This window comes from Stenotrophomonas panacihumi (assembly GCF_001431645.1).
Lineage (GTDB): Bacteria > Pseudomonadota > Gammaproteobacteria > Xanthomonadales > Xanthomonadaceae > Stenotrophomonas_A > Stenotrophomonas_A panacihumi.
Window position 1 is genome coordinate 1 of the sequence record NZ_LLXU01000054.1, and the last position, 55,881, is coordinate 55,881.

Below are 55,881 nucleotides of genomic sequence, written 5' to 3' on the forward strand. Positions count from 1 at the left end.
CGGCGTGTCCCGGAAAGGGCCCGCCCCCGGCTGCCGCGCGACACCCCATGCGAGCCGAACCAGGACGCGCCAGGCCACATCCAAGGAAATGGCGCTTCGTGCATCATGGAGTTCCCCCGTACGAGCAAGCCCCATGACCCTGGCCAACCCCTCAGCGCCGCGCAGCATCGAAGACCTGCTGCGCATCATGGCCAGGCTGCGCGACCGCGAACACGGCTGCCCGTGGGATCTTGAGCAGGACTTCGCCAGCATCGCCCCGTACACCATCGAAGAAGCCTACGAAGTCGCCGACGCCATCGACCGCCACGACCTCCCGGCCCTGAAGGATGAACTCGGCGACCTCCTGCTGCAGGTCGTCTTCCACGCCCAGATGGCCAAGGAACAAGGCGCCTTCGCTTTCGATGACGTCGTCGAAGCCATCAGCGACAAACTCGTCCGCCGCCACCCGCACGTCTTCGGCGACACCGCCGTGGACGGCGCCGGTGAAGTCACCGCCAACTGGGAAGCCATCAAGCGCGCCGAACGCCAGGCGGCGGGCGAACAGGACGACTCCGCCCTGGCCGGCATTGCCCGCGGCCTGCCCGAATGGCAGCGCGCGGTGAAACTGCAATCGCGCGCCGCCCGCATCGGCTTCGACTGGCCCAACCCGGCCCCCGTGCTCGCCAAGCTGCACGAAGAGATCGACGAAGTCCGCGAAGAATTCGCCCATGGCGACATCGACGCGCGCCACGACCGCCTGCAGGAGGAAATCGGCGACGTGCTGTTCGTCTGCGCCAACCTCGCCCGGCACGCCAAGGTGGACGTCGGTGCCGCCCTGCGAGGCGCCAACCACAAGTTCGAACGCCGCTTCCGCGCCATGGAAGCCCTCGCGCGCGACGCCGGCACCACGCTGGACGCCCTCTCGCTCACCGAACAGGACGCCCTCTGGGACCAGGTCAAGGCGCGCGAACACGCCGAACCATGAAAACCCTGCTGCTGTTCGTCCTCACCGCGCTGGCCGAAATCGTCGGCTGCTACCTGCCGTGGCTGTGGCTGCGCCGCGACGGCAGCGCCTGGCTGCTGCTGCCCGCCGCCGTGAGCCTGGCCGTGTTCGTCTGGCTGCTCACCCTGCATCCCACCGCGTCCGGCCGCGTGTATGCCGCTTACGGTGGCGTCTATGTCGCCGTCGCTTTGCTGTGGCTGTGGCAGGTGGACAAGGTCGCGCCCACGCGTTGGGACCTGCTCGGCGTCGCCCTGTGCCTGTGCGGCATGGCGGTCATCATGTTCTCGCCGCGCGCCGCCTGATCGCCACACGCCGGCGTATGCTGTCGCGGTCGCCACGCCCGGAGGGAGGGCCCATGCGCCGCTTTGCCAGTTTCCGCGAGTTCTATCCTTTCTATCTGGGCGAGCATGCCAACCGCACTTCGCGGCGGCTGCACTTTGTGGGCAGCTGCGGCGTGCTGCTGCTGCTCGGCGTGGCGCTGGTCAGCGCACGGCCGCTCTGGCTGCTGGCGGCGCTGTTCTGCGGCTACGGCTTCGCCTGGGTGGGGCATTTCTTCTTCGAAAAGAATCGTCCCGCCACTTTTCGCCACCCGTTCTATTCGTTCGCCGGCGACTGGGTGATGTTCCGCGACATCCTGCTCGGTCGCATCCCGTTCTGACCCGGGCGTGGGGCATACTCGGCCTTCACGGAACGAGTTAGGAGGGAAGGAGATGTTCACGACAGGTTTCCTGGTGATGGTGCTGCTCGTCGTCTGCGCCATCGTGCTGTTCAAGGCCGTGCGCATGGTGCCGCAGGGCTACGAGTGGACGGTGGAGCGCTTCGGCAAGTACACCCATACGCTGGACCCCGGCCTGCACGTGCTGATCCCGATCGTCTACGGCGTCGGCCGCAAGGTGAACATGATGGAGCAGGTGCTCGACGTGCCGCGCCAGGATGTCATCACCAAGGACAACGCCGTGGTCGCGGTGGATGGCGTGGTGTTCTTCCAGGTGCTGGACGCGGCCAAGGCCGCCTACGAGGTCGCCAACCTGGAGCTGGCCACGATTGCCCTGGTGCAGACCAACATCCGCACCGTGATCGGTTCGATGGACCTGGACGAATCGCTGAGCCAGCGCGAGACCATCAACGCGCAGCTGCTCAGCGTGGTCGACCATGCCACCAACCCGTGGGGCATCAAGGTCACCCGCATCGAGATCCGCGACATCCAGCCGCCGCGCGACCTGGTCGACGCGATGGCCCGCCAGATGAAAGCCGAGCGCGAGAAGCGCGCGCAGATCCTGGAGGCCGAAGGTTCGCGCCAGTCGGAAATCCTGCGCGCCGACGGAGAGAAGCAGGCCGCCGTGCTGGAGGCCGAAGGCCGCAAGGAAGCCGCCTTCCGCGACGCGGAGGCGCGCGAGCGCCTGGCCGAGGCCGAAGCCAAGGCGACGCAGATGGTGTCCGACGCCATCGCCAGCGGCAACGTGCAGGCGATCAACTACTTCATCGCGCAGAAGTACGTGGAGGCGTTCAAGGAACTGGCCACCGCGCCGAACCAGAAGTTCGTGCTGATGCCGATGGAGTCGTCCGGCATCATTGGCTCGATCGCCGGCATCGCCGACCTGGCCAAGGAAGCGCTGAGCGACCGCGCCGCGCCGCCGCCGCGCGGCCCGCAGCCGCCACGCTTCGGAGGCTGAGCCATGCGCACCGAAGTCGTCGTCTGGGCGGCGGTGGCGCTGCTGCTGTTCGCGGCCGAGGCATTGGCGCCGGGCGCGTTCATGCTGTGGATGGGCTTCGCCGCCACGGCGCTGTTCGTGGCGGTCTGGGTCGTGCCGGGCATCCCGCTGCTGGTACAGGTGGTGGCCTTCGTGGTGCTGAGCTTCGTCTCGGTGCAGGCCTACCGCACCTGGTTCCGCCGCGGCGAGCGCCAGAGCGACCAGCCGCTGCTCAACCGCCGCGCCGAACAACTCGTCGGCCGGGTGGTGCGCGTGGAGCAGGCCATCGTCGGCGGCCGTGGGCGGGTCAAGATCGACGACGCGTTCTGGGTGGTCGCAGGCCCGGACCTGCCGGTCGGCACCGAGGTGCGCGTGGTCGCCGTGGACGGCATGACCCTGAAGGTGCAGGCCGCCTGAGCACGGCGCGCTGCACTGCTCCGTGATCGCCCGCCCCCTGGCGGGCGATAATGGGCGTCTTTCCCTCGGAACCGACGCCATGAGCCTGAAGCAGACCATCCTCAACGCCAGCCACCGCGCCCTGGGCGCCAAGATGGTGGACTTCGGGGGCTGGGACATGCCCATCCACTACGGCTCGCAGCTGGACGAACACCACCTGGTGCGCCGCGACGCCGGCATGTTCGACGTCAGCCACATGACCGTGGTCGACCTGCACGGCGCGCGCGTGCGCGAGTTCCTGCGCCACCTGCTGGCCAACTCGGTCGACAAGCTCAAGGTGCCGGGCAAGGCGCTGTACACCTGCATGCTGAATCCGCAGGGCGGGGTGATCGACGACCTGATCGTCTACTACCAGGCCGAGGATTTCTTCCGCCTGGTCGTCAATGCCGCCACCCGCGAGAAGGACCTGGCGTGGATCAGCGAGCAGGCCGGCCGCTTCGACGTGCGCGTGGAAGAGCGCCCGGATTTCGCGATGATCGCCGTGCAGGGCCCGACCGCGCGCGAGAAGGTCATCTCGCTGCTGGCCGCCGGCGACCAGGCCGCCGCGCGCAAGCTCGGCCGCTTCGCCGCGCTGCATGCCACCTCCACCGGCGGCGTGCCGCTGTTCGTGGCGCGCACCGGCTACACCGGCGAGGACGGTTTCGAGATCGTGCTGCCGGAAGGCGAGGCGGTCGGGTTCTGGAACGCGCTGCTGGAAGTCGGCGTCAAGCCGGCGGGCCTCGGCGCGCGCGACACGCTGCGCCTGGAGGCGGGCATGAACCTCTACGGCCAGGACATGGACGATGCGGTGACGCCGTTCGAAGCCGCGCTGGCCTGGACGGTGGCGCTGGACGAAGGCCGTGACTTCATCGGCCGCGGCGTGCTCGAAGCGCAGCAGGCCGGTGGCGCGCCGCGCCAGATGGTCGGCCTGGTGATGGACGAGAAGGGCGTGCTGCGCCACGGGCAGAAGGTGCTCACCGCGCAGGGCGAGGGCGAGATCCTCTCCGGCACGTTCTCGCCGACGCTGGGCAAGGCGATCGCCTTCGCGCGCGTGCCGGCCGGCGAACCGGGCGAGGTGCGCGTGGACATCCGCGGCAAGGAAGTGCCGGTGCGCGTGGTCAAGTTCCCGTTCGTGCGCGAAGGCCAGGCCCAGGCCGGCGTGCTCGGCTGAGTCATGCCCTTCCACCGGCGGTGGGTGATGCATCCGCCGCCGGTTGGTTAAACTACCCACCCATCCCCGTACCCCGTTTTCCCGGAGCTTTCCCATGAGCGAGATCCCAGGCGACCTCAAGTTCCTCAAGTCCCACGAGTGGGCCCGCGTCGAAGGCAATGGCCGCGTCACCGTCGGCATCTCCGACCATGCGCAGGGCCTGCTGGGCGACCTGGTCTACGTCGAGCTGCCGAACGTCGGCGACACCGTCCAGGCCGGCAACGGCGCGGCGGTGGTCGAGTCGGTCAAGGCGGCGTCGGACGTCTACAGCCCGGTCAGCGGCAAGGTGGTCGAGGTCAACTCGGCGCTTTCCGACAAGCCGGAGACCATCAACGAGGACGCCTACGGCGACGGCTGGATCTTCGTGGTCGAAGCCAGCGAGCCGGAACAGCTCAACGAGCTGCTCTCCCCGGACGACTACGCCGAACTGCTGGACGACGACGCTCACTGATCCTTCACGACAGCGGGCAGCGCGAAAAACGGCCGCGAAAGCGGCCGTTTTTCTTTGCGCGCGATCCGGCGCCAGGCGCGCGCGGCGGGTCGGCGCGCGCGCCGGCTGCCGGTGCGATGGACGCGGCGCGACGGATTCGTCGGACGTGCGCCGCGATGCATGCCGGGCGTTGGCGCGCGCGTCGCGCGACCATCGACGCGGTCGTCGCGGCGGTCGTCGCGGCGTTCGCCGGGGCGGAAAAGTTTGCGCATTTCGCCCGATGCGATGCCGCGAAAGCGGCCTTGGCGAAAAAAATTTTCAGCCGTCGGGAGCGCGCGGTTGGGCACGAGACAGGCGGCTGGCGCGCACGCGTGCGCGGGCGTGGCGGTTTCGCCCGCATTGCAATGCGTTGAAGAAATACAGCTGAAAAGAAGCGCTTTTTTTTTCCGCGTAGTGGCAACGCGTGCTTCGGGCGTGCGCATGCGTGCCTTCCCGGGGCGTTGGATCGGCGCATCGGGAAGCCGGCGCGCCGGCGCCCGGTCGAAAAAAAATTTCGCGGGAGTGTTGACAGTAAAAAAAACCGTGATTAGGTTTCGCCCCAAGCAGACGTTGCTGCCACAGAAGAGTGAGCCGAATCGACATCACGGTGACAAGCAAGAACCTCGCGTCCACCCCGGTACCTAAGAAGGTGGATATGGGTCTGCTTCCCTCCGCGAAAACCGCAACGTCCTTCCAACATGCACCCGTGTCGGCGTTCGGCGCGGGTGTTTCTGTATCCGCCGCGTCGATCCGACGGCCAGGCGGTATCCGCGGGCGGAGTCCCGCCGCGGACTTTGGTTTCACTGGGCACTCAACTCCATAGTTCACTGACGAGGAGCCATCACATGGCCACTAAGAAAGCTGCGAAGAAACCGGCCGCCAAGAAGGCGGTGAAGAAGACTGCGAAGAAGGCTGCTGCCAAGAAGACCGTTAAGAAGGTCGCCAAGAAGGCCGCCGCGAAGAAGGCGGTGAAGAAGGTCGCCAAGAAGGCGGTGAAGAAGACCGCGAAGAAGGCCGCCAAGAAGACCGCTGCCAAGAAGGTCGCCAAGAAGGCCGTCAAGAAGACCGCCAAGAAGGCAGTGAAGAAGACTGCCAAGAAGGCCGTCAAGAAGGTTGCCAAGAAGTCGGCCGCCAAGAAGGTCGCCAAGAAGGCGGTGAAGAAGACCGCCAAGAAGGCTGCCAAGAAGGCCCCGAAGAAGGCTGCGAAGAAGGTCGCCAAGAAGAAGCCGGCCGCTCGCAAGAAGAAGGCCGCTCCGGTCGCCCTGCCGGCTACCCCGGCACCGCTGATCTGATTCATCCGTCCCGATAAGCCGTACATCAACTCCCTTCCCGGTGCCCAGCGGGAAGGGAGTTTTTTATGGGGGGTGAGAACCTGCTGCGCAGGTTTCACTACCCAAAGTTTGCTTTGCAAACTTCGGGCCCCGACTCCTGCCTTGCCTATCCCCGCGGCTGTCGCCGCGCCCCCTTAACAGAAGGGGGCTGTCCTCCAGATGCATCTGGAGGTTTGCCCAAAGTCAAAAAAAGAAAAGGGCGGCTCGTGGCCGCCCTTTCGTGTTTCCGGAGTGAGGTGGATCAGCGCGGCGAGGCGTTGGCCTTGCCGGTGGAGACGCCACGCTTGGGCGCCGCTTCCGGGCGTTCGGCCAGGATGTTGTCGCCGCCGAAGTCGCTGTCCACGTCGATGTCGAGCCAGCGCTGCGCGGGCAGGCCCATCGCGCGGTCGAGGATGGTCGGCAGCAGGCCGGAGGGCAGGCCGCTTTCGCCGTTCCACAGGATGGCGATGCCGAGGTCGCGTTCCGGTACCAGCGCGACCAGGCCGCGATAGCCCTGCACGGCGCCGGCATGGAAGACGACCTGGTGGCCGGCGTAGTCGAACACGCGCCAGCCCAGTGCGTAGCCGGCCGAGTTGACGCGCTCGTGGCGCCAGCCCGAACGCATTTCGCCCGGAGTGGAAATCAGCGGGGCATGCAGCGTGGCCAGCAGCGGGGCGGGCAGCACGTCGGGGCGATGGCCGGTCTGGCCGAGCAGCCACTGCGCCATGTCGGTGGCGCTGGCGTTGACGCCGGCGGCCGGGGCGAGGCGGTAGTACGTCGGCTTGGGCGTCAGCGCGACCCAGCCGTTGCGGCTGCGCACGTGCGGACGCGCCCAGCTCGGGCTGGCCTGGATGCCGGCCAGGCCCATGCTCGCGTCGTTCATGCCGAGCGGCTTGAAGATGCGCTTCTCGACCGACTGCTCGTAGAAGTTGCCCGAGGCGGCAAAGACGACATCGCCGACCAGGCTGAAGGCGACGTTCTGGTACGCATAGCAGGCACCCGGCGCGCAGCGCAGCGGGGCGTAGGCGAGCTTGTGGCTGAGGGTGTAGTAGTCGTCGTTGGATTCGACGTCGCGGTCGTAGGCGTTGCGGGTGAGGCCGACGCGGTGGCTCAGTACATCGGCGATGGTGAGCTGGCGCGTGGCGACCGGGTCGCTGAGCTGGAAGCCGGGGACGTAGTCGACGACCTTGCTGTCCCAGCGCAGGGTGCCATCATTGACGAGCAGGCCGGCCATGGTGCCGGCGAAGGCCTTGGACAACGAAGCCAGGCGGAAGACGGTGTGCGCGTCGACCGGTTGCGGATGGTTGACGTCGGTGACGCCGAAGCCACGCGCGCTGAGCACGCGGCCGCCTTGGACGATGGCCAGGGCCATGCCCGGAACGCGTTCGCCGTAGGTCAGTTGTTCGGCCATGGATTCAAACGCGGCCGCATCGAAGCCCGGCGCCAACGGCTGCACCTGCTCCTGCCCGAGGGCAGTGCGGTACGGCATGGGTTGGGTGGACGCGGCGGCGACATTGAACGCCTGCAACGTCTGCGACGCCGGTGCCGGCGTCTGGGCGGTGGAAGACAGCGCGAAGGGCATCAATACCCCGAGCAACCCCGATGCAACCGGACGAAGACGCCGGCGCTTGCTCATGTCTTTCATGGATTGTTTGCCGCCTGTGAACCTGCTTGAAGGGATTCTAGCGCCGGTTTTCCGGATAGCACAAACCGCAACAAAATGAATGGGCAGGGTGTTGATCTTGTAGGGAATTTTGCTACGGCTGTTGCAGATTCAGGCGGGTTGGCGGGCGCTGGCGTCTCGGCCTCTCCGTTACCCCGCGCGGCCGCCGGGGGCAGGCCCCTTTCGGGACACGCCGTGAATCCATCCATGGAGGCTCGTCGGCGACATCCATGTCGCCAACGGTCCCGAAAGGGGCCTGCCCCCGACGACCCCATGGATCTGGAGGGACGGGAACGCGGAGCGCAACGCGCGGTGCAACGCGCGATGCGTTGCACTGCGCTGCGGGGGCGTCAGGGGGCGGCTGCGTCGAGGATCAGGTCCGCGGCGCGCTCGGCCATCATGATCACCGGGGCGTTGGTGTTGCCGCCCGGCAACGTCGGCATCGCCGAGGCGTCGATCACGCGCAATGCGTCCACGCCTTTGACGCGCAGGTGCGGATCCAGCACGGCGTCGTCGTCGTCCGGTGCGCCCATGCGGCAGGTGCCGACCGGGTGGTAAATGGTCTCGGCCTTGGCGCGGATGAAGTCGATCAGGCCGGCGTCGTCCAGGTCGTCGCGCGCGGGGAAGATCGGGGCGCCACGCCAGGCGTCGAAGGCCGGTTGCGCCAGGATGTCTCGCGAGAGCCGCGCGCACGCCACCATCATCCGCAGGTCGAAGCCCTCCGCGTCGCTCAGGTAGGCCGGGTCGATCAAGGGAGTGCTCAACGGGTTGGCGTCGCGCAAACGCAGCGTGCCGCGGCTGCGTGGGCGCAGGAAGCAGGCGTGCAGGGTGTAGCCATCGCCCGGCAGGCGATGGCGGCCGTGGTTGTCGAGCATCGCCGGGACGAAGTGCAGCTGGATGTCCGGACGCTCGTCGCGCGCCAGCGGCGAGCGGTGGAAGCCGCCGGCTTCGGCGATGTTGCTTGTGCCCGCGCCCTGGTGGCCGCGCAGGAAGTAGTGGAAAGCGATCGCCAGTTCGTTGCTGCGGTCGTAGCTGACGCCAGGCACGGTGTGGAAGAGCGTGCAGATGTCCAGGTGGTCCTGCAGGTTGCCGCCCACGCCCGGCAGGTCGGCGTGCACGTCGATGCCGTGCGCGCGCAGGTGGTCGGCCGGGCCGAGGCCGGAGAGCATCAGCAGCTGCGGGGAGTTCACCGCGCCGGCGCAGAGCAGCACTTCGCGCGCGGCGCGGGCGGTGGTGGCGATGCCGCGGCGCGCGTAGCACACGCCGGTGGCGCGGCCGCCTTCGATCAGCACGCGGTGCACCTGCACGCCGGTGACCACGCGCAGGTTGCGGCGTGCGCGGATCGGCCGCAGGTAGGCGGCCGCGGAGGAACAGCGCGCGCCGTCCTTCTGGGTGACCTGGTAGAAGCCCACGCCGGCCTGTTCGGGGCCATTGAAGTCGTGGTTGGCCTGCAGGCCCGCCTGCACGCCGGCGGTGACGAAGGCTTCGGACAGCAGGTTGCGGTGGCGCAGGTCGCTGACGTACAGCGGGCCCTCGCCGCCATGCAAGGCGTCGGCGCCGTGCTCGTTGTGTTCGCTGCGGCGGAAGTAGGGCAGCACGCTGGCCCAGTTCCAGCCTTCGGCGCCGGCGCGCGCCCAGTCGTCGTAGTCGCCGGGCACGCCGCGGGTGTAGCACATGGCGTTGATCGAGCTGGAGCCGCCCAGCACCTTGCCGCGCGGCCACCACAGCCGGCGGCCGTCGAGCGCGGCCTGCGGCTCGGTGTCGTAGTTCCAGTTCACCGCGCGCTGGTTGACCAGCCGCGCCAAGCCGGCGGGCATGTGGATGAAAGGGTGGTAGTCGCGCGGGCCGGCTTCGATGAGCAGCACGCGGCAGTGCGGGTCGGCACTGAGGCGGTGGGCCAGCACGCAACCGGCGGAGCCGGCGCCCACGATGACGTAGTCGTACACGCATTCCCTCCCCGGAACTCGCGTCCGCCGAGCATAGGCAGATGGCGGCGCGCCGGCAACGCGCTGTCATGCCCACGGAACTGGCGGCGCGGCGGGGCATGGGCTAACTTGCGCGCTTTCACCTCCCCCCGGAGCCAGACCATGTTCCTCCGCCACCCGGGCACGTCCTCGTGCCGGTGCCCATGAGCGCGGCCTCCTCCCGGACACCCGGCGCCGTCGGCCGCTTCCGCGATGCCCTGCGCGGTTCGCCGGCGCTGTGGTGGTCGTTCGTGTACTTCTTCTGCCTGCTCAGCGGCTACTACGTGCTGCGGCCCGTACGCGAGGCGATGAGCGCCTCCGCCGACGTGGAAGCGGTGTTCCCGCGGGCGATGATCGATTTCTTCGGCGCCCACGGCATGCCGTTGAAGGATTTCACCCTGCAGGTGCTGTTCACCTGCACGTTCCTGATCATGCTGGTGCTGCAGCCTCTCTATGGCGCGCTGGTCAGCCGCTACCCGCGACGGGTGTTCCTGCCGGTGGTGTACGGGTTCTTCATCGTCACCCTGCTGGTGTTCTACGTGCTCTTCGACACTGGCGTGCCCGGGCGCGGCATGGCCTTCTTCCTGTGGATCACCGTGTTCAACCTGTTCGCGGTGGCGGTGTTCTGGAGCTTCATGGCCGATGTCTTCAGCAATGCCGAGGCCAAGGCGTACTACGGCTACATCGGCGCGGCCGGCACGCTGGGCGCGTTCCTGGGGCCGATCCTGACCCGCACGCTGGTCGAGCGCATCGGCATCGCCCACCTGATGCTGATCTCGGCCGGCTTCCTGTGCGTGTGCATGGTCTGCCTGCTGCGCCTGCGCCTGTGGGCGGTGAAGCGCGAGCAGGCGCAGCGGCTGGCCAGTGGCGAGGTGCCGATGGGCGGCAGCGTGCTGGCCGGCCTGCAGCTCATCGTGCGCGAGCCGCTGCTGCGCTGGCTGGCGATCATGGTGCTGTTCGGCGTGGGCATCGGCACGCTGCTGTACAACGAGCAGGCGGCGATCGTGCGCCGGCTGTTCACCGACCCCGCGTCGAGCACCGCGTACTACGCCACCATCGACCTGGCGGTGAACGCGCTCACGTTGCTGGTGCAGGTGTTCCTCACCCGCCTGCTGCTGTCGCGCTACGGCATCGCGCCGGCGCTGCTGATTCCCGGCGTGGCGGTCATCGTCGGCTACTCGATCCTGGCCGCGTCACCGCTGCCGATGATGGTGGCGGTAGTGCAGGTGGTGACCCGCGCCAGCGAATTCTCGCTGGCCAAGCCGGCGCGCGAGACGATCTACACGCGGGTGGACCGCGAATGGCGCTACAAGGCGGGCGCGGCGATCGACACGGTGATCTATCGTGGCGGCGACCTGACCTTCGCCTGGGTGCACAAGCTGCTCTCGGCGTTCGGCCCGCACGTGCTGTTCGGCGGCGGCCTGCTGGCCGCGTGCGGCATGACCTTTGGCGCGTGGCGCCTGCTGCGCGAGGCCGACAAGTTGCCGGCGGAGCGCCGCGACGGCGTTCCTGCCGACGCTCGCGCCGCCACTTCCTGATCCGCTTGCCGCGCGCCACCCGGCGCGGGGATGATGCCGGCATCGCCGCCGGCGAAACCGACGAAGGACCGTAACGATGCTGTTTGCCCAGATCCTCGCCACCGTGGTGGCGCTCCTGCACGTGTACTTCCTGGTGCTGGAGATGTTCCTGTGGACCCGCCCGCTGGGGCTGAGGGTGTTTCGCAACACGCCGGAGAAGGCGCAGACCACCCGCGTGCTGGCCGCCAACCAGGGGCTCTACAACGGCTTCCTCGCCGCGGGCCTGCTGTGGGGCGTGGTGGCCGCGCGCGCCGACGTGCTCGCGTTCTTCCTCGGCTGCGTGGTCGTGGCCGGGCTGTATGGCGCGTGGAGCGTGAGCCGGCGCATCCTGTGGATCCAGGCCGCGCCGGCGGCGGTGGCGCTCGTGCTGCTCTGGCTGGGGCGCTGAAGCAGGCCGCCGTTTTGAACTGACGGGTGTCAGCCCTTCCGCGGCGACACCCACATCTCGATGCGCGCCTGGAACACCTGCTCGCCCGCATCGTTGCGTACCACCACGTCCACCGGCAGGCCGTAGCCTTCGGCCGCCTCGCGCAGTTCGATGGCCGGGGTCGCGGTCGCATGCATCGTGCCGGTCGCCTTGCGCTGGTATTGCACCGCCATGCCCTTGGGAATCCAGCGCATCGTCGGCGGCAGGCTGGCATCGACCATCACCCCGCCCACCAGCTCGGCCAGGTTGCACAGGGCGATCGCGTGCACGGTGCCGATGTGGTTGTGCACGCGCCGGCGGTCGGCGATGCGGGCCTCGCACACGCCCGGCGCCAGGTGCGTGATGCGCGGGGCAATCGTGCCGAAATAGGGCGCCTTGAAGCAGATCGCGCGCGAGAACAGCCAGTGGCCGCACGGCCAGCGGGTGATGCGCTGGTACAGCCGCAGCAGGGACGTCATGGGATGTTTCCTCCGGATACGAAGACGGCGGGCCGAAGCCCGCCGTCCTGGGTGCCACTGGTCAGGCTCAGGCCGCTTCGCGCGACTGGCCGCCCTTGGGCTGTTCGTAGTACGTCGCCGCACGCAGCTCGTGGGTGTCGAAATCGTCCACGGTGATGGTGTCCATGGTGATCTCGCGCAGCTCTTCCAGCAGCTTGCGTTCTTCGGCGTTGAGCACGCCCTCGGCCACGGCCTCGTCGAGCTGCGCGCTGAACTCCAGCGCCTCGATGCCCTTGGTCTTGAGCGCCTTGAGGAACTTGCGCTCCACCGGCTCGGCCATCACGGCCTTGGCCAGGTAGCTGGCGATGCGGCCGCCCGGGTTGTTTTCGCACGGGGTCAGGAACACGCCCTTGCCCAGGCGGTCGCGGGCCTCGTTGGGCGCCATCAGCAGCGCGGCGACGCGACGCGACAGGCGGTCGCCCGGCGCTTCGGCGCGACGGCCGAACGGGAAGATCAGCGCCCACATCAGCCAGCCGACCGGACGGATCGGGAAGTTGCGCAGCGCGGCCGACAGCGAGGTCTCGATCTTGTGCACGCTGTCGTGGAAGGCCCAGGCCAGCAGCGGCTGGTCGGCCTGCGGCGCGCCCTCGTCGTGGTAGCGCTTGAGCATCGCGCTGGTCATGTAGATGTGGCTCAGCACGTCGCCCAGGCGGCCGGACAGCGATTCCTTGAACTTGAGCTTGCCGCCCAACATCATCATCGAGACGTCGGCCATCAGCGCCAGGTTCGCCGAGTAGCGGTCCAGCTTGCGGAAGAAGCGGCGGGTGTAGTCATCGCCCGGGGCGCTGCCGAAACGGGCGCCGGTCAGGCCGAACCAGAACGAACGCACCGCGTTGGAGATGCCGAAGCGGATGTGGCCGAACAGGCTCTGGTCGAACTCTTCCAGGCCGCGCGCGGTGTCGCTGTCCTGGGCGGCCTTCATTTCCTTCAGCACCCACGGATGGCACAGGATCGCGCCCTGGCCGAAGATCAGCAGGCTGCGGGTCATGATGTTGGCGCCTTCGACCGTGATGCCGATCGGCGCGGCCTGCCAGGCGCGGCCGGCGAAGTTGCGCGGCCCCAGGATGATGCCCTTGCCGCCCACCACGTCCATCACGTCGCTGATGACCTCGCGGCCCATCGTGGTGCAGTGGTACTTGGCGATCGCCGACGGCACCGACGGCACGTCGCCACGATCCACCGCCGCGGCGGTGGCCTGCGACAGCGCGCTGATCGCATAGGCCTTGCCGCCGATGCGCGCCAGCGCCTCTTCCACGCCCTCGAAGCGGCCGACCGACAGGCCGAACTGCTTGCGGATGCGCGCGTACGAACCGGTGACCACCGCGCCGAACTTCGCGCCGCCCGACGCGGTGGAGGGCAGGGTGATCGAGCGGCCCACAGCCAGGCACTCGTTGAGCATGTTCCAGCCCTTGCCGACCATGTCCACGCCGCCGATCAGCTGGCTCAGCGGGATGAACACCTCGTGGCCGTGGATCGGGCCGTTCTGGAACGGCGAGTTGAGCGGGAAGTGGCGGCGGCCGATTTCCACGCCGGGCGTTTCGCGCGGCAGCAGCGCCAGGGTGATGCCGATGTCCTTGGTGTCGCCGATCAGGCCTTCCGGGTCGTACATGCGGAACGCCAGGCCGATGATCGTGGCGACCGGGGCCAGGGTGATGTAGCGCTTGTCGAAGGTGAGCTTGACGCCGAGCACGTTGGCGCCATTCCACTCGCCCTTGCAGACGATGCCGTAGTCCGGGATGGAGGTGGCGTCGGAGCCGGCGAACGGGCCGGTCAGGCCGAAGCACGGCACTTCCTGGCCGGCGGCCAGGCGCGGCAGGTAATGGTCCTTCTGTTCCTGGGTGCCGTAGTGGACCAGCAGCTCACCCGGGCCGAGCGAGTTCGGCACGCCGACGGTGGAGCTGACCACGCTGGAGACGGAGGCCAGCTTCTGGATCACCTTGTGGTGCGCCAGCGCGCTGAAGCCCAGGCCGCCGAACTGCTTGGGAATGATCATGCCGAAGAAGCGGTTCTTCTTGATGAAGTCCCACATGTCCGGCGGCAGGTCGGCATGGACATGGGTGATTTCCCAGTCGTTGATCATCTTGCACAGCTCTTCCACCGGGCCGTCGAGGAAGGCCTGCTCCTCGGCGCTCAGCTCCGGCTTCGGGTAGTTGAGCAGCTTCTGCCAATCCGGGTCGCCGGTGAACAGCTCGCCTTCGAAACCAACCGAGCCGGTTTCCAGCGCGATGCGCTCGGTCTGCGAGAGCGGCGGCAACACCTTGCGGAACACCTTCAGCAGCGGCGCGGTCAGCAGCGGCTTGCGGATGAAGGGCAGCAGCACCGGCACGGCGACCAGGGCGACCAGCACCGCGGCCACGATCGTGGCGGTGGCGTTGGCGCCGAGCAGCCAGCCGGCGACCAGCAGCGTGGCGCTGATCGCCACCCAGGCGGCCAGGCGCATGCGGTGGTAGGCGGCGAAGCCCGCCGCCAGCAATACAAGAAGGAAAGGCGCGACGATGCTCATGGTCCTGCTCCAGTAACGTACTCGGTAGCGTGCTTGATGTCGGTGGACGCCGGTGGGGCGAGCGCCGGCAAGGCGTCCAGATAGTGCAACACAGCGGCGGTAAATGCGCTGTTTTCGTCGCCGGCGACCATGTGGGTGGCCTCCGGCAGCCGCACGTGTTGGGCGTGCGGCACGAGCGAAAGGAATTCGGCCACGGTCTGCGGGCTCACCAAGTCGCTGCGCCCGCCGCTGACCAGCAGCACCGGGCAACGGATCTGCGCGGCGGCGTGCAGCAGCACCTGCTGCTGTTCGTGGGCATCGCCGCCGGCGAGTTCGTCGATCAGGCGCGGATCCCAATGCCAGTACCAGCGGCCGTCGGCGTCCTCGCGCAGCAGCTTGCGCAGGCCGTCGCCGGACTTGCGCGGGCGGTGCGGCAGGTAGTCGGCAATGGCGTCGGCGGCGGCATGCAGGGAGTCGAAGCCATCCGGATGGGCGCTCATGAAGCGCAGGATGCGTTCGACGCCGGCGGTCTCCCAGCGCGGCGTGATGTCCACCAGCACCATCGCGCGGAACAGGCCCGGCCAGCGCGATTCGGCCAGCAGGCCGAACAGCCCGCCCATCGAGGCGGCCACCAGCACCGGCGGCGGCGACATCTCGCCGGCGATGACGATCAGGTCGTCGGTGAACTGGGTGCCGTCGTAAGGCAGCGTGGCGGGATTGCGGCTCGATTCGCCATGGCCGCGCGCATCATAGGAAAGCGTGGCGTAGCCGGATTCGGCGAGCACGCGGGCGGTGTCGTCCCAGGCCTTGCGCGTCTGGCCGAAGCCATGCGCCAGCACCACGCTGCCACGATGGCCGTCGCCCAGGCGGGAGGCGGCCAGCCGGGTATCGCCCGCGCCAGCGAGCAGCGCGTCGGGAACGTGTGTCAGCGGAGGGAGGTGGCTAACCATACCTAATGGTATGGATGCGGCGGAGGCCCTGTCAATACTGGTTGGTATGGAGGTGCAGAGTCAGGCGGGGCGCGGCTTTCCGCACCCCGCGGAGGCCTCGCATACTGCAACCGACTGCGGCGTATGGTTAAATCACGAGATGACCGACGATAACGCATCGCAGAACGACGCCCCGGGCCGTGCGGCCGGTGGCCGCAACAACCGCCTGAGTGCCGAAGACTGGGCCCAGGCCGCGCTGGACCTGATCGCCGAACAGGGCGTGGGCGCGGTGGCGGTGGAGCCGCTGGCCCGCCGGCTCGGCGTGACCAAGGGCAGCTTCTACTGGCATTTCCCCTCGCGCGATGCACTGCTGCAGGCGGCGCTGGAGCGCTGGGAACTGTTCGAGCAGGAGCAGGTGTTCGGCAGCCTGGAAGACGTCGTCGACCCGAGCGTGCGACTGCGCGCGCTGTTCCAGCTGGTGGCGCACGAGGTCAAGCCGCACGTCATCTACAGCGAACTGCTGAAGGCGCTCGACCACCCGGCGGTGCGCCCGGTGATCGACCGCGTGTCGCAGCGGCGCATGGAATACCTGGTCGCCTCGTTCCGCCAGGCCGGCCTGAGCCGCACCGACGCGCAGCATCGCGCGCGGCTGGCGTACGCGGCCTATGTCGGCTTCCTGCAGCTTTCGTTGCAGCTGCAGCAGCCCAAGCAGGCGCGCGAGGATTTCGAGGCGTATGTCGAACACGTCATCGCCACGTTGATCCCGGCCTCGGCCTGATTCCGCCGAAGGCTTCGATGCGAAAGGGCGCCGAAAGGCGCCCTTTTTCGTGGATGGCGATGGCGCAAAAAGAAAGCGGCCCCCTTTCGGGGGCCGCTCCTATCGACGTCCTGTCGATATCGATCAGAAGCGCTGCACGTACTTGGCGTAGATGAAGCGGCTGTAATCGAAGCCACCGTAGTAGGCGAAGTCGCTGTTCGGCGAGGAGAACATGATCGGACCCTGGTGGTCGAACACGTTGTTGGCGCCGATGGCGATGGTCGCGTTCCACGGAGCCTTCCAGCTGACCTGCAGGTCGTGGAAGGTGTTGGAGCCCGTCCAGCGCACCGGATCCGGCTCGCCGTTCGCGTAGTGGTCAGGATCCGTGCAAGGACGGTTCGTGACGCACGATTCCTTCATGCCCGAGTAGTAGCGAGCGGTGTAGTTGACGCTGAAGTCACCCAGCGACCAGTCCACGCCCACGTTCGAACGCACGCGGAAGTAACCCGCGTCGCCGACACGGCCGATCATGATGTCGTTGCCGTCCGAGTCCTGGCCGGCTTCGTCGTACTTGCTGACGTAGCTGGTCTGCCAGTCGATGGAGAACTGGCCGATGCCGAACTCCGGCAGGCGGTACTTCACGCCGAAGTCGTAGCCTTCGGTTTCCAGCTCGCCGAGGTTGGCCAGGCCGTAGAACATGGCGCTGATGTGGCCGTCGGCGGCGCGGGTGATGCCGTCGCAGCGCGAAGCATTGCCCAGCACGTAGCAGTCACGCAGGATGCGGTCCACGCTGTCGGAGATGATCGCGTCGGTGATCTTGTAGCTGTACCAGTCCAGCGACAGGTCCAGGCCCTCGACCCACTGCGGGCTCCACACGATACCGGCGGTCTTGCTCTTGGACTTCTCCGGCAGCAGGTTCGGGTTCGAACCGCTGATGAACTGGTCCGGGGTCTGGCACGGATACGCCGTGCAAGGCACCAGGCCCTGGCCCAGCTGCACGTAACCGGCCGGCACGCCGGCGGCATTACAGGCAGCATTGCCGTTCACGCTGTTCGGGGCGCCGATGCCGCACGGGTCGACGTACGACTCGAACGAGGAACCGATGCCGCCGTACAGGTTGTCGATGGTCGGCGCGCGGAAGCCCTCGGCGTAGGTGCCGCGGATCAGCAGGCCGTCGATCGGACGCCACACCAGGCCGAACTTCGAGTTGGTGGTGTCGCCGAAGTTGTCGTAATCCGAGTAACGGGTCGCGACGTTGAGCGACAGTTCCTTGGCGAACGCCATGTCGGCCAGGATCGGCACGTTCAGTTCGAGATAGATTTCATCCAGCTCGTACTTGCCTTCGGTGGTGGTCGCGGCCAGGCCGGTGCTCTGGCCCGACTGGTTGAACGCGTCCGGCACGAAGCGGCCCGATTCCTCGCGGTGCTCCACGCCCACGGCCAGGCCCAGGTCACCCGCCGGCAGCGTCACGATCGAACCGGAGAGGTTCGCGGTGTAGCTGGTGGTCTTGGTGCGGCCGGTGTCGGTGTAGTACGGGAACAGGAACTTCTGCAGGTCCGGATCGGACAGCGAGCCCTGGCCAGCCACGCCGTACGGCAGCAGCGGGTTCCACGGGCGGCACGAGCCGAGGTCGATCGGGTTGGCGGCGGTACCGCACTGCGCGACGCCGTCACCGTTGATGAACGACGGGCCCAGGGCCTGCTCGGTGGCGATCAGGCTGGCATCGCCGTGGCCGGTCTTGGTGGTGTCGTTGCGGTTCCACAGCGCGCCGACGTCCCAATCCCACGCGTGGTCGCCGATCTGGAAGGCGCCGCTGATGGTCGGGGCGAAACGCAGGGTCTTCAGGCTGCTGTCGGTGGTGCGCGGCACCTCCCACAGGCGGCGACGGAAGGCCACGTCGCGGCCGACCGGGTTGAAGGCGCTGTCGGCATCCAGCGGGGTGCCGAACGAACCCGACTGGTACGGGTAGCCGGCGATCTGCTGGTGGGTCTGGCGCTCGTTGTAGAGCATGTCGGCGTTGAACACGACCGTGTCGGTCAGGTCGTAGTTCGCGTTGACGTACAGCGACTTGCGCTCGATACCGGTCTGGAGATACATCTCCTGGTTCGAGTTGGCGTACTCGGCCGCGGTGATCGGGTGGTAGTCAGCGACGTTGGTCGGATCGCCGCCCTGGTTCAGGGTGCACCAGGTGGTCGCGCCGCCCGGGCCGCACGGGCCGGACCACGAACCGTTGTAGCTCACCGGGCTCCAGCCCGAACCCGGATAGTCCGGACCGGCGTTGCCGTAGGCCGAGAAGTCACGATCCTTCGCGAACACCGGATCTTGCTTGTAGTACTCGGCGGACAGGGTGACGCCGCCGCGCTCACCCTGCGAGCCGATGGTCAGCCAGTACTGCTCGGTGTCGCTGTCGCCTTCGCTGAACTGGCCGAAGTAGGCACCGGCCTCGGCGCCGTCAAAGCGCTTGCGGGTGATGATGTTGACCACGCCGGCGATGGCGTCCGAACCGTAGATCGACGAAGCGCCGTCCTTCAGGATGTCGATGCGCTCGATCGAGGAGAACGGAATCTGGCCCAGATCCTGGTAACCGCCGGTGGTGGCACCGGCGCGCTTGCCGTTGATCAGCACCAGGGTGCGCGGGGCGCCCAGGTTGCGGATGTCGATGTAGTAGCCGCCGACGTTTTCGCCGGAAGCCAGCGCATCAGCGCGCGAGATCGCCGGAGAGCCGGCCGAGGTCAGGTTCTGCAGCACGTCGGCGACCGAGGTGAAACCCTGCTTTTCCAGGGTCTGGCGGTCCAGCGAGATGATCGGCTGCTGCGTCTCCATCTCCGAGCCGCGAATGCGCGAACCGGTGACTTCGATGCGATCCAGGTTGGTCGGGTTGCTCGACTCCTGCGCGTAAGCGGCGGTGGCAGTGCCACCGGCGCCGACGGCGAGCGCGAGCACAACTGCATCACGCAGTGTGTTGGACTTGCAATTCATTAGCTCTCTCTCCAAGTGAGATCTTGGTCTTGCCAAGGGTTTGGCCAGCGGAGGTTTCGAAAAAGCGAACCCAAAACCGACAGGCTTGACCCGATGGTAGCCGCGTTTTCCGGAGAATTAAAGTACCGTTAACGCATGAGAAGGAACGCGTGAAATCCCCTTGCACTGATAGGTGACTTATGCACCCGCGAGGTGCAGCGGCCCCAACGCAAAACGCCCGCGCAAGGCGGGCGTTTTTTCGATAAATCACATTGCAATCAGTGCGTTACAAGTCCTGTTCGTAACGAACATACGGCACCGTGCCGTCGCTGTTGCTCTCGTTGTTGGGCGCGAAGGGATTTTTCCCGCGTGTGACGATGTTCTCAGCACCAACGGTCAGCTGGCCGCTCCACGGGGTGCGCCAGGTGATGCCCAGGCCCAGGCCCTGCCACTTTTCCGGCTGGCCCGGCACGTCGACGACGCGGCCGATGATGTTGGCGCTGAATGCGCCATACCCGCCGCCAACGCTCAGCGTCTTGCTGTCCCACTCATCGGCCAGCGCCGGCGCGGCGTCGGCCAGCGGCACCAGGCGCGCCTTGGCGAACGTGCCGCCGATGGAGACGAATCCTTCGCGGCCGATGTTCTTCTGGCCGAATACCGTCAGGTCGTTCTGCTCCACGCGCGAGGCCGGCGAACGCACGTTGCCGGTGAGCCAGGCGGGGAGGGTGTCGCGGCCGGTGCCGGCGGTCAGGCCCAGGCGGGTGCTGCCTCGGTTGAAGCCCAGCGTGCCGGACAGATGCCGGTTGCTCGCGGCGTCGTCCTCGTCATCCCCCAGCGTGGCCAGCATGCAGTGGCTGGCTAGCCCGCTGATGCTCGTGCCGCGGCTGCTGTTGCACAGCAGGCCGAGCGAGTCGCCGGAAGACAGGCCAAAGGCGGCGTCCAGGGAATTGCGGCCGAAGTGCCAGCGCGCGCCGGCCTTCTGTTCGCCGGTCGGCTCCAGGTAGAGCAGGGCCTCGACCTTGCCGCTGCCCTGGTTCCAGACCGGGATGACGGTGCTGCTGTCCTTGGCCGGCAATGCCTGCGCATGCGCGCCCGTGGCCGCGGCGAGCGCGGTCAGCAGGGCAAGCGAAAGGCGGGCAAGGGTGCGCATGTCGTTCGTCAGACCAAAAGGCAGGCGTCTAGTTCCCGTGGAACCAGGCCGACGATGCTAGGCGGTTTATGATTCTTTAACAAGTCTCCGTCCTCCCCAGAACGTAGTCCCGTCAATCTGTTACGGCTGTTACTGAAGCCGCTCAGGAGCCGGCGCATTGGCCGACGGTTCAGCGAACAATACGCCGAATTCGGTCAAAGGGAAGTGATATTCACGCCCGCAGAACTCGCAGCGGATCTTGACCGCGCCGGTGGGTTCGGCGGCGGCGCGGGCCTCTTCCTCGCCCAGTGCGCGGAGCATCGCTTCCACCCGTTCGCGCGAGCACGAGCAGGCGAAGGCCAGCGGCTTGCCGCCCAGCAGTTCCGGCTGCTCTTCGTGGAACAGGCGGTGCAGCAGGGCAGGCCCCTCTACTTCGAGCAGCTCGGGCGCGGCCAGCGTGTCGAACAGGGCGCTGACGCGGTTCCAGCCATCTTCGTCGCCGCTGTCGCCGGGCAGCTTCTGCAGCAACAGGCCGGCGGCCTGCTCGCCGTCGGCGGCCAGCAGCAGGCGGGTCGGCAGCTGCTCGGACTGGCGGAAATAGTCCTCGAACGCCTCGTCCAGCGTGCTCGCGTCCAGCGCCACCAGGCTCTGATAGCGCTGCGGCTCACGCGGGTCCAGGCCCGGGTTTTCGATGGTGATTGCCAACAGCGCATCCTCGCCGAGGGTGCGCAGGTCGGTGGGGGCGTCGCCGTCCTCGTCGAGTTGCACGATGCCGCGCAGCGTGCCGGCCGCGGTGCATTCGGCGAACAGCGTGCGCAGCGCGCCGTCGCCGCCGTTGCGCAGCTGTACCGACAAACGCCCGTCCACCTTGGTGTGCCCGGTGAACAGCGCCGAGGCCACGCAGGCTTCGCCGAGCAGCCGGCGGGCGGCGGGCGGATAGTCGGCGCGGCCACGGATTTCCTGCCAGGCGGCGCCGAGCTGGACGTGGACGCCGCGGACGCCGGCGGTGGGGAGCAGGAAACGGGTCAGTCGGTCTTGTGCGTTCATCGGTACGGGAGGTGAGCATGGGCGGCGCCTGTTGCCGGATAATGCAGCAGGCGACCGGAAGCGGGGGAATGCAGTGACGATGGGGGCGCAAGCGGAAATCCACAAGGCGGCGCCACCTTCGCGCTGGCGACGCTGGCGCAATTGGCTGCTGGCCGCGCCGCTGCTGTTCGCCGCGGCCAGCGTGCTGCAGGTGCTGGTGCTGCGCTTCGTCGATCCGCCGTTCACCACCACCATGGCGTTGCGTTACGTGGAAGCGTGGGGTGAGGGCGACTGGGGTTTCCGCCTGCGCTACCAGTGGCGTGACCTGGACGAAATCGCCCCGAGCGTGCCGATCTCGCTGATCGCCGCCGAAGACCAGCGCTTCCCGTTCCACAGTGGCTTCGACCTGCAGGCCATCGAGAAGGCGCGCGACCACAACGCACGTGGTGGCCGCCTGCGCGGCGCCAGCACGATCAGCCAGCAGGTCTCCAAGAACCTGTTCCTGTGGCAGGGGCGCAGCTGGATCCGCAAGGGCCTGGAGGCTTGGTACACGGTGCTGATCGAGCTGCTGTGGTCCAAGGAGCGGATCATCGAGGTGTACGCCAACATCGCCGAGTTCGGCGATGGCGTGTATGGCGTGCAGGCCGCGGCGCGGCAGTTCTGGGGCAAGGACGCCGCGCGCCTGGCGCCCGGCGAGGCCGCGCGCCTGGCGGCGGTGCTGCCGGCGCCGCGACGCTACGACGCGCGCAACCCCGGCCCCTATGTGCAACGCCGCGCGGCGTGGATCCAGCGCCAGACCCGCCAGCTCGGCGGCCCGGGCTACCTCTCGCCGTGAGCCGGCGTGGCTGGCCGCCGCGCGGCCGGCTACGTACCATCGCCGCATGTCCGATCTGCTGACCGTCGTCGTCGCCGCCTGCAACGAGGCCGAGAGCCTGCCGCGCCTGCATCCGCGCATCATCGCCGCGCTCGAGGCGGTGCCCGGCCTGCAAGGCCGCGTGCTATACGTGGATGACGGCAGCAGTGATGGCACCTGGCCGGTGCTGCAACGCCTGGTATCGGGCGACGTGCGCGTCGGGGCGATCCGCCTGTCGCGCAACTTCGGCAAGGAACTCGCGTTGACCGCCGGCCTGGACCAGGTGACGACCGGCGCGGCCCTGCTGCTCGACGCCGATGGCCAGGACCCGCCGGAACTCATCGCGCAGTTCGTGGCGCTGTGGCGCGAGGGTTACGACAACGTCTTCGGCACGCGCCGCGTGCGCGCCGGCGAGAGCTGGATCAAGCGCGCCGCCGCGGCAAGTTTCTATCGCGTGATTGGCCGTTTGTCGCGCACGCCGATTCCCGCCGACACCGGGGATTTCCGCCTGTTGTCCCCGCGCGCGCTGGCTGCCCTGCACCAGCTGCGCGAGCGCCATCGCTTCATGAAAGGCCTGTTCGGCTGGGTGGGTTTCCGCCAGGTCGCGCTGCCCTACGACCGTTCGCCACGTTTGGCCGGAAGCAGCAAGTTCACCTTGTGGAAGCTGTGGAATTTCGCGCTGGAGGGCATCACCAGCTTCTCCACCGCGCCGCTGCGCGTGGCCACCTACCTGGGCCTGTTCACCGCCGTGTTCGCGCTCGCCTTCGCGGTGTGGGTGGTGGTGAAGGCCGCGCTGTGGGGCGACCCGGTCGCCGGCTGGCCGACCATGATGGCCGTGATCCTGTTCCTGGGCGGCGTGCAGCTGATCGCGCTGGGGTTGATCGGCGAATACCTCGGCAGGCTCTACGACGAGGCCAAGCTGCGCCCGTTGTACTTCGTCGACACGCGCATCGGTGGCACAGGCGTATCCTCCGGCCATCCTTCCAGGCAGGGAGCGTCAAGCCATGTTGACGGTGCGGCAACTGTTGGGGATGAAGAAGGCTGAGGTCTTCGCCGTGGGCAGCGATGCGGCGGTGATCGATGCCATCCGGCTGATGGCCGACAAAAGCGTCGGCGCAGTGCTGGTGATGCAGGGCCAGCGGCTGGTCGGGATCGTGTCCGAGCGCGATTACGCCCGCAAGGTGGTGCTGCGCGACCGCGCTTCGGCCACCACGCGTGTCTCGGAGATCATGACCGCCGAGGTCGTGACGGTGGATCCCGGCGATTCGGTCGAACACTGCATGCAGGTGATGACCGAACGGCGCTTTCGCCACCTGCCCGTGGTCGAGGGCGGCGTGGTCAAGGGCGTGGTGTCGATCGGCGACCTGGTCAAGGCGGTCATCGAGGACCAGCGTCGCGACATCGACCAGCTGCAGCGCTACATCGCCGGCTGAGTTTCAGCGCGCGTACTGGCCGCCGCAGTCGGCGTCCTTGCCCGGGCCGGTCTCGATGGTGGCCAGCAGCGCGGCCGGCGGGGCGATCGTGCCCAGCGCCACGGCGATCGCGCCGCGCACGCCGAGCGCCTTCAGGTCCGGGAAGAACGACGGATCGGCGAAGGTGCCGCCGATGCGCAGCGGCGAGCGGAAGGTGAGGATGCTGCGGTCCTTCGGGCGCGGCTTGAGCAGCAGGTCGAGCTTCTCGTCCTTCAGGTTGATCGTGCCTTCGCCGAGGATGATCGTGTCAGTGGTGTCCACCGCCAGCGAGCGACTGGTCATCAGGCCGTCGCGCACGCCGAAATCGGCGAACGCGCAACGCAGCGGGATCTGCTTGTCCTTGGTGATGAGGAACTTGACCGACTCGGTCACGTCCAGGCCGGCCAGTTCCATGATCAGGTTGCCGATGTGCCCGCGGCCCATTGCCACGCCGAGCGTGCCGTCGCTGCTGCCGAGCATCTGCGCGATGGAATTGCCGGTGCCGCTCAGTTCGACATTGCCGCCGATGGCGCCTTCGGCCTGCTGCGCGAGCTTGGCGTCCGGGAACAGCTGGCCCAGGTGCAGGCCGCGGATCTGCGCCTGCAGGCGCGTGGCGATCTGCGGCTTGCGCGCGTCCATGCGGATGTTGGAGCGGATGTCGCCGCCAGCCACGCCGAAATTGAGCGGATGCAGTTCCAGCAGCCCGTCGTGCAGGCTGAGCGTGGCGTCCATGTCGTCCAGTGGCAGCGACGGCGCATTGATGCGCTGCGCGCGCCAATGCACCTCGGCATCCATCGCGCGCAGCTTGGAGAGGTCGTAGGGCTTGGTCGGCAGCACCTTGCCGCTGGCCTTGATCTTCGCCGCCTCGGCCTTCTGCTCCGCGTTGGCGGTTTCGCCCGCATCGGTTTTCGGCGGCGCGCCGACGAAGCCAGCGAGGTCGTCGAAGTCCAGCCGTTTGGAGACGAGTTCGGCGTGCAGCAGCGGGCGTTCCGGCGCGGTGTCGACTTCGACGTCGCCGGCGAGGTCGCTGTCGCCCGCGCGGCCCTTGAAGTCCAGGTAGCGCCACACGTCGTTCTCGCGCTGCAGGCGGCCATCGAGCTGGTACGGCGGCGTGGAAGGAATGGCCAGGCCCAGCAGCGGATACAGGTCTTCCATGTCCTGGCCGGAGAGCGCCATCTGCAGGTCGAACACGCGGAACTGGAACGGATTGGTCAGCGTGCCGCGCACGTGCGCCTTGGTCGCGCCGGCACTGCCGCGCAGGTCGATGCGGAACGGATGTTCGGTCTGGCTCAGTTCCAGCGGCGAGGCGGTGCTGCCGCGCAGGGTGAACGGATTGCCCTGCCAGCGGCCCTTGCCTTCGATGGCGATCGGCGCGGCATCGTCGGCCTTCTTCACCGGCAGGCTGTTCACGCTGACGTTGATATCGGTCTTGCCGGCGGCATCGACGAACTTCAGCTGGCCGTCGGTGATGCGCAGGCGCCCGAGCGCGGGCAGCGTGCCGTCGCCGCCGCTTTCCTTGAAGACCCAGTTGCCGGGATGGTCCTGGGTGCCGGTTTCCAGCAGCAGGTCGGGCTTGGAGAGGCGGATTTCCGGAATCTGCACCTTGCCCACCAGCAGGGGCCAGAAGCGCACGTCGATCTCCGCGCGGTCCATGGCGGCCATGCGCGGGGTCTTGGACCAATCGGCATTGGCGAGCGTGATGTCGTCGCCGCGGATCGTGGTGACGCGGCCGAGGTCCACGTCCAGATGGCCGAGATGGAACTCGCGGCCGGTGCGGGCTTCCACCGCGCGTTCCACCGGGCCGCGGAACCAGTTCCAGTCCCACAGCGCGATCAGCAGCAGGATCAACGCGACGACGACGCCCAGCGCGGCCAGCCAGCGCTGGCGACGGGGCGTGAAGTGGCGTTTCGGGGCAGCGGGAGCGGCGGACGCATCATTCATGCGTCCATGGTTCGGATCAGCGCGTGCAAGCCGCGCGAACGGCATTTGAAGGGCGCGTCACAACACCTGCGCGGTGACCGCCACGAAATGGCACACGCTGCCGGCTAGCACGAACAGGTGCCAGATGGCGTGGAAGTAACGCACCGAGTCGCGCTGGTAGAACCAGGTGCCCAGCGTATAGAACAGGCCGCCAGCGAGCAGCCAGCCCAGCGTGAACGCATCGAGCGAGGTCAGCAGCGGCTTGATCGCCACGATCACCAGCCAGCCCATCGCGATGTAGATGATGGTCGACAGCAGCCGGAAGCGGCCGGTGAAGAACAGCTTGAACACCACGCCGGCCACCGCCAGCGACCAGATCGCGGTGAACAGGCTCCAGCCCCATGGGCCACGCAGGCCGATCAGGGTGAACGGCGTATAAGTGCCGGCGATCAAGAGATAGATCGCGCAGTGGTCGAAGATCTGCAACCGCGCCTTGGCGCCCGGATGCGGGATGGCGTGGTACAGCGTGGAGGCCACGTAGAGCAGCAGCAGGGTGGCGCTGAATACGATGGTGGTGGCGAGCTGCCAGCCGTCGCCGTAGATCGCGGTGAGGGTGATCAGCACCGAGCCGCCGGCCAATGCGGCGATGGCGCCCAGGCCGTGGGTGAGCGCACTGGCGAGCTCGTCGCGCAGATCGGTGGAGGGCGATGCGTCGGCGTTCATGCCCGCCACGTTACCTGAGTCGAGAAGGATTCGCATCGCCGGGAACGCCACACAGCGTGTTCCCGGTGGTGCGACGGCGATCAGTCGATCGCCACGCTGTGCGCGTGTTCGCGGGTGGCGCTGAAACGCACGTCCGGCGCGCGTTCCTGCGCCAGCTGCAGGTTTACCCGCGTCGGCGCCAGGTACACCAGCTGGCCGGCGGCATCCACGCCGAGGTTCATCGCGTTCTTCTCGCGGAACTCCTCGAGCTTCTTCGCGTTGTCACAATGCACCCAGCGTGCGGTGGTCACGTTGACCTGCTCGAAGATCGCGTCCACGCCGTATTCGTCCTTCAGGCGGTAGGCGACCACGTCGAACTGCAGCACGCCGACCGCGCCGAGGATGAGGTCGTTGCTCATCAGCGGGCGGAAGAACTGCGTGGCGCCTTCCTCAGACAGCTGCGCCAGGCCCTTCTGCAGCTGCTTGAGCTTGAGCGGGTCGCGCAGGCGCGCGCGGCGGAACAGTTCCGGGGCGAAGTTCGGGATGCCGGTGAACGACAGCGACTCGCCCTCGGTGAAGGTGTCACCAATGGAGATGGTGCCGTGGTTGTGGATGCCGATGACATCGCCCGGCCAGGCTTCGGCGGCGATCTCGCGGTCAGAGGCCATGAAGGTCAGCGCGTTGGCCAGCTTCACTTCCTTGCCGCTGCGCACGTGGAAGGCCTTCATGCCGGCGCTGAAGCGGCCCGAGCACACGCGCATGAACGCCACGCGGTCGCGGTGCTGCGGATCCATGTTCGCCTGGATCTTGAACACGAAGCCGGTGAGCTTCTCCTCGGTGGCGGCGACATCGCGGCCGGTGGTGGCGCGCGGCTGCGGCGGCGGCGCGTGCTCGACGAAGAAGTCCAGCAGCGGCTGCACGCCGAAGTTGTTCACGCCCGAACCGAAGAACACCGGCGTCTGCCGGCCGGCCAGGTAGGCCTCCACGTCGAACGGGTGGCTGGCGCCCTGCACCAGTTCCAGTTCGTCACGCACCTGCTGCAGCAGCTCGGCGCCGATGCGCTCGGCCACGCCGGGGGCGTCGATGGACGGGAAGATGGTCGAGTCCTGGCGGGTGAAGTTGCGGCCCGGCTCGTACAGGTGCACCTCGCCGGTGATCAGGTGGATCACGCCTTTCAGGCGCTGGCCCATGCCGATCGGCCAGGTGACGGGCGCGCACTGGATGCCCAGCACCGTCTCCACTTCGTCCAGCAGCTCGATCGGGTCCTTGCCCTCGCGGTCGAGCTTGTTGATGAAGGTCATGATCGGGGTGTCGCGCAGGCGGCACACCTCCATCAGCTTGATGGTGCGCTCTTCCACGCCCTTGGCCACGTCGATCACCATCAGCGCCGAGTCCACCGCGGTGAGCACGCGGTAGGTGTCCTCGCCGAAGTCGGCGTGGCCGGGGGTGTCGAGCAGGTTGACGATCTTGCCTTCGTACGGGAACTGCATCACCGAGGAAGTGACCGAGATGCCGCGCTCCTTTTCCAGCGCCATCCAGTCGGACGTCGCGTGGCGGGCGGCCTTGCGGCCCTTGACCGAACCGGCCATCTGGATCGCACCGCCGAACAGCAGCAGCTTTTCGGTCAGCGTGGTCTTGCCGGCGTCGGGGTGGGAAATGATGGCGAAGGTGCGGCGGCGCGCGGCTTCGGTGGAAACTTCGGACATGAGCGAGCGCGCCGGGCGGCGCAGCGGAAGCGATCGGAGCCGCGCATTATAGCCGCCCCGGCCGGGGCGTCAGGGCGCGGCGGCGGGCGCCGGCCCGGTCCGCGGCAGGTGCAGCTCGCCCAGCGGGCCGGCCATGCGGAAGGGGATCGCCGCCAGCCGCATCCCGGCGTTCACCTGGACGGCGAAATGCAGGTGCGGGCCCGTGCTGTAGCCGGTCTGCCCGGACAGGGCGATCCGCTCGCCGGCCTTCACCCATTGCCCCGGCCGCACGGCGAGGCCGTCGGCCGAGAGGTGGGCGTAGACGGCCATGCTGCCGTCGCGATGGAGGATGCGGACCAGGTTGGCCGGCAGGGCGTGGTCGTCGCCGCCTTCGCGGTAGCCGGCCTCCACCTGCAATACGGTGCCTTCGCGCGCGGCCAGGATCGGCGTGCCCTCGGGCAGGGCGAAGTCCAGCGCGTAGCGGTTGGCGTCGTCGTGGTGGCTGAAGGCGCCGTCGTAGCCCTGGTCCACGCGGATCGGCGCGCCGTCGAAGGGCAGGCGCAGCACCTGGCCGTCGGGCAGGGCGCGCGGGTCGCCGGGGATCGCGTCCACGGCCAGGCCCAACCGCGCCGCGTCGCCACCCACCCGGTACAGGTGGGCCACGGCGCGACGTTCCCCGGCCGAGAGCACGGCGGCGGTGGGCAGGGCCGGCACGCTTTCATAACCCTCGGCACTGCCGGCGCGCAGGCGCACCTGCGCCGGGCCCGGGAGCGGGTTGTCGACCCACGCCACGTAGCCGCCGCCCGCGGGCGCCAGCCGCAGCCAGCTGCCTTCGGCCATCGGCCGCGCCGGCGCGGTGGGCGCATTCCAGTGCAGCAGGCGCTGGGCCGGCACCGTCATCGGCACCAGCAGCAAGGCCAGGAGGAAAAAGGGGCGTCGCGACATGGCCGGGGATCATACGTGGGGCGGCCGGCAAAGGTTGCAGATGTATCCATCCTTTCATCCGCATGAAGCGATTGACATGCTCGCAAAGGGCTGGCATCGTGCACGCACCATCGAGACCGGCGGAGGGACAGGCCCTTTGATGCCGGGGCAGCCCGCGGACAGCGCAAGCATCCGCGTAGGTGCCAAATCCTGCGGGGACCACCGCGTCCGCCGAAAGATGGTTCGAACCTTGCCTTCCGCAGGTCGAACGCGAGCTCCGCGAAGCTCGATGGCTGTTTTTCCAGGAACTTCCTCCGGAAACCGCCATGAGTCTCGTGAACGCCGCCAACCGATTCCTTCCCAGCGATACGCCCGCCGCCTTCGTGGCCGATGCGCAGCGCGTTGCCGTGCGCGGCGAGCGCGTCATCACCCTGTCGATGCGCCATGCCGGCGCGCGCCAGGTGGCGCTGCGCTACGAGCTGGTCGGCGCGGCCGATGCGCCGGTGGTGTTCGTGGCCGGCGGCATTTCCGCCCATCGCCATCTCGCCGCCAACGCCGATTTCCCGGAGAAGGGCTGGGTCGACGACCTCGTCGGTGAAGGCCGCGCGCTCGACCCGGCGAACCGCCGGCTGCTGTCCTTCGATTTCCTCGGCGCCGACGGCAAGCTCGATGCGCCGATCGACACCGCCGACCAGGCCGACGCCATCGCCGTGCTGCTCGACCTGCTGGGCATCGAGCAGCTGCACGGCTTCGTCGGCTACTCCTACGGCGCGCTGGTCGGCCTGCAGTTCGCCATCCGCCATGCCGCGCGGCTGCATCGCCTGGTGGCGGTGAGCGGCGCGCATCGCGCCCATCCGTATGCCGCCGCCTGGCGCGCGTTGCAGCGCCGCGCCGTCGCGCTGGGCCAGTTGCAGTGCGCCGAAGACCACGGCCTGGCGCTCGCGCGGCAGTTCGCCATGCTCAGCTACCGCACGCCGGAGGAGTTCGGCGAACGCTTCGATGCCGCGCCGGAAGTCGTCAATGGCCGCGTGCGCGTCGCCGCCGAGGATTACCTCGATGCCGCCGGCGCGCAGTACGTCTCGCGCACGCCGGTCGACGCCTACCTGCGCCTGTCCGAATCCATCGACCTGCACCGCGTCGTGCCTTCGGCCGTCGCCGTGCCCACGGTCGTCGTCGCCGTCGAAGGCGACCGCCTGGTGCCGCTGGCCGACCTCGTCTCGCTGGTCGAAGGCCTTGGCCCGCGCGGCAGCCTGCGCGTGCTGCGCTCGCCCTATGGCCACGACGCCTTCCTGAAAGAAACCGATCGCATCGACGCGATCCTCGCTACCGCCCTGCGCACCACCGGAGAAACCGCATGAGCCTGCACGATTCCGCCGACGTCCGCTGTACCGCCGCCACCGCCGCGGTGCGTGCCGGCATCGATCGCGACACCGCTTTCGGCGCGGTCACCCCGCCGCTGGTGCTGTCGTCGAACTTCTCCTTCGACGGCTTCGGCAACAAGCGCCAGTACGACTACACGCGCAGCGGCAATCCGACCCGCGACCTGCTGGGCGAAGCGCTCGCCGAACTGGAAGGCGGCGCCGGCGGCGTGATCACCGCGACCGGCATGGGCGCGATCACCCTGGTGCTGCACGCGCTGCTGCAGCCGGGCGACAAGCTGGTGGTGCCGCACGACGCGTACGGCGGCAGCTGGCGCCTGTTCAACGCATTGGCCAAGAAGGGCCACTTCGAGCTGATCACCGCCGACCTCACCGACCCGCGCTCGCTGGCCGAGGCGCTGGCGCAGTCGCCGCGGCTGGTGCTGGTGGAAACACCCTCCAACCCGCTGCTGCGCATCACCGACCTGCGCTTCGTCATCGACGCCGCGCACAAGGCCGGCGCGCTGGCGGTGGTCGACAACACCTTCCTCTCGCCGGCGCTGCAGCGGCCGATCGAGTTCGGCGCCGATGTCGTGCTGCACTCCACCACCAAGTACGTCAACGGCCACAGCGACGTGGTGGGCGGCGCGGTGATCGCGCGCGACGCCGAGGTGCACCAGCAGCTGGTGTGGTGGGCCAACGCGCTGGGCCTGACCGGCTCGCCGTTCGATGCCTTCCTCACCCTGCGCGGCCTGCGCACGCTGGATGCGCGCCTGCGCGTGCACCAGGAGAACGCCCAGGCCGTCGCCGCGCTGCTGCAGCGACACGAAGCGGTCGCGCAGGTCTATTACCCGGGGCTGGCCTCGCACCCGGGCCACGCGGTGGCCGCGCGCCAGCAGAAGGGCTTCGGCGCGATGATCAGTTTCGAGCTGGCGGGCGGCGATGCGGCGCTGCAGGAAATCGCGGTGCGTGCGTTCGTGGATGGCTTGCGCTACTTCACGCTGGCCGAATCGCTCGGTGGCGTGGAGAGCCTGGTCGCGCACCCGGCCTCGATGACCCATGCGGCGATGACCCCGGAGGCCCGCGCCAAGGCCGGTATCAGCGACGGCCTGCTGCGCCTGTCGATCGGCATCGAGTCGACCGAAGACCTCATCGCCGACCTGGCCGCCGGGCTGGAACGCGCCGACCGCGCGCTGGCCGAGGCCGAACGCAAACAGGCCGACGCATGAGCCAGGGCGCGCCCCTCGCTTCGCGCCGCATCGCCCCGGCCACGCGTACCCCGCGCCTGGCGCTGCTGGGGACCGGCGTGGTCGGCAGCGCCTTCGTGGCGCGGTATGAATCCCTGCAGCAGCGCCAGCTGCGCCTGCCGCGCTTCGAGTGGCTGGCCAATTCGCGCATCGCGCGCGATTGCGGCGCCGGTATCGCCCAGGCTTTGGCCGAAGCGCGGCAGGCGCCGCGCGATGCCGATGTCGACCTGCAACCGTGGGCCGAAACCACCGCGTTGCAGGCCGGCGACGTGCTGGTCGATGCGACCGCCAGCGATGCCGTCGCCAGCTGGCATGCCGACTGGCTCGCCCGCGGCGTGCACGTGGTCACCGCCAACAAGCTGGGGCAGGGCGCGCACTGGGAACGTGCCCAAGCCATTGGCGATGCGCGCCACGCCGGTGAATCCCACTATGGCGACAGCGCCACCGTCGGCGCGGGCCTGCCGCTGCTGAGCAGCGTGCGCGCGCTGGTTGCCGGCGGCGACCATATCCACGCCATCGAGGGCGTGCTGTCCGGGTCGCTGGCCTGGCTGTTCCATCGCTTCGACGGTCGCACGCCTTTCTCCGAATGCGTGCGCGCCGCCGCCCAGGCCGGTTACACCGAGCCGGATCCGCGCATCGACCTGTCCGGCGAGGACGTGCGCCGCAAGCTGCTGATCCTGGCGCGTGCGGCGGGCATCGCGCTGCGGGCCGAGCAGGTGCTGGTCGATTCACTGGTGCCCGAGGCGCTGGCGGCGTTGTCGCCCGCCGATTTCGATGCGCGCCTTCCGGAACTCGATGGGGTGCTGGCTACCCGTTGGCGGCATGCCCATGACGCCGGGCGCGTGCTGCGCTTCGTCGGGCGTTTCGATGCGCATGGCGCCACCGTGGGCCTGCGCGAACTGCCGGCCACCCATCCGCTGGCCGGCGGCGGCGGCACCGACAACCGCGTGGCGATCCACAGCGATCGTTACCGCGAACAGCCGCTGCTGATCCAGGGGCCGGGCGCTGGCGCGGAAGTCACCGCGGCCGCCCTGCTGGACGACGTGCTGCGCATCGTCGTCTGACACGCCAGGAAAAACGCATGCAGTGCGGAGAGAACACTGCATGCGGGGAGGGCGGGCCGTAGCCCGCCCTCCAACACCTCATGGCGATGGCCTTACTTCAGCCCTTCGCCCATCGTGCGCAGCAGCTCGCCCTGGTAGTCGCCGCTGAACTCCCAGAAGAACGCGCCGCCCAGGCCCTGCACCTTCACGTAGTTCATCTTCTCGGTGACGATGGCCGGGTTGTCGTAGCTCCAGAACGTGTTGCCGTCGTACTTCCAGTGCGCGCGCGCCTGCGAGTCGATGTAGCTGGTACCGGCACGGCCGCGCAGGACCTTGTAGTCCTCGTTGCCCGCCTCGTAGGTGCCCGGGGCCGCGCTGCCGTTCTGGTACAGGCCGTTGTTGGCATTCGACACGCCCGTCCAGCCGCGCCCGTAGAAGCCGATGCCGATGTTGAGCTTGGAAGCCGGCACGCCGCGGTCGAGGAACGCCTGGATGGCGTCATTGCTGTTGTAGTAGCGCTGGTCGCCGGTCGAAGGATCGGCGGTGGAGCTGAACAGCGCGGAGTGGTGGTTGGTCTTGGTATCCCAGGTGCCGTGGAAGTCATAGGTCATGACGTTGATGTAATCCACGGACGCCGCGTACAGGTTGGGATCGGTGACGCGCACCTTGTCCACGCCGGCGCCGACCGCCACGGTCAGCAGCAGGCCCGAACGCACCGCATCGAGCTGGCGGCGGAACTCGGCCAGCAGCGCGGTGTAGTTCTGGCGTTCCTCGGCGGTGCCGCAGGCCAGGCCGCAGGCGGCCGGGTATTCCCAGTCGATGTCGATGCCGTCGAACACGCCGGCCGCCGCCGCCGTGCCGCCCGCGCCGTCGGTCACCGGCAGGTTGCCGCGGATGTAGGCGTCGATGCACGAGGCCACGAACGCCTGGCGGTTCTCCGGACGGGCAGCGCTGGCGAAGCCGCGCGACCAGGTCCAGCCGCCGAGCGAGATCAGCACCTTCAGCCCCGGGTGCTTGGCCTTGAGCTTCTTGAGCTGGTTCCAGTTGCCGCGCAGCGGCTGGTCCCAGGTGTCGCCCACGCCGTCCACGCTCTGCCCGGCCGCGAACGACTTGGTGTAGTCGGCGAACGCATCGCCGCCTTCGCCGGTGGATTCGTTCGAGGGAATCGTCTTGCCGACCTCGCAGAGGTTGTTGCGCACGTTGCCGAAGGCGTAGTTGATGTGGGTCAGGTAGTTGGCCGCACCGCTGTTCTCGATGTCGCGCACCTGGTAGTTGCGGCCGTAGATGCCCCACTGGGTGAAGTAGCCGATCACGCGCTTGTTGCCGCCGCCGCCGGTGGCCACGCTGGTGCGCGCGCTGATCTGCGTGCTGTTGGCCGAGACGTTGCCGGCGTTGTCGCGGGCGCGCACGGTGTAGGTGTAGGCGGTGTCGGCCCGCAGCGCCGAATCGGTGTAGGAGGTCGTCGTCGGCGAGCCGACCAGCGTGCCGCCGCGATACACGTTGTAGCCGGCCAGGCCGCTGCCGCCGGTATCGGTGGAAGCGCTCCAGGACAGCGTGATGCTCGCGCTGGTCTGCGAGGTGGAGGCCAGCCCGGTGGGCACGCTCGGTGCGGTGGTGTCGGTGCTGGTGGCGTTGACGGTGATGCTCACCGCGCTAGACGTGGTGCTGGCGCCGGCGTTGTCGGTGGCCTTGGCGGTGAGCGCATACGTGCCCGCGGTCGCGCCGCTCCAGGTCACGCTGTAAGGCGCGCTGGTATCGGTGCCCAACGAGGTGCTGCCGCGGAAGAACTCCACGCCGCTGATCGTGCCGTCGCTGTCGCTCGCGGTGGCGGCAAGCGTGATGGTGGCGCCCGCGCTGTAGGTCGTGCCGGCGGTGGGGGCGGTCAGGGCCACGGTCGGCGGCGTGTTGCCCCCGGTGGTGCCGCAGGTGCCCAGCTCCTGGTACCAGCCGCAACTGGTGCAGTAGGTCGGGGCCACGTTCCAGATCTGCGTGGTGGTCTGGTAGAGCTTGCCCTGGTAGGTCAGCTTCGCGCCGGCCTGGTAGATCGTCGCGGCGTTCCATTCGGAAACGCCACTACAGGAAACGGACTGTGCCTGGGCCTGGAAAGCCAGGGCCAGGCTGGTGCAACCGCACAACAGCCAAGCTAAGGCGTGTTTCACGTTCACGATAGATCTCCTGTCCGGTAGATGGATGTCCTTTCCCCGGCGTTGCGCCGGGCCTTTCCCCCTGTGGCAACGAATTGCGGTGATCGCGAAGCGGGCCTGGCCTGTGAGCGGCCGGCCCGTAGACCTTCAGGTAGTGGTGATAACGTTGTCAACAAAGCGCCATCGTGAAGACGCCGGAAGTGTGACGTCTTTCCGGTGACAACGTTTACAGCGGTGGGGTGCATGCTGCGCCGCCGCAGTCTCCGGCGGCGCAGGGATGGCCGGCGGTCAGTCGCCCAGGGCCTCGAGCAGCGCGGCGTTGAAGCGGGCCGGGTCCTGCACCTGCGGGGAGTGGCCGAGGTCGGCGAATTCCACCAGCCGCGCGCCGGGAATCGCCGCGGCGGCACGCTTGCCCAGCGCCGGGTAGTTGCCGATGCGCGCGCGCACTTCCGGGGAAGCGGCATCGCGGCCGATGGCGGTGCGGTCCTTGAGGCCGATGAACAACGTGGTCGGCACGGTGAGCTTCGGCAGTTCGTAGACCACCGGCTGGTTGAACACCATGTCCGAGGTCAGGGCCTGGCTCCACGCCACGGCCTGCTTGCCGGGGCCGGCATACAGGCCCGCCTGCATGCGCGCCCATTGTTCGTATTCGGGCTTCCAGTCGCCGCCGTAGTACACCTCGCGCTGGTAGCGCTGGATGCTGGCGAAGTCGGTCTTCAGCTCACCGGCATACCAGGCATCGACGCTGCGCCACGGCACGCCTTCGGCCTTCCAGTCTTCCAGGCCGATGGGGTCGACCAGCGCCAGCCGTTCCACCGAGGCGGGGAACAGCAGCGCATAGCGGATCGCCAGCATGCCGCCCATCGAATGGCCGACCACGCTGGCGCGCTCGATGCCCAACTGCTGCAACAGCGCATGCGTGTTGGCCGCCAGCTGCGCCAGCGAATACTGGTAGCCGGCAGGCTTGCTGGATTTGCAGAAGCCGACCTGGTCCGGCGCGATCACGCGGTAGCCGGCCTGCGTCAGGGCGGAAATGGTGTCGCGCCAGGTGGCGGCACAGAAGTTCTTGCCGTGCAGCAGCACCGCGGTGCGCCCGTTGGGCGTGCCGGCGGCGGGCACGTCGAGATACGCCATTTCCAGCTTCTGCTGCTGGGATTCCAGCGCGAACGTGTGCACCGGATACGGATACTCGAAGCCTTCCAGCCGCGGGCCGTAGGTGTCGGCGGCCAGCGCGGGCGTGGCGCCCAGCGCGAGCGAAAGCGTAAGCAGGCGGAAAACAGGGCGCATCCGCGACCTCCTTCGTGGGGGAGGTCGCAGGTTACCGCAGCCAGGCGGTGGCGCCGGTCAGCACTCGATGACGTTCACCGCCAGTCCGCCGCGGCTGGTTTCCTTGTACTTGTCCTGCATGTCGCGGCCGGTGTCGCGCATGGTCTTGATGACCTTGTCCAGCGAGACCTTGTGCTTGCCGTCGCCGCGCATCGCCATGCGCGAGGCGTTGATCGCCTTCACCGCGCCCATCGCGTTGCGTTCGATGCACGGAATCTGCACCAGGCCGCCGATGGGGTCGCAGGTCAGGCCGAGGTTGTGTTCCATGCCGATCTCGGCGGCATTCTCGATCTGCCCCGGGTTGCCGCCGAGCGCGGCGACCAGGCCACCCGCAGCCATCGAGCAGGCCACGCCCACTTCGCCCTGGCAGCCGACTTCGGCGCCGGAGATCGAGGCGTTCTCCTTGTAGAGGATGCCGATGGCGGCGGCGGTGAGCAGGAAGTCGAAGATGCGCTGTTCGTTGCTGCCGGGGCAGAAGCGGTCGAAGTAGTGCAGCACGGCGGGGATGATGCCGGCCGCGCCGTTGGTCGGGGCGGTGACGACGCGCCCGCCGGCGGCGTTCTCTTCGTTGACCGCCAGCGCGTAGAGGTTCACCCAGTCCAGCGTGGTGAGCGGGTCGCGCATGTTGGCCTCCGGCTTGGAGGACAGTTCGCGGTACAGCGTGGGCGCGCGGCGCGAGACGTGCAGGCCGCCGGGGAGGGTGCCTTCCTCGCGGATGCCGCGCTGCATGCAGCTCTGCATGGCGTTCCAGAGCTCGCGCAGGCCGTCGCGGATTTCCGCCTCGCTGCGCCAGCTCTTTTCGTTCTCGAACATCAGCTCGGCGATGCTCAGGCCGCTGCGCGCGCATTGGGCGAGCAGTTCGTCGCCGCTGTTGAACGGGTAGGGCAGCGGGGTTTCGTCGGCGACGATGCGGTCGTCGGCGGCGTCGTCCTGGTTGACGACGAAGCCGCCGCCGACGGAGTAGTAATCGCGCGTGGCGATGACTTCGTCGTGGGCATCGTAGGCGGTGAAGCGCATGCCGTTGGTGTGGAACGGCAGCTTCTGGCGCTTGTTCATCGGCAGGTCGCGCTTCTCTTCGAAGGCGATCTCGTGCTGGCCCATCAGGTTGATGCGCTTGCTGCTGCGGATGCGCTCCAACGTGGCCGGGATGATGTCCGGGTCGATCAGGTTCGGACGGTGGCCCTCCAGGCCGAGCAGGACGGCCTTGTCGGTACCGTGGCCACGGCCGGTGAGGGCGAGCGAGCCGAAGACTTCGGCGCGCAGGCGCACGGTGTCCTGGAGGCGGCCGGTATCCAGCAGCCAGCGGTGGACGAAGCGCTCGGCGGCGCGCATCGGGCCCACGGTATGGGATGAGCTCGGGCCGATGCCGATCTTGAACAGGTCGAACGTGCTGACAGCCATGGTGCGGGGACGGCAAGAAAGGTTGAGTATTCTAGTCCGCGGGCCGGGTCAGGCCTGAACGCAGTGCAGCAATTCGCCGGGGAATGTATGGGGCTGACGTTGTATCAACGCGATGACTGTCATCTGTGCGACATGGCCGTGACGGTGCTGGCCACCGCGCGGGCCGGGGACTTCACCAGCGTCTTCATCGACGAGGATCCGGGGCTTGAGGCGCGCTACGGGGTGCGGGTGCCGGTGCTGCGCGACGCTTCGGGGCGGGAGCTGGATTGGCCTTTCGATGCTGTTCGCTTGTTGGCCTGGCTGGCTGACGGGGCCGCTTGTTGAGAAGCTTCGGCTCGCATGGGTTCCCTGCACGGCGCCCGGGGGCAGGCCCCTTTCGGGACACGCCGTGAATCCATCCATGGAGGCTCGTAGGCGACATCCATGTCGCCTACGGTCCCGAAAGGGGCCTGCCCCCGGACGCCCGATGGCTTCCCATGGCGGATCGAAGATCAAGGGCGGCTTTCCGTCTTTCATAAAAAAGGGCGGAGCCGGCGAGGATGACGGCTCCGCCCGCAAGGGCGCGACGACTGGCACGCCCCGAAGGCGCTTACTTGGCTTTCAGGACCACCTTGGTGCTGATCGCCGTTTCGTTCGGAATGGTCTTGGTGTCCGCCCAGTCGCCGCCGCCGACGCCGAAGTCCAGGCGCTTGACCGTCGCCTTGCCCGCCAGCACCGGCTGCGCGCCCGGGGTCCAGGTGAAGGTCAGCGTGACCGGCTTGCTCACGCCACGCAGTTCCAGGGTGCCGTCGGCGGCGTACTGGTTGCCGCCCAGCGAACGGAACTTGGTGGCGCGGTAGTGCGCGGTGGCGAACTTGGCGACGTTGAAGAAATCCGCGCCCTGCAGCGTGGAGTCGCGGTCCGGGTTGCCGCTCTTGGCGCCCGCCAGCGGAATGGCGACGTCCAGCTTGGCGGCGGCCAGGTTGGCCGGGTCGAAGCTCAGCTGCGTGCTGAAGCCGGGGAAGGTGCCGGTGAAGGTCTCGCCGTCGTATTTGCTGGCGAACACCAGGGTCGAGCCGGGGGCCTGCACGTAGTCGGCGGCCAGCGCCGGGGCGCCGGCCAGCAGGGCGACGAGCGAGGCGGCCACGGCGGCCGGGGAAGCGAACTTGGAGGACATCGGGGGTTTCCTCAGGTCTTGGGAGAAAGCCAGCCGCGCGGAAGCATCCGGGCCAGGGTGGCGTCGCGCTGGAACAGGTGGTGGTAGAACGCGGCGCCGGCATGCGCCAGCACCACGGCGATCAACAGCCAGAAGCCCCACTCGTGGAAGAAGTGGGCGACGGCGCGGATGCCTTCGTCCGGGCCGCTCAGCTTGGGCACTTCGACCAGGCCGAACCAGCGGAACGGACGCAGGCCGCTGGCCGAGTCATACAGCCAGCCGGACAGCGGCAGGATGAAGATCAGCGCGTACAGCAGCCAGTGGGTGGCGGTGGCGATCTTCTCCTGCCAGCCCGGCGTGCCCGGCACCGGCTTCGGCGCGCCGGCATACACGCGCCACGCCAGCCGCGCGACGACCAGCGCCAGTACGGTGAGCCCCAGCGATTTGTGCGCGGTGTACACCCAGAAATATTTCGGGGTCTTCGGCAGTTCGCCCATCGTCAGGCCCACGATGCCCAGCAGCAGGATCAGCACGGCGATCAGCCAATGCAGGGTCTGGCTCACGCCCCCCCAGCGGTCGGCGGTGTTGCGCAGGGTCATGGCGTGGCTTCCTTGGCGGGTGCGGCGGAGGAGGTCGGGGAGTCGGACGCAGGCGCGGATTCGGGTTCGGCATCCTCTTCCGCCTTGCCCTGGCGGATCGCCTCGGCCTCGATGCGCAGCTGCACTTCATCGCCGATCACCGATTTCCAGGCATCGATGCCGAAGGCCGCGCGGCTGATCGTGGTGGTGGCCGAAAAGCCGGCGGTGCGGTGGAACGGCGGCAGCGGATGGCGCTTGAGCTGGTTGAGCGTGACGTCCAGCGCAATCTCCTGGCTGACGCCGTGCAGGGTCAGCGTGCCGTATACCTTGGCGTGCTGCGCGTCGATCGGCTCCACGCGGGTGGAGACGAAATGCGCCTGCGGGAAGCGTTCGCCATCGAGCAGGTTGCGCGCCAGCACCGCCTGGTTCCACTTGGCATCGCCCAGGTCCAGGCGGGTCAGCGGCACGCTCACGTCCAGCCGCGCGGCTTGCCAGTCTTCCGGGTCGAAACGCAGGCTGCCCTCGCTGCCGGACACCGTGCCCAGCGCCTTGGAGAACCCGGCGTGGTCGATGGAGAACAGTACCCGGGTATGCACCGGGTCGAGCGCGTACTGCACGGGTGCGGCCTGGGCCATCGGGATGGCGGCCAGGACCAGGGACAGCAGCAGGAGGCGGGCGCGTGGATTCATGTCGGCGATTCTAGGCATACCCCGGGTGTCACGCTCGCGGTTGCGCCCGCAACGATCCGTTGCGAGCATGCGCGGCAGGACGCGAAAGGAACGACAGGGATGACGGGCAAGGGATTGCGCGCCTGGTGCAGGGGCGCGATGGCCTGGGCCGGGCTGGGGATGGCCGTGGCCGCGCACGCGGCCGTGCCGGAGCAGCCGCGCTTCGGGTTGGTCGAAGGGGGCGATGGCCTGCCTTCCACGGAAATTGCAGGGATCGCGCAGGATCGCGAGGGCTACCTGTGGCTGGCCACCGGTGACGGCCTGGCGCGCTACGACGGCGCCGGTTTCAAGGTCTGGCGGCACGATCCGCGCGATGCCGCCTCGCTGCCCGGCAATTCGGTGCAGGCGCTCTACATCGATGCGCAGGACCGCATCTGGGTGTCGGCCGAAGGCCGCGGCGTGAGCATGCTCGATGCCGCGCGCCAGCGCTTTCGCCACTACCGCACCGGCAGCCATCCGCAATTGCGTGACGAGGAAGTCTTCGCGCTGTCCGGTCGCCGCGACGAGGTGTGGTTTGGCACGCAGGCCGGCCAGCTCTATCGCATCGATGCGGCCGGCGCGCTCGCCCGCGTGGATACCGCCGGGCTGCTGCCGCCAGACGCGCACGTGATGGCGATGGCCTCCACGCCCTCCGGCGAACTGTGGGTGGGCACCACCGGCGGGCTGCTGCACTACGACGGCGCGCAGCTGCGCCGCGAGGCGATGCCCATCGAGGACGGCCTGTTCGCGCTGGCCTGGATCGATGGACGCCTGTGGGCGAGCAGTGCCGCCGGCATTGCGTGGCGCGATGCCGATGGCGAATGGCACCTGCCGCCCTGGTCGCGACGTTTCGGCACCGAGGCGGGCAACATCGCCTGGGCGATCGCCGCCGCCGGCGACGGCGAATACTGGCTGGGCAGCGAGCGCGGCCTGTGGCGCACGCATGGCGATGCCGACCCCGTGCCGATGCTCGGCGAGCAGGTGCCGCTGAGCCGGCGGCGCAACGTGATGACGCTGCTGCGCGGCCAGGACGGCGGGCTGTGGGTGCCGCTGCATGGTCGCGGCCTGGCCTACCTGCGTGCGGACTGGAAGCGCACCGCGGTGCTGCCGTTGCCGGTGGAACTGGGGGACGGCGTGTATTGCCCGCTGGTGCAGGCGGCCGATGGCGGGCTGTGGCAGGTCGAGCCGGAAGGCCGGTTGTCGCGGCTGGATACGCGCAGTGGCGAACGCCAGGCGCTGCCGCGCGCGTGGCCGGCGCTGCGCGCGATGCCGGTGACCGCCGGCGTGCAGGACCATCGCGGCCGTTTGTGGCTGGGCAACTACCTCACCGGCCTGGCGCGCATCGACCTGGCGAACGGCCAGTACTGGACCTGGCAGGATCCGGCCGATGCCACGCCGCAGTACGGCGCGCCGGGGTGGATGGTCGAGGACGCGCACGGCGACATCTGGCTGAGCGTGCTCAATACCGTGCAGCGTCGCGCGGGGGACAGCGGCCGGGTGCTGGCGGCGTTCGAGTTCGGTCGCGACGCGCAATTGCCCGGTGCGCAGATCGGCCAGCTGGGCAACGGCCCGGACGGGGCGGTGTGGCTGTCGGGCAGTCGCGGGCTGCATGCCTGGGATGCGGCGCGGCAACGGTTCGTGCCGGTGCCCGGCCTGCCGGCGCAGGACGTGGAAGCCTTCGCGCTGGCGCCGGATCGAAGCCTGTGGACCTATCGCCTGGGCGAACTCGTGCAGTGGCGCCAGGACGGCGCGCGCTGGCGCCAGGCCCGGCGCATGGCCGCGGCGGAAGGCGTGCCGGCGACCGAGGCCATGGATCTGCGCGTGGATGCCCTGGGCCGCATCTGGCTGGCGACGCGGCGCGGCCTGTGGCGTATCGATCCGGCGGCCGCCACGGTGGGCATGTCGGCCGCGCGTGCGTTCGGCCTGCGCGATGGCCTGAGCAGCCGGGAGTTCATCCGCGGCTGCCTGCGCATGGATCGCGACGGCGTGCTGGCCGGCGCCACCGTGGACGGCAACCTGCTGCTGGTGGATACGCGCATGCCCGATCCCGCGCCGGTCACGCCGCCGCTGCGCATCGAGGAAATCAGCGTCATGCGCGATGGCCAGCGCACCGCGCTGCCGGTGCAGGGCACGCTCACGCTGCGCGCCACCGACCGCCAGTTGCGCGTGGCCGCGCGGCTGCTGTCCTTCGGCGACGGGCAGGGCATCCGCTACCGCTGGCGCATGCAGGGGCTGGACGAGGCGTGGAGCGACCTCGACAGCCAGGCCCTGCGCGAGTTCGCGCTGCTGCCGCCGGGGCAGTACACGCTGCAGATCCAGGGCGTGGACGCGCAGGGCAATGCGTCAAACGTCCACCACCTGCGCCTGGCGATGCCGCCGCCGTGGTGGCGCAGCCATCTCGGGCTGCTGTTGTTCGGCCTGCTGGCGCTGCTGGTGGTGTGGGCGATCGCCGCGCTGTACCGGCAGCGCTTGCGCACGCGCCATGCCTGGCAGTTGGCGCAGCACAAGCGCGAAGTGGCCGAGCAGGCCTCGCTGGCGAAGAGCCACTTCCTGGCCACGCTGGGCCACGAGGTGCGCACGCCGATGACCGGCGTGCTCGGCATGACCGAGCTGCTGCTGCAGACCCCGCTGGACGCGCGCCAGCACGGCTATGCCAGCGCCATCGACACTGCCGGGCGCCACCTGCTGCGGCTGGTGAACGATGCGCTGGACCTGGCGCGCATCGAGGCCGGCAAGCTGTCGCTGGAGCGGCGCAACTTTCCGCTGCACGCGCTGCTGGAACAGGCGATGGCGCTGGCGCGGCCGCTGGCCGGCCGCAAGGGCCTGGCGTTCGCGTGCGAGATCGACCCGGCGCTGCCGCCGGCGCTGCGCGGCGACCCCAGTCGCGTGCGGCAGATCCTGCTCAACCTGCTCAGCAACGCGATCAAGTTCACGGAACGCGGCACGGTGACGCTGCGCGCGATGCCCGCCACGCCAGGTCGCGGCGTCGTGTTCGAGATCCGCGACACCGGCCCGGGCCTGAGCACCGAACAGCAAGCCGGCCTGTTCCGCCGCTTCGAACAGGGCGGCGCGCACGGCCGCACGCGGCAGGGCGGCAGCGGCCTGGGGCTGGCGATCTGTCGCGAACTGGCCACCGCCATGGGCGGCCACGTCGGGGTGGAAAGCGCGCCGGGGCAGGGCGCCTGCTTCCGCGTCGAACTGCCGTTGCCCTGGGCCGCGCAGGCCGATGTCGACCTGGATGCCGCCGCGCCCGCCCCGCCGGTCGCGTCGTTGCCCCCGCTGCGCCTGCTGCTGGTGGAGGACGATGACACCGTGGCCGATGTCGTCCGCGGCCTGCTGCATGCGCGCGGCCATCGCGTCACGCGGGTCGCGCACGGGCTGGCCGCGTTGGCCGAATTGCAGCTGCAGGCGTTCGACGTGGGCCTGTTCGACCTCGACCTGCCGGGCATCGACGGCCTGGCGCTGGTCCGACAACTGCGCACGATGGGGGTGGTGTTGCCGGTCATCGCCCTGACCGCGCGCTCGGACCCGGAAGCCGAACCGCAGGCCCGCGCGGCGGGCTGCGCGGGCTTCCTGCGCAAGCCGGTGACCGGGCAGGCGCTGGCCGGCGCGCTGGCCGCGCTCGACCTGCAGGCCGGTGCGCCGGCGACGGCATGACCGCTGCCGCCTCGCCCCGCCGACTTGCCAGCCCGCCCCGCCGCCCAGCAGGATGCGGGCCGGGGAGGCGGACATGACGATGCAGGTGGCGGGACACGGTGTTGGCAACGGGGCATGGCGGCGGGTCGTCCGCTTCGCCGTGCGCGGCCTGTTCGCCCTGTGCGCCGCCGCCAGCGGCATCGCCACCGCGGCGGTGCCGGCCACGCCGCAGCCGCGCCAGCTCACCGTCGCCGACGGCCTGCCCTCCAACACCATCAACGGCTTTGCCGAAGACGCCTACGGCTACATGTGGCTGGCCAGCGGCGATGGCCTGGCCCGCTACGACGGCCGCGGCTACCGCATCTGGCGCATCGAGGACGGCTTGCGCGACAACATGATCTGGGCCGTGCACGTCGATGCGCGCAACCGGGTCTGGATCGGCACCGAGAACGCTGGCCTGGTCATGCTCACCGCCGACCGCCGGCGCTTCCACTACTACGACCATCGCGGCTACCCGCAGATGCTCGGCAATACCGTGTGGTGCGTGGAATCCACGCCCGACGGCAGCGTCTGGTTCGGCACCTCCACCGGGGGCCTGTACCGGCTGGACCCGGCCGGGAAGATGCACCGCTTCATGCCGATCCCGGGCGATGAGCGCAGCCTGCCTTCGACCTCGGTGAATTTCCTGAAGGTCGGCCCGGACGGCACCTTGTGGGTGGCGGCCAAGAACGGCGTCGCGCGCTGGACCGGGCACGATTTCGAACGGCTGGCGATGCCGGGCGACGTGACGCGCTACATCAACGGCCTGTCGGTGGAAGCCGATGGCAGCCTGTGGATCGCCGATTCCAACGGCAGCCCGCTGCTGCGCCATCCCGACGGCAGCTGGGACCCGCACCCGTGGCGCCACATCACCGACGACTCCGTGCTCAGCGTGCTGCTGCGCGACAGCGCCGGCAGCTACTGGCTCGACACGCTCTCCGGCCTGGGCCGCGAGGCCGACGGCGAGCTGCGCAACGTACCGCTGTACAGCGGTTCGGCGCACGGGCTGGTCAAGCCGAACTGGTCGGCCGCTTACGAGGACCACGAAGGCGGCATCTGGTTCGCCAGCCCGAACACCGGCCTGTGGCACCTGCCGGCGAACTGGCGGCAGTTCGCGGTGCTGGCCAATCGGCGCGAGGACGACACCTCGATCGGCAACCCTTACGTGCTGGCCGCCGCGCGCGCCGCCGACGGACGTTTCTGGCTGGTCGGCACGCGCGGCATGCTCGATCGCCTGGACCCGGCCACCGGCGCCGTGGAGCACCACCTGCAGCCGGTCGACGGGCTGAAGTGGCCGCAATCGGTGATGGAGGACCAGCAGGGGCGCGTGTGGATCGGCCTGTACCGCTCGCTGGTGCGCTACGACCCGGCCGACCACGGCGTGCTGCGCTGGCACGACACCGACGCGCGCGATGCGGCGATGCACGGCGAGGCGGAGATGATCCGCCAGACCGCCGACGGCCGGCTGTGGATGTATTCCGATGTCGATGGCATCCAGCTGCGCGATCCCGATGGCCACGTGCTGCGCACGCTGGCGCACGACGCGCACGGGCTCACCCGCGAGCTGGCGGTCAACGAAATGCGCGTGGGTCCGGACGGATTGATCTGGCTGGCGACCAGCCGCGGCATGCTGCACTGGAACGAGGCGGCCGACCGCTTCGATCCGGTACCGGGCGCGCCCACGCAGGCGATCTACGCCTCGGCGTTCACCGATACCGGCATCACCTGGCTGGCCGGCATGGGCCAGGTGTCGCAGTACTTCTGGGACGGGCAGCGCCTGCAGCTGCTCGATGGCGTCGGCGCGCGCGAGGATTTCCCCGCGCTGGAGCCCGGCAGCATGGTGGTGGATGCCGCCGGCGTGGCCTGGGTGTCGAGCATGCGCGGGCTGATCCGCATCGACCCGGCCAACCGCGCCATCCGCATCTACGGCGTGCACGACGGCCTGCCGAACCAGCAGTTCCGCCCGCGCACGCTGCTGCAATCGCGCCTGGGCCAGGTGGTGGCCGCCACGCCCGACGGCCTGGTGCTGTTCGACCCCGCGCACGTGCGCCCGTCCACGCGACAGCCGCCGCTGATGATCGAGCGCGTCGGCGTGCGCCGCGGCGAGAGCGGGCTGGACCTCACGCATGTCGAGCCGCTGGAAATCGCCGACGGCGACCGCGACCTGCATATCGTCGCGCGCATGCTCTCCTTCGCCGACTCGGACGCCAACAGCTACCGTTTCAAGCTCAGCGGCTACGACCCGGACTGGATCGACGTCGGACCCAGCGGCGAACGCCTGTTCTCGCGCCTGCCGTCGGGGCGCTACAGCCTGGAAGTGCAGGGCAAGACGGTGGACGGCGTGTGGTCCAAGGTGCGCACGCTGGAATTTCGCGTGATGCCGCCGTGGTGGCGCAGCGGCTGGGGCATCGCGGTGCTCTCGGCGCTGGGCTTGCTGGTCATCGGCGTGGCGGTGCTGCTGTACCGGCGCCGCCTGCGTCGCCTGCATGCCTGGCAACTGGCGATCCACAAGCAGGAACTGGCCGAGCAGGCCTCGCTGGCCAAGACGCGCTTCCTGGCCACGCTCGGCCACGAGGTGCGCACGCCGATGACCGGCGTGATGGGCATGAGCGAGCTGCTGCTCAATACGCCGCTGGACACGCGCCAGCGCGGCTACACCGAGGCGATCCGCCGCGCCGGCGCGCACCTGCTGCGGCTGGTGAACGACGCGCTGGACCTGGCGCGCATCGAGTCGGGCAAGCTGGAGCTGGACCTGCAACCGTTCTCGGTGAACCAGCTGGTGGAGGAGGTCGCGGCGATGACCGCGCCGCTGGCCGAGAGCCGCGGGTTGTCCTTCGTGCTCGACAACGCGTTGCCCGGCGAGCTCACCGCCAACGGCGATGTCACCCGCGTGCGGCAGATCCTGCTCAACCTGCTCAACAACGCGGTGAAATTCACCGAACGCGGCAGCGTCACGCTGCATGTGGGCACGCTGGCGCCGGGGCAGGGCCTGCGCTTCGAAGTGGCCGACACCGGCCCGGGCGTCAGCGCCGAACAGCAGCAGCGCCTGTTCCGCCGCTTCGAACAGGGCGAAGGCCCGCGCACCGCGGCACGCTACGGTGGCAGCGGCCTGGGCCTGGCGATCTGCCAGGAACTGGCGGTGGCGATGAGCGGCCGCATCGATATCGTCAGCCGGCTGGGGCATGGCACGCGCTTCATCGTCGAGCTGCCGCTGCGCTGGGTCACCTCCGGCGCGGCGCGCAGTGCGGCCGCCGCGGTGGCGCCCTCGATCGAAGCGGGCCTGCAGATCCTGCTGGTGGAAGACGACGCCACCATCGCCGAAGTGATTTCCGGATTGCTCGCCGCGCGCGGGCATCGCGTCGTGCATGCCGCGCATGGCCTGGCCGCGCTGACCGAAGTGGCCGAACAGCCGTTCGACGTGGCGCTGCTGGACCTGGACTTGCCCGGCCTGGACGGCTTCGCGCTGGCCCGCCAGCTGCGCGTGTTCGGCCATGCGATGCCGTTGATCGCGGTGACCGCGCGCGCGGATGCCGAGGCGGAGCCGGCGGCGCGCGCGGCGGGGTTCGACGGGTTCCTGCGCAAGCCGGTGACGGGGGAAATCCTGACTGAAGCGATCGCGCAGGTCTTACGCGACGAAACGTAGTTTTGCGGATGCCCGCGAACTTCCGCGGCGATAGCGTCCTCCTGCACAACGAGAGGACCACTCGCGGGTACCCACGGATGGGACTCAGCCTTTCACTACTTCCGCGATGAGCGGTCGGCAGTCCATGAGTGCGTTGCCTGGTGCGGGGCGGCTCGTGCCGGCCCGGCTTACTCCGCCACTTCCTCCACCTGCCGCGGTTCCGGCCGGATGTCGGAGAGCTGCCAGAAGATCAGCGTCGAGGTCAGGGTGATCGCGCCCACGCATACGAAGGTGGCGTGCAGTGCCTCGGTGGCATCGCCGTGGTCCACGCCCAGGTGATGGCTGAAGGCGGCCAGCAGGCTGCCGGCGGCGGCCGCGCCGAAGCCGGTGGCCAGCATCATCACCATCGACAGCAACGAGTTGCCGGGGCTGGCCATGTCGCGGTCGAGGTCGCGCAGGGTCACGGTGTTCATCACGGTGAACTGCAACGAGTTGACCGCGCCGAACACGGCCAGCTGCACCAGCCGCCAGACGATGTGCTGGCCCGGGTCGACGAGCGCGAAGCTCGCCATCATCACGCCGACCAGCACGGTGTTGATCATCAGCACGCGGCGGTAGCCGAAGCGCGTCACCAGCCGCACCGCAGCCCGCTTGGAGGCCATGCCCGCCAGCGCCACCGGCACCATCATCAGGCCGGCGTTCATCGGGCTCATGCCCAGGCCGACCTGCAGCAGCAGCGGAATCAACAGCGGCATGCTGCCGCTGCCGATGCGCGAGAACAGGTTGCCGAGGATGCCGATGCGGTAGCTGGCCACGCGGAACAGCGCCAGCGGGAACAGCGGCGCCTTTGCATTGGCGGCATGCAGCCAGTAGCCGATCAGCGCGGCCAGGCCGCCGATGGTCAGCAGCATCACGAACGCGCTGCGCAGGCCCAGCTCGGAAATGCCGTCCAGCGCCAGCGACAGCGCCACCATGCCGAACGCCAGCATCACGTAGCCGGTAAGGTCGAAGCGCTGGCGCTGGGCGCCGTAGTGGTCGGGCATGATTTTCAGCGCGGCGACCAGGCCGATCACCCCGATCGGCAGGTTGATCAGGAACACCCAGTGCCACGAGGCCACTTCCACCAGCCAGCCCCCGAGCGTGGGGCCGATCAGCGGGCCGATCAGCGCGGGGATGGCGATGAAGCTCATCGCGCGCAGGAACTCCTCGCGCGGCACCGAACGCAGCACCGCCAGCCGGCCGATCGGCAGCAGCATCGCGCCGCCGATGCCCTGCACGACGCGCGCGGCCACCAGCTGGCCGAGCTGCTGGGCGCCAGCGCACAGCAACGAGCCGAGGGTGAAGACGATGATCGCGGCCAGGAAGGTGCGGCGCGTGCCGTAGCGGTCGGCCACCCAGCCCGATGCCGGGATGAACATCGCCACCGCCAGCGCGTAGCTGAAGACCACCGACTGCATCTGCAGCGGGCTTTCGCCCAGGCTGCTGGCCATCGCCGGCAGGGCCGTATTGACGATGGTCGAGTCCAGCATCTGCATGAAGATCGCCAACGACACCAGCCACAGCAAGGGACGCAGGGAGGCGTAGGTCGGCGGGGTGTTCATGGGCGCTCGCACGAAGGGGACGCCCCATTATCGGACAGGGCATGTGCAGGCGATGCCGGGAAGTGGCATCGCCGTGCTTTTCGCCCGATGCGGGATGGCGAGGGGGCCGATTCGGCAAGCCCGCGCGCGATGGTCGCGCGGGGCGGGGTGGGCTCAGCGGCGGCTGATCTCGTGCACGGCATCGACCAGCACGCGTACGTGCTCGGGGTCCATGTCCGGCGACATGCCGTGGCCAAGGTTGAACACATGGCCCTCGCGCGAGCCGCCATTGCCTTCGGCGTAGCTGTCGAGCACGCGGGTGGCCTCGCGCGCGATGGCGTCCGGCGCGCCGTACAGCGTGGCCGGATCGAGGTTGCCCTGCAGGGCGACGCGGCCGCCGGTGCGGCGCGCGGCATCGGCCAGTTCCACCGTCCAGTCCACGCCCACCGCTTCGGCGCCACTGGCGGCCAGCGCCTCCAGGTGCACGCCGTTGCCCTTGCCGAACAGGATCAGCGGCGTGCGCTGCGCACCTTCGCCGCGTGCCAATTCGCGCGCGATGCGGGTGAGATAGGGCAGGGAGAATTCACGGTACATCGCCGGCGACAGCACGCCGCCCCAGGTATCGAACACCTGCAGCGCCTGCGCGCCGGCCTCGCGCTGCGCGCCGAGGTAGGCGATCACCGCGTCGGTCACCACCTCCAGCACGCGATGCAGCAGCGCCGGCTCGTTGAGCGCCATCGCCTTGATCCGGGCGTACTCCTTGCTGCCGCCGCCTTCGACCATGTAGCAGGCCAGCGTCCACGGGCTGCCGGAGAAGCCGATCAGCGGCACCGCGCCATCCAGCTCGCGACGGATCAGCCGCACCGCGTCGGTGACATAGCGCAGCTCGGTGCCCATGTCCGGCACCGCCAGCTTGGCGACGTCGGCCGCGCTGCGCAGCGGGCGCTCGAACTTCGGGCCCTCGCCGTCGGCGAAGTACAGGCCCAGGCCCATCGCGTCGGGCACGGTGAGGATGTCGGAGAACAGGATCGCCGCGTCCAGCGGGAAACGGCGCAGCGGCTGCAGCGTGACCTCGCAGGCAATCTCCGGGTTCTTGGCCATGGCCAGGAAGCTGCCGGCCTTGGCGCGGGTGGCGCGGTACTCCGGCAGGTAGCGGCCGGCCTGGCGCATCAGCCACACGGGCGTGCAGTCCACCGGTTCGCGGCGCAGGGCGCGCAGCAGGCGATCGTTCTTCAGCATCGGGTTTCCTTCAGGGGCCGTCGTCGCCACCGGGCGCCGGCGTGATCTCGTAGCCGCGCTTGAGTTGCGAGTCGCGGGCCTTGTCGAAGGCGCGTTGCGCCTCTTCCTGCAGCAGGTACTGCTCGCGCCGCAGCTGGATGCGCCCGCCGATCTCGCCGCTCTCGCGCACCAGCTCCCAGCCGCCGAACAGGTCGGGGGCCAGGGTGAGCTGCACGTAGCGCAGGGGCGCGGTGCCGATCGGGGGTTGTCGCAGGTAAACGCGCATGGCGCCGATTGTACCGGCTGGCCCGGCGCGACGCCGGGATGCGATGTCGCGCGGCCTCAGCCGCGCAGCACGTCCAGCACGGCGGCCTCGTCCACGTCCGGCACCACTTCGGCCTGGCCGATGCCCCGCCACAGCACCAGGCGCAGGCGGCCGGCGACGTTCTTCTTGTCCAGGCGCATGCGTGCCAGCAGCGCCTGCGGGTCCAGGCCGGCCGGGATCGTCGTGGGCAGGCCGTAGGCCTCCAGCAGTGCGCGCAGGGTGTCGGTGTCGGCGGCCGGGGCCATGCCCAGGCGGGCGGAGAGGCGCGCGGCCAGCACCATGCCCACCGCCACGGCTTCGCCATGGTTGAGGTTGTCGTTGTGCGGGGCGCCGTACCCCTGTTCGGTCTCGATGGCGTGGCCGAAGGTGTGGCCAAGGTTGAGCAGGGCGCGCTCGCCCTTTTCCAGCGGGTCGCGTTCGACGATCTCGGCCTTGTGCTCGCAGCTGCGCGCGATCGCCTGCGCGGTGGCCCCGGCCTCGCCGCGCAGCAGCGCTTCGCGCTCGGCCGCCAGCCACTGGAAGAACAGGGGGTCGCGGATCGCGCCGTACTTGATGACCTCGGCCAGCCCGGCGCGCAGTTCGCGCGCCGGCAGGCTGTGCAGGGCGGTGGTGTCGGCGATGACCGCGCGCGGCGGATGGAACGCGCCGACCAGGTTCTTGCCCTGCGGGATGTCCACGGCGGTCTTGCCGCCCACGGAGGAGTCGACCATCGACAGCAACGTGGTGGGCAGCTGCACGCAGTCCACGCCGCGCATCCAGCACGCCGCCGCGAAGCCGGCCAGGTCGCCGACCACGCCGCCGCCGAGCGCGAACACGCAGGCGTCGCGGGTGGCGCCGAGCTCGGCCAGGGCGGTGATCGCCGCGCCGAAGTGGTCCAGCGTCTTGGAGGCCTCGCCGGCCGGGATCACCAGCTCGCCGACCTGGAGCTGCGGGCGCGCCTGCACCAGCGCGGCGCGCACGCGTGAGGCATAGAGCGGGGAGACGGTGTCGTCGCTGACGATCAACACGTGGCGGCCACGCACCGGGGCGGCCAGGCGCGCGCCGTCGCGCAGCAGGTCCGGGCCGATGGCGATGACGTAGGGCGTGGCGCCGCCGACATCGACGGTGCGCAGGGAGGAGGCGTCGTTCATGCGTGGGTGATGGTCCGGGGCTGCCAGGCGGCGGCCAGTCGCGTCACCAGGTGCGCGGTGGCCTCGGCCGGGGAAAGGTGGTCGGTGTCCAGGCTGAGGTCGGCCAGTTCGCGGTACAGCGGGTCGCGCGCCACGGCCAGGGCGTGCAGGACGTCTTCGCGATCCGGGCGCTGCAGCAGCGGCCGGGTGCGGTCGCGATGCAGGCGTTCGAGCTGGCTGGCCACGCTGACATGCAGGTGGATGACGAAGCCGCGCGCGCGCAGGCCCTCGCGGTTGCCGGCATCGAGCACGGCGCCGCCGCCGGTGGAGATGAGCTGGTTCTCGCCGGCGAGCAGCTGCGTGAGCACCTCGCGTTCGTGCGCGCGGAAGGCGGCTTCGCCGGAGTGTTCGAAGATGGTCGGGATGCTGGCGCCGGCGTGCGCGACGATGGCGTGGTCGACATCCACGAACGACAGCCCGAAGCGCTCGGCCAGGCGACGGCCGATGCAACTTTTCCCGGCGCCCATCGGGCCGATCATGACGACGTTTGGTGCGGACTTCATTGGGAGGATGCTAGCACCGCGCCGCAAGCCGCCGGAGGGTGATTTCGGGTGAAACCGCCCCGCCCGTGCCGGGCGGGACGCGGTGTTCAGGCGCTGCGCACGATGGCGCGGGCCGCGTCGAGCCACAGGACGTGGTCGGCGCGCGCGGGCAGCGTGCGCAGCGCCTGCCGGCTGACCCGTTCGTAGTGCTGCAGGAAACGGGCGAGCGCGGCCGCATCCATCCCGGCGCGGCCGGACGAGGCGGCCACCAGCCCCTGCTCCTGCTGCCCACGCCAGGCGGTGACGACCTCGAACGAAGGCGCCTGCAAGGCCCACAGCCGGTGAAGGCGGTCCCACAGCGCGGGGTAGTCACGTGCCAGCGCCGCATTGCAGTAGCGCCGCCATGCCCCGTCGGCATCTTCATCGCGTTCCAGCGCGTTGAGCGGCGTGGCGAGCGCCGCGTCGGCCTCGGCCGGCACGCCCACGCACCAGCCTTCGAGCACCAGCAGGTCGAGCGGGCTGTCCACGCGTGGCCATTCGCGCTCCGGCAGGCGCTCGTCGGCGAGCTTGTCGAAGCGCGGCAGGCGCAGCGGGTGGCCGGCGTCGATGGCGTCCAGCACCTGCGCGGCCAGCGCCAGGTCGTGCGTGCCGGGCGGGCCGCGCGTGCGCAGCAGCGGATGCACCTGGCCGGCGAGCGCGCGGCGTTGCGCGGCGGTGAGGTAGAGGTCATCCAGCGACAACGTGGCTGCGACATGTCCGCGCACCCGCGCGGCCTGCACCACCGCATCGGCCAGCGTGGATTTGCCGCTGCCCTGCAGGCCGCTGATGGCCAGCACCGCGGTGCGGCCATCGGCGGGGCGATGCGCCAGCGCATCGGCGAGGACCGTTTCGGCCAGCAATGCGCCGGCCGGCGGGGACGGGGTCGAGTGCGCTTTCACCTGCATGCGGCCACAATAGCGCCAACGACGCTGCTGCACGGATCCCATGACCGACTTTTACGCCGAAGCCCTGTCGACTTTCGCGTCCCTGTACCAGGAAGCCCAGCAGGGCGACGAGATCGAGCCGAGCGCGATGACGCTCGCCACGGCGAGCCTGGAAGGCCGCCCGAGCGCGCGCACCGTGCTGCTGAAGTCCTTCGACGAACGCGGCTTCGTGTTCTACACCCACATCGAGAGCCCCAAGGGCCGCGAGCTGCAGGCCAACCCGCAGGCCGCGCTGCTGTTCCTGTGGCGGCGGTTGCGCGAGGCGGGCATCCAGGTGCGCATCGAGGGCGAAGTGCAGCAGGTCTCGGCCGCCGAGTCCGATGCGTACTTCGCCTCGCGGCCCCGCCAGAGCCAGATCGGCGCGTGGGCCTCGATGCAGTCGCGCACCTTGTCCTCGCGCGAGGAGTTCGAGCAGCGGCTGGCGAAGGTCGAGTCCGGCTTCGAAGGGCGCGAGGTGCCGCGGCCGGAAGGTTGGGGCGGCTTCCGCGTGGTGCCGCAGCGCTTCGAGTTCTGGTACGGCGCGCAGTTCCGCCTGCACGAGCGCTGGCGCTACGAGTGCGACGCCGCCGGCGCGTGGAGCAAGCGGATGCTGTACCCCTGACGGCCATGCGCCTGCGGCCGGTCTACCGCATCACGGTGTTCGTGCCGCCGGCACACCTGCAGGCCTTGCAGGACGGCATCCGCGCGGTGGAGCCGCTGGGCGATGACCGCTACGACCAGGTGATGTGGCTGTCCGCGCCGGGGCTGGAGCAGTTCCGGCCGCTGGACGGCGCGCGGCCGGCGCAGGGCGAGCAGGGGATGTTGTCGAGCCTGCCCAGCGTGCGGCTGGAGTTCGCCATTCCGCGCGAAGCGGACCGGCTGGCGCGCGTGCTGGAAGAAGGCGTGCGCCGGCATCATCCGTGGGAGTCGCCGGCGATCTTCGTCGACGAAAGCCTGCAGCCGGTGTTCGACGAAGACCCCTAGACGCGCCGAACCGTGGCCCACGCGGCCCCCGCCAGCGCCGCCGACAGGCCGAACGCGGCGAGATAGGCCCGCGTCGGCGTGGCTTCCAACAGGCCGGCAAACACCGCGCCCGTTGCGGCGAGTGCTGCCGTCACCGCCATTGCCTCGCTCAGTTGCAAGGCCGAGCTGTTGCGACCTTGCAGGTGGGCCGGCGAGAGGGACAGCATCAACACCGACAGGCTCGGGTACAGCAGCCCCATGCCGACGCCGGCGAGCAGCCAACCCGCGATCGCCAGCCACGCCGGCCATCCGCCCACGCCCCCGGCGACCGTCGCGATGCCGGCCAGCAGCCACGAGGCCCCGATACCCATCGCGCGCAGGCGGCGGTGGGCCTGCAGCCGGTGGCCCTGGTACCAGGATCCCGCGCTCCAGCCGAGTGCGCCGACACTGAGGGCGACCCCGGCGGCCAGCGGCGAATAGCCGTGCTCGCGCGACAGCAGTAGTGGCAGGAAGGCTTCGCAGCTGAAGAACGCCGCCGCGGCGATCCCGCGCAGCGCGATCACCGAAGGCAAACCGCGCCGCAGCGCCAGCGTGCCCGCAGGGAGCAGCCGATGGGCGCAGAGCAACAGCGCGCCGCCGCCGAGCAGCCACGCGCCGATGCGCGACGGCCACGGCAGCTGCTCGGCGACATGCAGCAACAGGGCCCCCGCCGCCGCGCCGATCGCCCAGCCCACCGGGCTCGGACCGGCCGGCGTAGCGGCCACCGAACGCGGCAGCGTGGCCAGTTCGCGCAGGCCGGGCCGCAGCAGCCAGGCCGCGGGCACGGCCAGCAGCGGCACGCCGAGGAACACCCAGCGCCAGCCCAGGTGCTGGACGATCAACCCGCTGATCGCCGGCCCGACCAGCGAAGGCACCACCCACCCCGCGGAGAATGCAGCGAACACCTTCGGGCGCAGCGGCTCGGGATACAGCCGTCCCACGATCACGTACAGCGCCACGAAGAACGCGCCGGCCCCCAGGCCCTGCAGCAGGCGCCCGCCGACCAACACCGCCATGTCGCCCGCCACCCCGGACATCAGCAGGCCAGCGACGAAGCACGCCATCCCGCCCCACAACACGGGCGCGGGGCCGGCGCGGTCGCTCCACCGGCCGGCTACGGTCATGCCGACCAGGCTGGTCGCCAGCGTGCCGCCGAAGGCCAGGGCATAGAGCGACAGCCCGGACAGTTCGCGCGCCACCGTCGGCATGGCCGTGGCGACGGCCAGCACCTCGAAGGCATTGAGGGCGACCAGCGCCACCATCGCCAGCGTGGTGGCGCGATAGCGCGGCGAGAGGATCGAAGGAGGCGCGGCGTGCGCGGGCGGATGCTCGAAGGTTTCGACGTTCATTGGGGGCGCAAGGAGGGCGGGCTTGCCCGGTAGGGCGGGGCGGCGCAGGATGCGGCCTCAACCGAAGTTGAGGTCAACCCTGATGGACAAGACGCTGGCCGTGGGCGAAGTGGCCCGGCGCAGTGGGGTCGCCGTGTCGGCCTTGCACTTCTACGAACGCAAGGGACTGATCCACAGCGAGCGCAACGCTGGCAACCAGCGGCGCTATGCCCGCGACGTGCTGCGCCGGCTGGCGGTGATCCGCGTGGCGCAGCGGCTGGGAATCGCGCTGCGGCATGTCAGCGATGCGTTTTCCGTGTTGCCCGCGGGGCGCCCGCCCACGCGCGCGGAGTGGACGCGCATGTCGGCGCGTTGGCGGGGCGAACTGGATCGGCGCATCGAGGCGATGCAGGTGTTGCGCGACCAGCTCGACGACTGCATCGGCTGCGGCTGTTTGTCGCTGCGTCGTTGCCGGCTGAGCAACCCGCACGACGAACTGGGCCAGCACGGCGACGGCGCGCGGCGCTGGCCCGAGCTG

The 55,881-nt window shown here is 69.3% G+C and carries 49 protein-coding genes and 1 riboswitch (1 of these 50 only partly in view); of the genes, 23 read left to right on the forward strand and 26 right to left on the reverse strand.

The window, feature by feature from the left end; translation table 11 throughout:
• The first annotated feature begins 133 nt into the window (after window positions 1–133).
• The 7 genes from mazG to gcvH all read left to right on the forward strand — a co-directional run bounded on the left by mazG (window position 134) and on the right by gcvH (window position 4,769).
• Complete coding sequence (gene mazG / locus ARC20_RS03755) at window positions 134–964, forward strand: nucleoside triphosphate pyrophosphohydrolase (protein WP_057644543.1); 831 nt, start codon at window positions 134–136, stop codon at window positions 962–964.
• Complete coding sequence (locus ARC20_RS03760) at window positions 961–1,284, forward strand: YnfA family protein (protein ID WP_057644545.1); 324 nt, start codon at window positions 961–963, stop codon at window positions 1,282–1,284. Before mazG ends, ARC20_RS03760 begins: the two co-directional genes overlap by 4 nt.
• A gap of 53 nt (window positions 1,285–1,337) precedes the next feature.
• Entirely contained in the window at window positions 1,338–1,640 is a 303-nt protein-coding gene (locus tag ARC20_RS03765) for an Mpo1-like protein (RefSeq protein WP_057644549.1), read from the forward strand.
• A gap of 52 nt (window positions 1,641–1,692) precedes the next feature.
• Entirely contained in the window at window positions 1,693–2,655 is a 963-nt protein-coding gene (locus ARC20_RS03770; RefSeq protein WP_057644552.1) for an SPFH domain-containing protein, read from the forward strand.
• A gap of 3 nt (window positions 2,656–2,658) precedes the next feature.
• On the forward strand, window positions 2,659–3,090 hold the full coding sequence (locus ARC20_RS03775) for an NfeD family protein (protein WP_057644554.1): 432 nt from the start codon (window positions 2,659–2,661) through the stop codon (window positions 3,088–3,090).
• 79 nt (window positions 3,091–3,169) lie between these two features.
• Window positions 3,170–4,279: a glycine cleavage system aminomethyltransferase GcvT gene (gene gcvT / locus ARC20_RS03780; protein WP_057644558.1), complete on the forward strand. Its 1,110-nt coding sequence runs from the start codon at window positions 3,170–3,172 to the stop codon at window positions 4,277–4,279.
• 94 nt (window positions 4,280–4,373) lie between these two features.
• On the forward strand, window positions 4,374–4,769 hold the full coding sequence (gene gcvH, locus ARC20_RS03785) for a glycine cleavage system protein GcvH (RefSeq protein WP_057644561.1): 396 nt from the start codon (window positions 4,374–4,376) through the stop codon (window positions 4,767–4,769).
• Here gcvH and ARC20_RS18165 read toward each other — a convergent pair.
• Window positions 4,763–5,230, reverse strand: a complete 468-nt coding sequence (locus ARC20_RS18165; protein WP_146165875.1) for a hypothetical protein — start codon at window positions 5,228–5,230, stop codon at window positions 4,763–4,765. The two genes, gcvH and ARC20_RS18165, sit on opposite strands and share 7 nt — an antisense overlap.
• Window positions 5,231–5,632: 402 nt before the next feature.
• Here ARC20_RS18165 and ARC20_RS03795 point away from each other — a divergent pair, with 402 nt between their 5' ends.
• Window positions 5,633–6,079 carry a hypothetical protein gene (locus ARC20_RS03795; RefSeq protein WP_057644568.1) on the forward strand — a complete coding sequence of 149 codons (447 nt, stop codon included), beginning with the start codon at window positions 5,633–5,635 and terminating at the stop codon, window positions 6,077–6,079.
• Window positions 6,080–6,359: 280 nt separating this feature from the next.
• On the opposite strand, the gene ARC20_RS03800 is transcribed toward ARC20_RS03795, so the two are convergent.
• Together ARC20_RS03800 and ARC20_RS03805 are read right to left on the reverse strand one after the other, a co-directional pair.
• A complete protein-coding gene (locus ARC20_RS03800; RefSeq protein WP_057644571.1) occupies window positions 6,360–7,742 on the reverse strand; it encodes a serine hydrolase domain-containing protein in 1,383 nt (460 codons plus the stop codon).
• Window positions 7,743–8,110: 368 nt separating this feature from the next.
• Window positions 8,111–9,706 (reverse strand): GMC family oxidoreductase, encoded by a 1,596-nt coding sequence (locus ARC20_RS03805; protein ID WP_057644574.1) that lies wholly within the window; start codon window positions 9,704–9,706, stop codon window positions 8,111–8,113.
• 182 nt (window positions 9,707–9,888) lie between these two features.
• On the opposite strand from ARC20_RS03805, the gene ARC20_RS03810 reads away from it, so the two are divergent.
• Window positions 9,889–11,262, forward strand: a complete 1,374-nt coding sequence (locus ARC20_RS03810; RefSeq protein ID WP_057644712.1) for an NTP/NDP exchange transporter — start codon at window positions 9,889–9,891, stop codon at window positions 11,260–11,262.
• Between the two features lie 76 nt (window positions 11,263–11,338).
• A complete protein-coding gene (locus tag ARC20_RS03815) occupies window positions 11,339–11,689 on the forward strand; it encodes a DUF1304 domain-containing protein (protein WP_057644578.1) in 351 nt (116 codons plus the stop codon).
• Window positions 11,690–11,718: 29 nt separating this feature from the next.
• Here ARC20_RS03815 and ARC20_RS03820 read toward each other — a convergent pair whose 3' ends face one another.
• The 3 genes from ARC20_RS03820 to ARC20_RS03830 all read right to left on the reverse strand — a co-directional run bounded on the left by ARC20_RS03820 (window position 11,719) and on the right by ARC20_RS03830 (window position 15,657).
• Window positions 11,719–12,186 carry a hotdog fold domain-containing protein gene (locus ARC20_RS03820; RefSeq protein ID WP_057644582.1) on the reverse strand — a complete coding sequence of 156 codons (468 nt, stop codon included), beginning with the start codon at window positions 12,184–12,186 and terminating at the stop codon, window positions 11,719–11,721.
• Window positions 12,187–12,253: 67 nt separating this feature from the next.
• The gene (locus ARC20_RS03825; protein ID WP_057644585.1) at window positions 12,254–14,728 is read right to left on the reverse strand and encodes an acyl-CoA dehydrogenase; all 2,475 of its coding nucleotides are present in this window, start codon (window positions 14,726–14,728) and stop codon (window positions 12,254–12,256) included.
• The gene (locus tag ARC20_RS03830; protein WP_057644588.1) at window positions 14,725–15,657 is read right to left on the reverse strand and encodes an alpha/beta fold hydrolase; all 933 of its coding nucleotides are present in this window, start codon (window positions 15,655–15,657) and stop codon (window positions 14,725–14,727) included. Before ARC20_RS03830 ends, ARC20_RS03825 begins: the two co-directional genes overlap by 4 nt.
• Window positions 15,658–15,796: 139 nt before the next feature.
• On the opposite strand from ARC20_RS03830, the gene ARC20_RS03835 reads away from it, so the two are divergent.
• Window positions 15,797–16,414 carry a TetR/AcrR family transcriptional regulator gene (locus ARC20_RS03835; RefSeq protein ID WP_057644592.1) on the forward strand — a complete coding sequence of 206 codons (618 nt, stop codon included), beginning with the start codon at window positions 15,797–15,799 and terminating at the stop codon, window positions 16,412–16,414.
• A gap of 123 nt (window positions 16,415–16,537) precedes the next feature.
• Here the strand turns inward: ARC20_RS03835 and ARC20_RS03840 are convergent, their stop codons facing one another.
• From ARC20_RS03840 to hslO, 3 genes are all read right to left on the reverse strand, one after another.
• Window positions 16,538–19,372, reverse strand: coding sequence for a TonB-dependent receptor domain-containing protein (locus ARC20_RS03840; protein ID WP_057644594.1), 2,835 nt, complete (start codon window positions 19,370–19,372; stop codon window positions 16,538–16,540).
• Window positions 19,373–19,637: 265 nt separating this feature from the next.
• Entirely contained in the window at window positions 19,638–20,468 is an 831-nt protein-coding gene (locus tag ARC20_RS03845; RefSeq protein ID WP_057644714.1) for an XOO1806 family protein, read from the reverse strand.
• A gap of 162 nt (window positions 20,469–20,630) precedes the next feature.
• Complete coding sequence (hslO, locus tag ARC20_RS03850; protein WP_057644596.1) at window positions 20,631–21,527, reverse strand: Hsp33 family molecular chaperone HslO; 897 nt, start codon at window positions 21,525–21,527, stop codon at window positions 20,631–20,633.
• Between the two features lie 79 nt (window positions 21,528–21,606).
• Between hslO and mtgA the strand changes: the two genes are divergently transcribed.
• From mtgA to ARC20_RS03865, 3 genes are read left to right on the forward strand one after another with little or no spacing between them, the layout of a single operon-like run.
• Window positions 21,607–22,341, forward strand: a complete 735-nt coding sequence (mtgA, locus tag ARC20_RS03855; protein WP_057644598.1) for a monofunctional biosynthetic peptidoglycan transglycosylase — start codon at window positions 21,607–21,609, stop codon at window positions 22,339–22,341.
• A gap of 46 nt (window positions 22,342–22,387) precedes the next feature.
• Window positions 22,388–23,404 (forward strand): glycosyltransferase family 2 protein, encoded by a 1,017-nt coding sequence (locus ARC20_RS03860; RefSeq protein ID WP_057644602.1) that lies wholly within the window; start codon window positions 22,388–22,390, stop codon window positions 23,402–23,404.
• On the forward strand, window positions 23,364–23,792 hold the full coding sequence (locus ARC20_RS03865) for a CBS domain-containing protein (RefSeq protein WP_057644717.1): 429 nt from the start codon (window positions 23,364–23,366) through the stop codon (window positions 23,790–23,792). Before ARC20_RS03860 ends, ARC20_RS03865 begins: the two co-directional genes overlap by 41 nt.
• Before the next feature lie 3 nt (window positions 23,793–23,795).
• Here ARC20_RS03865 and ARC20_RS03870 read toward each other — a convergent pair whose 3' ends face one another.
• From ARC20_RS03870 to ARC20_RS03885, 4 genes are all read right to left on the reverse strand, one after another.
• Complete coding sequence (locus tag ARC20_RS03870; RefSeq protein ID WP_057644606.1) at window positions 23,796–25,751, reverse strand: AsmA family protein; 1,956 nt, start codon at window positions 25,749–25,751, stop codon at window positions 23,796–23,798.
• 57 nt (window positions 25,752–25,808) lie between these two features.
• Window positions 25,809–26,453, reverse strand: a complete 645-nt coding sequence (trhA, locus tag ARC20_RS03875) for a PAQR family membrane homeostasis protein TrhA (protein WP_057644609.1) — start codon at window positions 26,451–26,453, stop codon at window positions 25,809–25,811.
• 80 nt (window positions 26,454–26,533) lie between these two features.
• The gene (locus ARC20_RS03880) at window positions 26,534–28,138 is read right to left on the reverse strand and encodes a peptide chain release factor 3 (protein ID WP_057644613.1); all 1,605 of its coding nucleotides are present in this window, start codon (window positions 28,136–28,138) and stop codon (window positions 26,534–26,536) included.
• 69 nt (window positions 28,139–28,207) lie between these two features.
• Window positions 28,208–29,062 carry a M23 family metallopeptidase gene (locus ARC20_RS03885; protein WP_081418016.1) on the reverse strand — a complete coding sequence of 285 codons (855 nt, stop codon included), beginning with the start codon at window positions 29,060–29,062 and terminating at the stop codon, window positions 28,208–28,210.
• Window positions 29,063–29,166: 104 nt separating this feature from the next.
• Window positions 29,167–29,286: riboswitch (SAM riboswitch) on the forward strand.
• 81 nt (window positions 29,287–29,367) lie between these two features.
• On the opposite strand from ARC20_RS03885, the gene metX reads away from it, so the two are divergent.
• Genes metX through ARC20_RS03900 form a run of 3 tightly spaced genes read left to right on the forward strand, consistent with a single transcriptional unit; the run spans window position 29,368 to window position 32,710 of the window.
• Window positions 29,368–30,399, forward strand: coding sequence for a homoserine O-succinyltransferase MetX (gene metX / locus ARC20_RS03890; RefSeq protein ID WP_057644614.1), 1,032 nt, complete (start codon window positions 29,368–29,370; stop codon window positions 30,397–30,399).
• Window positions 30,396–31,628 (forward strand): O-succinylhomoserine (thiol)-lyase, encoded by a 1,233-nt coding sequence (locus ARC20_RS03895; protein ID WP_057644617.1) that lies wholly within the window; start codon window positions 30,396–30,398, stop codon window positions 31,626–31,628. Before metX ends, ARC20_RS03895 begins: the two co-directional genes overlap by 4 nt.
• Window positions 31,625–32,710: a homoserine dehydrogenase family protein gene (locus ARC20_RS03900; RefSeq protein WP_057644619.1), complete on the forward strand. Its 1,086-nt coding sequence runs from the start codon at window positions 31,625–31,627 to the stop codon at window positions 32,708–32,710. Before ARC20_RS03895 ends, ARC20_RS03900 begins: the two co-directional genes overlap by 4 nt.
• Before the next feature lie 92 nt (window positions 32,711–32,802).
• On the opposite strand, the gene ARC20_RS18850 is transcribed toward ARC20_RS03900, so the two are convergent.
• The 3 genes from ARC20_RS18850 to ARC20_RS03915 all read right to left on the reverse strand — a co-directional run bounded on the left by ARC20_RS18850 (window position 32,803) and on the right by ARC20_RS03915 (window position 37,560).
• Window positions 32,803–34,854, reverse strand: a complete 2,052-nt coding sequence (locus tag ARC20_RS18850; RefSeq protein WP_425478525.1) for a glycosyl hydrolase family 18 protein — start codon at window positions 34,852–34,854, stop codon at window positions 32,803–32,805.
• 267 nt (window positions 34,855–35,121) lie between these two features.
• Window positions 35,122–36,120, reverse strand: coding sequence for an alpha/beta fold hydrolase (locus tag ARC20_RS03910; protein WP_057644622.1), 999 nt, complete (start codon window positions 36,118–36,120; stop codon window positions 35,122–35,124).
• 57 nt (window positions 36,121–36,177) lie between these two features.
• The gene (locus tag ARC20_RS03915; protein ID WP_057644625.1) at window positions 36,178–37,560 is read right to left on the reverse strand and encodes an L-serine ammonia-lyase; all 1,383 of its coding nucleotides are present in this window, start codon (window positions 37,558–37,560) and stop codon (window positions 36,178–36,180) included.
• A gap of 87 nt (window positions 37,561–37,647) precedes the next feature.
• On the opposite strand from ARC20_RS03915, the gene ARC20_RS03920 reads away from it, so the two are divergent.
• A complete protein-coding gene (locus tag ARC20_RS03920; RefSeq protein WP_057644628.1) occupies window positions 37,648–37,884 on the forward strand; it encodes a glutaredoxin family protein in 237 nt (78 codons plus the stop codon).
• A 265-nt stretch (window positions 37,885–38,149) separates the two neighbouring features.
• On the opposite strand, the gene ARC20_RS03925 is transcribed toward ARC20_RS03920, so the two are convergent.
• Genes ARC20_RS03925 through ARC20_RS03935 form a run of 3 tightly spaced genes read right to left on the reverse strand, consistent with a single transcriptional unit; the run spans window position 38,150 to window position 39,962 of the window.
• A complete protein-coding gene (locus tag ARC20_RS03925; protein WP_057644631.1) occupies window positions 38,150–38,716 on the reverse strand; it encodes a YceI family protein in 567 nt (188 codons plus the stop codon).
• 11 nt (window positions 38,717–38,727) lie between these two features.
• The gene (locus ARC20_RS03930) at window positions 38,728–39,294 is read right to left on the reverse strand and encodes a cytochrome b (protein ID WP_057644634.1); all 567 of its coding nucleotides are present in this window, start codon (window positions 39,292–39,294) and stop codon (window positions 38,728–38,730) included.
• A complete protein-coding gene (locus ARC20_RS03935) occupies window positions 39,291–39,962 on the reverse strand; it encodes a YceI family protein (RefSeq protein ID WP_057644637.1) in 672 nt (223 codons plus the stop codon). Before ARC20_RS03935 ends, ARC20_RS03930 begins: the two co-directional genes overlap by 4 nt.
• Window positions 39,963–40,100: 138 nt before the next feature.
• On the opposite strand from ARC20_RS03935, the gene ARC20_RS03940 reads away from it, so the two are divergent.
• Together ARC20_RS03940 and ARC20_RS03945 are read left to right on the forward strand one after the other, a co-directional pair.
• Window positions 40,101–43,637, forward strand: coding sequence for a hybrid sensor histidine kinase/response regulator (locus ARC20_RS03940; protein WP_057644640.1), 3,537 nt, complete (start codon window positions 40,101–40,103; stop codon window positions 43,635–43,637).
• Window positions 43,638–43,710: 73 nt separating this feature from the next.
• Window positions 43,711–47,298 carry a hybrid sensor histidine kinase/response regulator gene (locus ARC20_RS03945; RefSeq protein ID WP_237642497.1) on the forward strand — a complete coding sequence of 1,196 codons (3,588 nt, stop codon included), beginning with the start codon at window positions 43,711–43,713 and terminating at the stop codon, window positions 47,296–47,298.
• Between the two features lie 167 nt (window positions 47,299–47,465).
• On the opposite strand, the gene mdtD is transcribed toward ARC20_RS03945, so the two are convergent.
• The 6 genes from mdtD to ARC20_RS03975 form a co-directional block, all read right to left on the reverse strand.
• Window positions 47,466–48,878, reverse strand: coding sequence for a multidrug transporter subunit MdtD (gene mdtD, locus ARC20_RS03950; protein WP_057644643.1), 1,413 nt, complete (start codon window positions 48,876–48,878; stop codon window positions 47,466–47,468).
• A 153-nt stretch (window positions 48,879–49,031) separates the two neighbouring features.
• Complete coding sequence (hemE, locus tag ARC20_RS03955) at window positions 49,032–50,096, reverse strand: uroporphyrinogen decarboxylase (RefSeq protein WP_057644647.1); 1,065 nt, start codon at window positions 50,094–50,096, stop codon at window positions 49,032–49,034.
• 10 nt (window positions 50,097–50,106) lie between these two features.
• Entirely contained in the window at window positions 50,107–50,361 is a 255-nt protein-coding gene (locus ARC20_RS03960; RefSeq protein ID WP_057644650.1) for a WGR domain-containing protein, read from the reverse strand.
• A 56-nt stretch (window positions 50,362–50,417) separates the two neighbouring features.
• Entirely contained in the window at window positions 50,418–51,530 is a 1,113-nt protein-coding gene (aroB, locus tag ARC20_RS03965; RefSeq protein ID WP_057644657.1) for a 3-dehydroquinate synthase, read from the reverse strand.
• A complete protein-coding gene (locus tag ARC20_RS03970; RefSeq protein ID WP_057644658.1) occupies window positions 51,527–52,072 on the reverse strand; it encodes a shikimate kinase in 546 nt (181 codons plus the stop codon). The genes aroB and ARC20_RS03970 overlap by 4 nt, the downstream gene beginning before the upstream one ends.
• Before the next feature lie 86 nt (window positions 52,073–52,158).
• Entirely contained in the window at window positions 52,159–52,995 is an 837-nt protein-coding gene (locus tag ARC20_RS03975; RefSeq protein ID WP_057644661.1) for a hypothetical protein, read from the reverse strand.
• A 40-nt stretch (window positions 52,996–53,035) separates the two neighbouring features.
• Between ARC20_RS03975 and pdxH the strand changes: the two genes are divergently transcribed.
• Entirely contained in the window at window positions 53,036–53,635 is a 600-nt protein-coding gene (gene pdxH, locus ARC20_RS03980) for a pyridoxamine 5'-phosphate oxidase (protein ID WP_057644666.1), read from the forward strand.
• Between the two features lie 5 nt (window positions 53,636–53,640).
• A complete protein-coding gene (locus ARC20_RS03985) occupies window positions 53,641–53,997 on the forward strand; it encodes a YqfO family protein (RefSeq protein WP_057644669.1) in 357 nt (118 codons plus the stop codon).
• Here the strand turns inward: ARC20_RS03985 and ARC20_RS03990 are convergent.
• The gene (locus ARC20_RS03990; protein WP_057644673.1) at window positions 53,994–55,364 is read right to left on the reverse strand and encodes an MFS transporter; all 1,371 of its coding nucleotides are present in this window, start codon (window positions 55,362–55,364) and stop codon (window positions 53,994–53,996) included. The genes ARC20_RS03985 and ARC20_RS03990 overlap by 4 nt on opposite strands.
• 82 nt (window positions 55,365–55,446) lie before the next feature.
• On the opposite strand from ARC20_RS03990, the gene soxR reads away from it, so the two are divergent.
• A protein-coding gene (soxR, locus tag ARC20_RS03995) for a redox-sensitive transcriptional activator SoxR (protein WP_057644676.1) crosses the window boundary here: on the forward strand, window positions 55,447–55,881 show its 5' portion. Its footprint extends 15 nt past the window's final position; only the first 435 of its 450 coding nucleotides appear in the window; its start codon is at window positions 55,447–55,449; its stop codon lies beyond the right edge, outside the window.

Bases quoted from the DNA above. Each gene is read 5' to 3' on its own strand.
- mazG (WP_057644543.1), top strand. From the start codon at position 134: ATGACCCTGGCCAACCCCTCAGCGCCGCGCAGCATCGAAGACCTGCTG.
- ARC20_RS03760 (WP_057644545.1), top strand. From the start codon at position 961: ATGAAAACCCTGCTGCTGTTCGTCCTCACCGCGCTGGCCGAAATCGTC.
- ARC20_RS03765 (WP_057644549.1), top strand. From the start codon at position 1,338: ATGCGCCGCTTTGCCAGTTTCCGCGAGTTCTATCCTTTCTATCTGGGC.
- ARC20_RS03770 (WP_057644552.1), top strand. From the start codon at position 1,693: ATGTTCACGACAGGTTTCCTGGTGATGGTGCTGCTCGTCGTCTGCGCC.
- ARC20_RS03775 (WP_057644554.1), top strand. From the start codon at position 2,659: ATGCGCACCGAAGTCGTCGTCTGGGCGGCGGTGGCGCTGCTGCTGTTC.
- gcvT (WP_057644558.1), top strand. From the start codon at position 3,170: ATGAGCCTGAAGCAGACCATCCTCAACGCCAGCCACCGCGCCCTGGGC.
- gcvH (WP_057644561.1), top strand. From the start codon at position 4,374: ATGAGCGAGATCCCAGGCGACCTCAAGTTCCTCAAGTCCCACGAGTGG.
- ARC20_RS18165 (WP_146165875.1), bottom strand. From the start codon at position 5,230: ATGCGCACGCCCGAAGCACGCGTTGCCACTACGCGGAAAAAAAAAGCG.
- ARC20_RS03795 (WP_057644568.1), top strand. From the start codon at position 5,633: ATGGCCACTAAGAAAGCTGCGAAGAAACCGGCCGCCAAGAAGGCGGTG.
- ARC20_RS03800 (WP_057644571.1), bottom strand. From the start codon at position 7,742: ATGAAAGACATGAGCAAGCGCCGGCGTCTTCGTCCGGTTGCATCGGGG.
- ARC20_RS03810 (WP_057644712.1), top strand. From the start codon at position 9,889: ATGAGCGCGGCCTCCTCCCGGACACCCGGCGCCGTCGGCCGCTTCCGC.
- ARC20_RS03815 (WP_057644578.1), top strand. From the start codon at position 11,339: ATGCTGTTTGCCCAGATCCTCGCCACCGTGGTGGCGCTCCTGCACGTG.
- ARC20_RS03820 (WP_057644582.1), bottom strand. From the start codon at position 12,186: ATGACGTCCCTGCTGCGGCTGTACCAGCGCATCACCCGCTGGCCGTGC.
- ARC20_RS03825 (WP_057644585.1), bottom strand. From the start codon at position 14,728: ATGAGCATCGTCGCGCCTTTCCTTCTTGTATTGCTGGCGGCGGGCTTC.
- ARC20_RS03830 (WP_057644588.1), bottom strand. From the start codon at position 15,657: ATGGTTAGCCACCTCCCTCCGCTGACACACGTTCCCGACGCGCTGCTC.
- ARC20_RS03835 (WP_057644592.1), top strand. From the start codon at position 15,797: ATGACCGACGATAACGCATCGCAGAACGACGCCCCGGGCCGTGCGGCC.
- ARC20_RS03840 (WP_057644594.1), bottom strand. From the start codon at position 19,372: ATGAATTGCAAGTCCAACACACTGCGTGATGCAGTTGTGCTCGCGCTC.
- hslO (WP_057644596.1), bottom strand. From the start codon at position 21,527: ATGAACGCACAAGACCGACTGACCCGTTTCCTGCTCCCCACCGCCGGC.
- mtgA (WP_057644598.1), top strand. From the start codon at position 21,607: ATGGGGGCGCAAGCGGAAATCCACAAGGCGGCGCCACCTTCGCGCTGG.
- ARC20_RS03860 (WP_057644602.1), top strand. From the start codon at position 22,388: ATGTCCGATCTGCTGACCGTCGTCGTCGCCGCCTGCAACGAGGCCGAG.
- ARC20_RS03865 (WP_057644717.1), top strand. From the start codon at position 23,364: ATGTTGACGGTGCGGCAACTGTTGGGGATGAAGAAGGCTGAGGTCTTC.
- ARC20_RS03870 (WP_057644606.1), bottom strand. From the start codon at position 25,751: ATGAATGATGCGTCCGCCGCTCCCGCTGCCCCGAAACGCCACTTCACG.
- trhA (WP_057644609.1), bottom strand. From the start codon at position 26,453: ATGAACGCCGACGCATCGCCCTCCACCGATCTGCGCGACGAGCTCGCC.
- ARC20_RS03880 (WP_057644613.1), bottom strand. From the start codon at position 28,138: ATGTCCGAAGTTTCCACCGAAGCCGCGCGCCGCCGCACCTTCGCCATC.
- ARC20_RS03885 (WP_081418016.1), bottom strand. From the start codon at position 29,062: ATGTCGCGACGCCCCTTTTTCCTCCTGGCCTTGCTGCTGGTGCCGATG.
- metX (WP_057644614.1), top strand. From the start codon at position 29,368: ATGAGTCTCGTGAACGCCGCCAACCGATTCCTTCCCAGCGATACGCCC.
- ARC20_RS03895 (WP_057644617.1), top strand. From the start codon at position 30,396: ATGAGCCTGCACGATTCCGCCGACGTCCGCTGTACCGCCGCCACCGCC.
- ARC20_RS03900 (WP_057644619.1), top strand. From the start codon at position 31,625: ATGAGCCAGGGCGCGCCCCTCGCTTCGCGCCGCATCGCCCCGGCCACG.
- ARC20_RS03910 (WP_057644622.1), bottom strand. From the start codon at position 36,120: ATGCGCCCTGTTTTCCGCCTGCTTACGCTTTCGCTCGCGCTGGGCGCC.
- ARC20_RS03915 (WP_057644625.1), bottom strand. From the start codon at position 37,560: ATGGCTGTCAGCACGTTCGACCTGTTCAAGATCGGCATCGGCCCGAGC.
- ARC20_RS03920 (WP_057644628.1), top strand. From the start codon at position 37,648: ATGGGGCTGACGTTGTATCAACGCGATGACTGTCATCTGTGCGACATG.
- ARC20_RS03925 (WP_057644631.1), bottom strand. From the start codon at position 38,716: ATGTCCTCCAAGTTCGCTTCCCCGGCCGCCGTGGCCGCCTCGCTCGTC.
- ARC20_RS03930 (WP_057644634.1), bottom strand. From the start codon at position 39,294: ATGACCCTGCGCAACACCGCCGACCGCTGGGGGGGCGTGAGCCAGACC.
- ARC20_RS03935 (WP_057644637.1), bottom strand. From the start codon at position 39,962: ATGAATCCACGCGCCCGCCTCCTGCTGCTGTCCCTGGTCCTGGCCGCC.
- ARC20_RS03940 (WP_057644640.1), top strand. From the start codon at position 40,101: ATGGCCTGGGCCGGGCTGGGGATGGCCGTGGCCGCGCACGCGGCCGTG.
- ARC20_RS03945 (WP_237642497.1), top strand. From the start codon at position 43,711: ATGACGATGCAGGTGGCGGGACACGGTGTTGGCAACGGGGCATGGCGG.
- mdtD (WP_057644643.1), bottom strand. From the start codon at position 48,878: ATGAACACCCCGCCGACCTACGCCTCCCTGCGTCCCTTGCTGTGGCTG.
- hemE (WP_057644647.1), bottom strand. From the start codon at position 50,096: ATGCTGAAGAACGATCGCCTGCTGCGCGCCCTGCGCCGCGAACCGGTG.
- ARC20_RS03960 (WP_057644650.1), bottom strand. From the start codon at position 50,361: ATGCGCGTTTACCTGCGACAACCCCCGATCGGCACCGCGCCCCTGCGC.
- aroB (WP_057644657.1), bottom strand. From the start codon at position 51,530: ATGAACGACGCCTCCTCCCTGCGCACCGTCGATGTCGGCGGCGCCACG.
- ARC20_RS03970 (WP_057644658.1), bottom strand. From the start codon at position 52,072: ATGAAGTCCGCACCAAACGTCGTCATGATCGGCCCGATGGGCGCCGGG.
- ARC20_RS03975 (WP_057644661.1), bottom strand. From the start codon at position 52,995: ATGCAGGTGAAAGCGCACTCGACCCCGTCCCCGCCGGCCGGCGCATTG.
- pdxH (WP_057644666.1), top strand. From the start codon at position 53,036: ATGACCGACTTTTACGCCGAAGCCCTGTCGACTTTCGCGTCCCTGTAC.
- ARC20_RS03985 (WP_057644669.1), top strand. From the start codon at position 53,641: ATGCGCCTGCGGCCGGTCTACCGCATCACGGTGTTCGTGCCGCCGGCA.
- ARC20_RS03990 (WP_057644673.1), bottom strand. From the start codon at position 55,364: ATGAACGTCGAAACCTTCGAGCATCCGCCCGCGCACGCCGCGCCTCCT.